Raw genomic sequence first — 55518 nt, 5'->3', positions numbered from 1 at the left:
GCCGGTCAGCGCCTCGTCCACGCCCTCACCCGTCTTGACGACCGTGCCCGCGACGCCGTTGCCGAGGATCGCCGGCAGCTCGGCCCGCCGCGGTCCCCGGTCCGCGCGCACCTGCGTCTCCACGAACGTGATGCCCGCCACCGACACCTTCACGAGCACCTGTCCAGGCCCCGCCACGGGGTCCGGCACCTCCTCCACGACCAGCATCTCCGGCCCGCCGTACTGCCTCAAGACCACCGCACGCATGTCAGTCTTCTCTCTATCGGAGCGATTCGCTCCGAAATTCTAATATCCTCTACGGCATGGGCACACGGGGGAGGCAGGCCGAGGCGGCACGTAACGATCTGCGGCTGTTGCGCGCGGCGCACGAGGTGTTCACGACGCAGGGGTTCGACGCGCCGGTCTCGGCCATCGCCAAGGCGGCGGGCGTGGGCATGGGCAGCCTCTACCGCCGCTATCGCACCAAGGAGGAGCTGCTCCAGCGCCTGTGCGTGATCGCCATGGAACGCGGGGTGGAGGCGGCCGAGGCCGGGCTGGCCGAGCCCGATCCGTGGGAGGGTTTGTGCCGGTACATACGCGCGTGCGTCGGTTACCGGGCGGGCGCCCTCGCACCGGTCGCGGGCACCATCGAGGTCACGGACGAGATGTGGCGCACGGCGAGGAAGTCCACGGAGCTGGCCGACCGGCTGATCTGCCGCGCCCGTGAGGCCGGCATGCTGAGGAACGACGTGACCACGCTCGACATCTCGCTGCTCATGGAGCAGTTCAGCCGCCCGGCGCCCGGCGGCGAGCATCCGCACGTCAAGGAGCGCCTGCTGACCATCGCGCTCGACGGGCTGCGCGCGCCTGGGGTGAGCGAGCTGCCCGGCGAACCTCCGAGCACGGAGTGGTACGAAGGCCGTTGGGGGAGTGCCCCTTAGGTCTACGGTTGGAAACGTGGGCTTCAACGAGCTGCTGAAGGACCTCGACCCCAGTGCCAGCGTCCAGGCCGCGGGCATCAGGCGCGGCTATGGCGGGCCACCCGCCCGCACGGTGAGCGTCACCTCGGGCCTGGCGCGACTGCGCTGCGCGTCCCTGCTCAAGCCGTTGTACGCGTGGGTGAGCGCGGCCCGCATCCCCGACGCCGACCGGTGGCGGCGGCACGCCGAGCCCGCCGTGGTCGTGTCCTCCAACGCCGACACGCTCAACCTGTGGCTCGCCGTCGGCCCGCGTGTCATCCTCGACGACCTCCGGCAGCGCACCGGCGTCGCCTGGTCGCCGCCCAACGGCGACCCTTCCCGGTTCGGCTCGGTCGAGGTGGCCGCCGACGAGGTGGCGACCGCGTACGCGGTGCTCGCCCAGGCCGCCGTCGCGGGTGACCCGGTCGCGGAGACCATCATGGGGTGGATGCGGCAGGTCAGCGCGTCGCAGGCGTTCGGCGTCCGTGAGGCCATCCGATCGCCGGGGGCGGGGGTCAAGAGCGGCTGGTACGGCGCGCCGGACGAGACGTGCCTGCGCACCCACACCGTGGCCGTCCTGCCCCGCGGCGGCACCCGGATCGCGGTGGCCGTCGGGATGACCTCGCTGCCGTACACCGACGTGCGCGATCGCGAGGTGTACCAGGAGAAGGTGGGCAAGGGGCTGCCTGTGGAGCCCGAGCATGAGAAGGTGGCGGGCGGGCTGCTCCGCGAGCTCCTGGTGACGACGCTGGACGAGCTCGGCCACTTCCGCGACGGGCCGGGCCATCCCCGCAGGGCGCCGAGCTGAGTCAGCCCAGGAGGCGCTCTAATTTTTCCTACTTCGTATGGGAGTTATGTTGATATTTACCGTTTTGGGGGGATGCGGCGCTTGGCCCGCGGCCGGGCAGGCGTGCAGCGGGTACGTGGTGGAGTCGGAGGGTTTCCGCGTCTTCGTCGACCCCGGCTACGCCACCCTGCCGCGGCTGCTCGAGCGCATGCGGGCGGACGAGGTCGACGCGGTGCTGGTCACCCACGGCCATCCCGACCACTGCGCCGACCTGAACCCGCTGCTGCGCGCCCGTGCGCTCGCGGACGTCCCGGCTCCCGCGTTGCCGGTGTACGCCCCGCCGGGCGCGCTGGATGCGGTGCTGGCGCTGGACAACCGGCGCATGCTGGCGGGCAGCTTCGTGGCGCACGACCTGAGCCCCGGCGTGCCGTACGAGATCGGCCCTTTCCGGCTGGACGCGTTCGACCTGCCGCACCATGTGCCGAACGCCGGTCTGCGGCTGAGCGCGGGAGGTCGCGTGATCGCCTACACCGGTGACACCGGGCCGTCCGCCGAGCTGGTGGCGCTGGCGGCGGGTGCGGATCTGCTGGTGGCCGAGGCGACATATCCGGAACGGGTGCCGGAAGAGGACGCGCCGTACCTGTCCAGCGCGCTGGACGCGGGCCGTACCGCGTCATCGGCGGGCGTGGCCCGCCTGCTGCTCACCCACCTGTGGCCGGACACGCCGGCGGAGCCCGCGCTGGCGGCGGCGGCGAAGTCGTACGGCGGTGACCTGTCCGTCGCCTCGGCGGGCACCACGGTGCGCCTGGCCTAACGCGCGAGCTTCTCGATCACCTCGGCCAGCTCGGGCGGCTCGACGCCGTCAGGCAACTCCTCGGCCCACGCGTAACCGCGGTAGGTCTCGCGCTCCTCCTCGGTGAGCTCTCCCGGATCCAGTGTGGGCCGGGTCTCGTCGAATGTGGCCAGGAAGAACGGCTCGGTCCGCACGTACCGCACCCCGAGCCACGTGAAGTCGCGCGCCACCTCGACGAACCGCTCCTGCACCGCCGATCCCGGCAGCCCGGTCTCCTCGGTCAGCTCCCGCCTGGCCGCCTCGAGCGCCGTCTCGCCGGGGTCGATGCCGCCGCCGGGTGGCTCCCAGACGTCCGTGCGGCTGACCGAGTCGTGCCAGTGCAGCAGCAGCACCCTGCCGTCGCGATCCAGGCAGACGACACGGGCGGCGGGGCGGTCGCTGCTGCCCGTTCTGGTCTCTTCTCCCGCTGTGGAGTTCACCGGACAGACGTTACACAGCGGTCAGGGCTCGGGTTGCCCCTCGTCCAGGACGAGCGCGAGCAGCCCTGGGAAGCGGCCGTCGAACTCGTCGCGGCGCAGGCGGTTGAGCCGCCGGGCGCCCTCGTCGCGCTGCTCGAGCAGCCCCACGTTGCGTAACACCGAAAAGTGGTGGCTGAGCGTGGACTTGGCCACGGGCAGGTGGGAGAACGTGCCGCAGGCGCGCGCCCAGTCGGGGGCGCCCGCCAGCTCCCGCACGATGCGGCGGCGGATCGGATCGCCCAGCGCGTCGAGGGCGGCCTGCAGCGAGACCTCGAGCGGGGACGTGTGCGTCAGGCCGCGTGTCCTGTTCGACTGTGGTCGAACACCAGTGTAGTGTTCCATCTCGATCGAACATCCTACGCGAGGGGAGCGGCCGTGGACATCGGGCGCGTCGGAGTGTGGCATCCCATGATCAACAAGGCCCCCGCCGAGGAGTCGCGGCGCGCGGCGGCCCGGATCGAGGAGCTGGGCTACGGCTCGCTCTGGGTCAACGAGGGCGTAGGCAGCAAGGAGCCGCTCGCCATGTCCGCCGTCCTTCTGGCAGCCACCGAGCGCATCGCGGTCGGCACCGGCATCGCCAACCTCTGGGCCCGCGACGCCATGGCCATGGAGGCAGGGCGGGTCGCGCTGGCCGACGCCTTCCCCGACCGCTTCCTGCTGGGCATAGGGGTCAGCCACGGCTCCCTGGTCAAGGGCCGCGGCCACGACTACACCAAGCCCCTGGCCGCGATGCGCTCCTACCTGGAGGGCATGGACCAGGCCGGTCAGATCCTCCCCAGACCGCCGTCCCCTGCCCCCACGATCCTGGCCGCCCTGGGGCCGAAGATGCTGGAGCTCTCCAGAGACAGAGCCGACGGCGCCCACACCTACTTCGTCCCTCCGGAGCACACCTCCCAGGCCCGCCAGATCCTGGGCCGCGACCGCCTTCTGATTCCCGAGCAGGCGGTCGCCCTGGAGCCAGACCCCACCCGCGCCCGCGAGATCGCCCGCGCCCACCTGGCCTACTACCTGACGCTGCCCAACTACCTCAACAACCTGCGCACGCTGGGCTTCACGGACGACGACTTCGCCGACGGAGGCAGCAACCGCCTGGCGGACGCCATCGTGGCCTGGGGCGATGCCGGCGCCGTCACCAAGCGCATCCAGGCCCACCTCGACGCGGGCGCCGACCACGTGGCCATCCAGCCCCTCTCCCCGGATGCACCCGACCTCGCCCACGCCCTGACCCAGCTGACCGACCTCGCGGGTCCCCTCGGCCTCACGCGGTGAGCGCCGCTGACGTCACGCCGCCCGCGCGGCGTGACGTCAGTGACCGTTGTCCTGGGCGATTCGTCACCGTTTCATCGCGCCGTCGGCAATGGCGTCCGCCGCGTTGCCGATGGCCACCCCGACGATCTCAAGGCGGCGCACCAGCTCCCGCTCCTTCATCGCATCCGCCGTCAGCTCTCCCGAGAAGATGCGCGAGATCTCATACTGGTACATCCGCCGGATGGCCCCGCCGGTCTTCTTAGCCTCCAGGGCGTCCTGGGCCACGGCGGACGGGCGGGAGGCGAGGTCGCGGACGGCGCTCTCCAGGGCTTCGATGCCGACGATGACCTGGTCGAGCATGGGAGTGAAGCGGATCTGGTCGGGGACCCGGTAGAGATGGGATTCGCGGACGAAGTCCCGCAAGGAGTCCAGCACGTCGTCGATCGCACGTGACAACCGGAACAGGTCCTCCCGGTCGATGGGCGTGACCACGGCCGTCTTGAGCTCCTCGATGAGGCTGGCGCGTTCCTCGTCGCCGAGGTGTTCGATGACGCGCATCTGCTCGTGCGCCCCCGTCCTGCCGACCTCGCCACCGATCATGGCCATCGCCAGCCAGGCGCCCTCCTTGGTGGCCGCGAGCTGGCCGAGCAGGGCCCCCGTGAGCGCGCTGTCCATGCGACCGGTCATCAGGTCACGGATCCGCCGCAGCCGCTTCACTGCCCCGCCCCAGCCGAAGAGCAAAGGCGCTTCACGTTCGCCGTCCCTTCATGAGAGTCCCATGCTCGCGAACCCCTTCACGAGCACCGCCAGCGCCCAGCCCAGCAGCGCGCTCGCCGGCAGCGTCAGGCACCAGGCCGCGACGATCTTGACGGCGGCGTACCAGCGGACCCGGCCGCCGCCCTGTGCCACACCGGCGCCGATGAGCCCACCGGCGATGGCCTGGCTCATGCTCACTGGCATACCCACGGCCGCGCACGCGATTACCGCCACGCCCGCGGCCAGCTCGGCCGCCACTCCGTGCGCGGGCCTGGAGACGATGAGCTCGCGGCCGAGCGTACGGCCCGCCTTGGGGAGCCCGTACAGGGTGCCGAGCCCGAAGAGGGCGGCCACCAGCGACGTGTACGGCAGCGGCGCGTCCGAGAAGCCGAACGCGATCATGAAAACCGCCAGCATCTTCTGCCCGTCGTTGGCCGCGTAGGCGACGCTCTGCACCAGGAACCCCGCCTGATGCCAGCGCCACAGCCCATGAGCCGTGGTGCTCATCAGGAGCACCCGGATGAGCACCCAGGCCAGCGACCCGCCCACCAGGGGCGCCGCCACGCCGAACGCCAGCACCAGCAGCACCGACCCCGGCGACACCGGCAGTCCCCAGCCCAGCCCCGCCCCGGTGAGCCCGCCCACGATGGCCAGCGTGAGGCTGGTCGGCCGGCCCTTCGCGCTCAACCAGGCCACCACCGCCAGTGACGAGATCACCGCGATGGTCATCGCCGTCGCCCCGCCGGGCGCGTGGAACGAGGCCAGCCTGGTCACGAACGTCACCGCCACCTGGTGCGTGACCACCGGGACGGTCACCATGAGCAGCACGAGCACGAGGACGCCGGTGGCCGGACGGATCGTGGGCAGCTTGAGCCCCGTGGCGAGGAGAGCGCCCCCATCGTTGACCCCGGACACGACGGCGAAGAGCCCAGCGACCACGATCAGTACGATGGCATCCAAACAGACGCGCTCCATCCCAGCCCACGGGACAACCCTCATAACGGAAGGATCGGGTTGCCCCTCCCAAACCCGTGATGTCCTGATAACTACCCGGGATCGACTGGATGATGGACGATCGGCCGCGGAGCCTCAGTCCGGTACTCTCTGTGATGGCCGCCGGCCCGATCCGTTGCCAAGATCGGCTCAGCGGCGACCGACGACCCGACGCCTGCGAGAGTGAAGGCAATGAGCGGCTCCGCCGAATACATTCTGACCCTGTCCTGCCCCGACCGGCCCGGTGTGGTGGCCGCCGTCTCTGGCCTGCTGGCCGGAAAAGGGTGCAACATCATCGAGAGCCAGCAGTTCGGGGACCGGGTCGGACAGCGCTTCTTCATGCGCGTGCAGTTCGCCGGGGCACTGGGCGAGGACGAGCTCAACGGGGCCTTCGCGGCGCTCGCGCCGGACTTCGCCATGGAGTTCAAGCTTCGCGACGTGGCCAGGAAGCCGCGGGTGCTGATCATGGTCAGCAAGTTCGACCACTGCCTGAACGACCTGCTCTACCGCGTCAGGTCGAAGTCCCTGGACGTCGAGATCGTCGCGGTCGTCTCCAACCATCCCGACCTGCGCCCGCTCACGCAGTCGTACGGGATCGACTACCACCACCTGCCGGTCACGCCGGAGACCAAGCCCAAGCAGGAGGTCGAGGTGCTGGCCCTGGTGGAGCACTACCAGGTGGACCTGGTGGTGCTGGCCCGCTACATGCAGGTGCTGTCGCAGGACCTGTGCGAGAAGCTGAGCGGGCGGGCGATCAACATCCACCACTCGTTCCTGCCGTCGTTCAAGGGCGCCAAGCCGTACCACCAGGCCCACAACCGCGGCGTCAAGCTGATCGGCGCCACGGCCCACTACGTGACCTCCGACCTGGACGAGGGGCCGATCATCGAGCAGGAGGTGGCCAGGGTCAACCACAGCCACTCTCCCGAGGACCTGGTGGCCATCGGGCGCGACGTGGAGTGCGTGACCCTGGCCAGGGCGGTCAAGTGGCACGCCGAGCAGCGGGTGCTGCTCGACGGGCACAAGACGATCATCTTCCCGCGCTAGGGAGTCCGTCGCCGCCCCCGCGTTCACTGGCTCCCGGCTGACGCCACGACGGCGTCGAGGCAGTGAGCACGACCTCCCCGCCCTCGCAGGGCCTCACCGTGCGCGTGACCGTGACGCGGTCGCCGAGCCCGCCGGAGAAGGCCGTGACCCGCCGCCCGGCTCGCCTCCATCGGCGCGCCGAGCGCGAGGATGGGCACGGCCCCCGGCATCGCCGTCTCCGAATGGGGCACGGGGGACGTGCACAGCCGCGTCACGTGGGGCCGCAGCGCAGCGCTGGGGTGGCCTCGACCATGGCCGGCCCCAGCTCGCTCATGCCGCCGAAACTACAGCCCCGTGTGCCGCGCGAGGAAGGTCAGCGTGTCGGCCGACAGGTCGACCGTCCTGCTCACCGACCGCGCGCCGTGCCCCACCTCGGTCTCGTTGCGCAGCAGCACCGGGCGGTCGCCCGCCGAGGCGTGCTGCAGCGCCGCGCACATCTTCCACGCGTGCAGCGGGTGCACGCGCGTGTCGGACTGGAAGACGGTGAAGAGCGTCGCGGGGTACGGCACCGCCTCCTTGACGTGGTGGTAGGGCGAGTAGCCCAGCAGCCAGCCGAACTGCTCGGGGTCCTCGGCCGTGCCGTACTCGACGTTCCAGGTGGCGCCGAGCCCGAACTTCTCGTACCTGACCATGTCGAGCAGCGGCGCCGAGCAGACGACGGCCGCGTACAGCTCGGGGCGCTGCGTCAGCGCGGCGCCCACCAGCAGGCCGCCGTTGGAGCCGCCGGAGATGCCGAGCTGCTCGGGCGTGGTCACGCCGGTGGCGATGAGGTGCTCGGCGGCGGCGTGGAAGTCGTCGAACACGTTCTGCTTGTTGCCGAGCATGCCCGCGCGGTGCCAGTCCTCGCCCTCCTCGCCGCCGCCGCGCAGGTTGGCGATGGCGTAGACGCCGCCGGCCTCGACCCAGGCCAGGACGGACGCGGAGTAGCCGGGGGTCATCGACAGGCCGAAGCCGCCGTAGCCGTACAGGATGGTGGGGCGCGGGCCCGCGGTGTCGTCGTCGGGGGAGATGACCAGCATGCGGACGTCGGTGCCGTCCTTGGATCGGTAGACGACCTGCGAGGTGCGCACGGGGGGCACCTCGACCGCGCCGGGGGAGGACGCCCAGAGCGTGGTCTCGCCCGTCCTGGCGTCGTAGCGCTGGATGGTGGGCGGCGTGGTGTTGTCGGTGTAGCCGAACCACGCCTCGTAGCCGCCCTCGGGCCGCTCGGTGATGCTGCCGATGGAGCCGAGCCCCGGCGTGGGCACCTCGCCGACGCGCTCGCCGGTCTCCAGGTCGTGGACGGTGATCTCGCTGATGGCGTGGCGGGTCCAGCCCACCAGCATGACCGGGCGCTCCAGGTCGTCGAGGATCGCGAAGTCGCTCAGCACCGCCTCGGGGTCCTCGGGGATCAGGTCGCGCCAGTTCTCGAAGGCGGGAGCGGCCGGGTCGGCGACGCACACGCGACCCCTGCGCGCGTCGCGGTCGGTGTGGATGTAGAGCTTGCCGTCGCGGCCGAACGACAGCCCCACCTGCGCGTCCACGCCCTCCTGCACGACCTGCAGGTCGGGCCGGTCGATCGGGGACGCGGTCAGGTCGGCCACCCAGATGTCGTTGCGCGGCGCGGTGCCCTCGTGCGCCGACACCTGCAGCCAGCGCCCGTCACGCGAGACCGAGACGCCGTAGTAGTTGGTCATCTTCAGGCCCTCGCCGAAGATCATCACGTCGTCCTCGGTGGAGGTGCCGACGCGGTGCAGGTAGACGCGGCGGTGGAACTGCTTCTCGTTCTCCGGCACCTCGGTGCTGGGCAGCCTGCGTACGTAGTAGAAGGCCTCCCCGCCGGGCAGCCAGGCGACGGGGGAGTAGCGGCAGCGGTCGATCGGGCCCTCGACCCGCTCGCCCGTCGTGACGTCCAGCACGTAGAGGATCGACTCCTCGTCGCCGCCCACGGAGATCTGGTAGGCCAGCAGCCGCCCCTCCTTGTCGGGCTGCACGGCGTCCAGCGTGGTCAGCCCCGACGAATCGATCGCCATCGGGTCGATCAGAGCCCGCTCGGTCCCGTCCGGCTCGACGACGTAGTAGACGGCGTGCTCCTGGTCGGGCGTGCGGCGGGAGAAGAAGTGGCGCCCGCCGCGCCAGGCCGGCGCGCCCACCGAGCCGGACCTGAGCAGCTCGGCGATGCGGCTCTTGAACCGCTGCTCCCCGCGCTGCCGGCTGAACAGCTCGGCCTGCCCGAGCAGCCATCCCTTCGTCTCGGGACTGTCTGGATCCTCGAGCCACCGATAAGGGTCGGGCACGGGCGTGTCGTGCAGGATGTCGACGGTGTCTTCGCGGCGTGCGGTCGGGTACGGCTCCAGCTTCATGCTGGGAACCCTACTGCCAAAGGACATGCGTAAAGCGCTGGTGAAGCGGGCATAAACCGTATCGCGTGTCCCTCTGGTCCATTCCGGCTGGAGGTTTTTGGGGTGGCGGGGACCACGCTGCAGACGCCAGACTTGGTGACAGGACGGTGCCGTGGTGACCATCCGCTGGACCGTCCGGCGGAGGTCCACGTGACGGAAGCACGAGTGCCCCAGGAGGGGCCGACAGTCGGGACATGCCGCGGCATGTCCCCTTTGATACGCGCGCAGCAGGGAGAGGCCCGATGATGCGCCAGGTCCTGCTGCTCAACGCCACCTACGAGCCACTCACCACCCTCTCGCTGCACCGCGCCGTCGTGCTGGTGCTGCGGGAGAAGGCCGACGTCGTCCACCGTGACGGCAGGGGCGCGGTGCTGCGCTCCGCGAGCCGTACGCTCGACGTCCCCTCGGTGATCAGGCTCCGGAGATATGTCCGGATCCCCTACCGGTCCCGCATCCCCCTGACCAGGGCCGCCCTCATGCGGCGCGACGACTACCGCTGCGCCTACTGCGGGCAGCGGGCCGAGACCATCGACCACGTCATCCCGCGGTCCAGGGGCGGCACCCACACCTGGGAAAACTGCGTCGCATCCTGCACCACGTGCAACCACAGAAAGGCCGACAAATACCTGGAGGAGCTGGGGTGGACGCTGCGCGTCGACCCGTCGGTGCCACGGGGCGCCCACTGGAGGCTCATCGGCGCCTCGCTCGCCGGAGACCCGCAATGGGCGCCTTACCTCGAGGCCGCGGCCTGAAACCGCTTTGTCCCCGCATGCCGATGCCTGACACCATGAGTAGGCATGTGGACCTTAACCTCGGACGTTGAGGAGTACGCCGCGGTCGCCGAGCCGTTCCTGCTCGGCGACCCGGTGCGCAACACGGTCGCGCTCACCGTCCTGGCCAACCTGCGGGCCGGCATGCCCGCCAAGGATCCCCGGTTCGGCTGGTGGAGGGCCGGTGGCGAGCTGCGGGGCGCGTTCTTCCAGACGCCGCCGCATCCCGTCGGGCTCGCCGACATGCCCGTCGAGGCCGTCGCGCCGCTCATCGAGGCGCTCGGCGGCGCGCTCCCGGGGGTGTTCGGCCGGGTCGAGCTGACCGCGGAGGCCGAGCGGGTGCTGGGCGCGCCCAAGCGGGTGGTGCCGGAGCGGCTCTACCGTCTGGGCGCGCTCGCCGTGCCCGACGTGCCGGGCCACGGCAGGCTCGCCGTGCCGGCGGACTTCCCGCTGCTGGTGAGCTGGTATCACGCGTTCGGCGAGGAGGTGGGCATGAGCGATGGCGACGTGGCCGACCGGGTGTCGCGGCGGCTCGCGGCCCGCGAGCTGTTCGTCTGGGAGGCGGGCGGGGCGCCGGTCTCGCTGGCCGGGCTCTCCCCGGCGGCCGGCGGAGTCTGCCGCATCGGCCCGGTCTACACGCCGCCTTCGTGCCGCAGGAACGGCTACGGCGCCGCGGTCACGGCGCACGCCAGCGCGGCCGGCCTGGCGGAGCGCTGCGACGAGGTGGTGCTGTTCACCGACCTCAACAACCCCACGAGCAATTCCATCTACCAGTCGATCGGCTACGAGCCCGTGTCCGACTACGCCCACGTGAATTATTCTTAGGCGCATGCCGCGTTATGACTTCCGCTGCCGCGCCTGCGGCTCCACGTTCGAGGTCTCCCGTCCCATGTCGGCCTCCAACGACCCGGCGACCTGCCCCGAGGGGCACGACGACACGGTGAAGCTGCTGTCCACGGTGTCGATGACGGGCGGCGCGGCCGCGCCCAAGGCGAGTGGCGGCGGCTGCTGCGGCGGAGGGTGCTGCGCCTCCTAGAACACCTTGGCGGCGCTGACGATCTCCTCGGGTCCCGCCAGCGCGTCCACGGCCAGCCGGGAGAGCCGCTCGACCGTGGCGATTCCCGTCTCCATGGTCGGGCTGCGCTCCGAAAGGACCGCGATCAGCAGTTCGTGCCCGCGCACGTGGAGGTGTCCCACGCTGTTGACCGTCCACAGCCCGCCGTGCGCGTCGGCGGGCAGCCACCCGTTCTTGAGCGCCACCTCGCCGCCGGCCGCGCTGACCCCCCACGCCTGCGACGGCTGCACGGTGGACATGAGCTTCAGCGCGTAGCGCCGGTCGCGGGCCGGCAGCGGCCCCGCGGGGTCGGTGAGTTGTTCCAGCACCTTCACCTGGTCGGACGGGCGGCTGAGGGTGGTCCCCCAGTAGAGCCCCGGTCCCGGCTCCGTGTGCTCGAGGCCGAGCCGGCGCAGGGCCTTGGCGAACCCGTCCCGGCCGCCGATCGTCATGTAGAGCTCTCCCGCGCAGTCGTTGTCGCTGTCACGGATCATCCGGGAGGCGAGGTCGCGCTCGTAGTCGCTCAGCCCGCCGCGCTTGGTGAGGAGGAACGCCAGCAGGATGTCCACCTTGGCCACGCTGGCCAGCATGAACGGGGTGCGCTCGCGGAAGGCGTACCTGGTGTCGGTCGTCCGGTCGTAGACGGCCAGCGCCGCGCGACCGGGACGGTCGCGCAGGTAGTGATCCAGGGTCAGGTCGAGAGCGCGCCGTGCGGCAACGGACAGCACGCTCTCGACGACGATCCCGCCCGTCTGCCGGACGGGGGCGACCGGGGGCGGGACGGCTATCGAAGGGCCGGCACAGCCGGCCACGGCCAGGAGGGCAGGGACGAGCGAGAACCTCCGAACACGCATGTGCCGGAGCCTGTCACTCGCCACCCCAAAGGCCGGGGGCGCGGCTGGTCAAGCGCAGGCCAGTTTCTTACGCGGCCCTGGTGCGCTTTCTCCGCTGAAACGGCAGGAACCGGTCAGCCAGGTGCGGGCGGGACGGCGTGAGCGTGGGCTCGACCGCGATGATCCGGTCGAACCTGAACGCCCTGATCGCCCGGCGCATCCTGCACACGCCGACCAGATACCAGTATTCGCGGTGGACCAGGCACGTCACCGGCTCGACGTCGCGCGTGGTGACTGTGCCCGAGGCATCGCGGTAGTGCAGGCGGATCATCAGGCGGCTGGTGATGGCGTCGGCCATGAGCCTGGCCCTGGAGGCGACCTCCACGGGCAGGGGCTCGGTCAGGGTGGTGAGCGTGGTGGCGATGACGTCGTCGTCGAGCTCCAGGTGCTCGAACGCGTGCTGCAGGCCACGCCGTGCGGTGACGGCCTGGGGGCCCGCTCCGAGGTGGGCGAGGGAGAGGGCGAGGGCGGCGATCTCGGCGGTCGTCAGCGGGCGAGTATCGTGCTTCACGACTGTCGTCATACCCCAAGAATAGGGATGAGGACCGACATTTTTCGAAAACCTGTGCGGCAGGTAAGAACCCTGTCGCCTGCCGCACAGGCCGAAGTTACCGCGACAACTGGGTAAGATCGCGCGAGGCGCCGGTGGACGCGGACGTCGTCATCGCCGCGTACGCCTGCAGCGCCGCGCTCACCGGCCGGTTGCGGTCGCGCGGCCGGTATCCGCCCAGGTCCGCGAGGAGCCGCTCGCGCCGCGCGGCCAGCTCGGCCTCGGGCACCCGCAGCTCCATCGACCGGTTGGGGATGTCGATGTCGATGATGTCGCCGTCCTCGACCAGCGCGATCGCGCCGCCCTCGGCCGCCTCGGGCGAGGCGTGGCCGATCGACAGGCCGGAGGTGCCGCCGGAGAAGCGGCCGTCGGTGACCAGCGCGCAGGCCTTGCCGAGCCCCTTGCCCTTCAGGAAGGACGTCGGGTAGAGCATCTCCTGCATGCCGGGGCCGCCCTTGGGGCCCTCGTAGCGGATGACCACCACGTCGCCCTCCTTGACGCGCCCGCCGAGGATGCCCTCGACCGCGTCGTCCTGCGACTCGAACACCACCGCGGGGCCGCTGAACTTCCAGATCGACTCGTCCACGCCGGCCGTCTTCACCACCGCGCCGTCACGCGAGATGTTGCCGTAGAGGATGGCCAGGCCGCCGTCCGCGGTGTAGGCGTGCTCCAGGTCACGGATGCACCCGGCCGCGCGGTCGAGGTCGAGGTCGTCCCAGCGGTTGTCCTGCGAGTACGCCTTGACCGTGCGGACGTTGCCGGGGGCCGCGTGCCACAGCTCGACGGCCTCGGGCAGCACCGTCGGCGACTTCGCGTCCCAGGAGGCCAGCAGGTCGGCCAGCGTGCCGCCGTTCACGGTGGGCACGTCGCGGTGCAGCAGCCCGGCCCGGTCGAGCTCGCCCAGGATGGCGGGGATGCCGCCGGCGCGGTGGACGTCCTCGATGTGGTACTTGGCCGTGGCCGGGGCGACCTTGCAGATGCACGGGACCCGCAGCGAGAGCTCGTTGATCTCCTTGAGCCCGAAGTCCACCCCGGCCTCGCGGGCGGCGGCCAGGATGTGCAGGATCGTGTTGGTCGAGCCGCCCATCGCGACGTCGAGCGTCATGGCGTTCTCGAACGCGTCACGGGTGGCGATCGAGCGCGGCAGCACCGACTCGTCGTCGTCCTCGTAGTAGCGGCGGGTGATCTCGACGAGCTGCCGGCCCGCGTCCTCGAACAGCTTCTTGCGCGCCTTGTGCGTGGCCAGGATCGTGCCGTTGCCCGGCAGCGCCAGCCCGATGGCCTCGGCCAGGCAGTTCATGGAGTTGGCGGTGAACATGCCGGAGCACGAGCCGCAGGTCGGGCAGGCGCTCTCCTCCAGCTCCAGCAGCTCGGCGTCCGAGACGGAGTCGTCGGCGGAGGCGATCATGGGGTCGATCAGGTCGAGCTTCTTGCCCAGGGCCTTGCCTGCCTCCATGGGGCCACCGGAGACGAAGATCGTCGGGATGTTCAGCCTGAACGCGGCGAGCAGCATGCCCGGCGTGATCTTGTCGCAGTTGGACACGCAGATCAGCGCGTCGGCGCAGTGCGCGTTGACCATGTACTCCACGGCGTCGGCGATCAGCTCGCGCGACGGCAGCGAGTAGAGCATGCCGCCGTGGCCCATCGCGATGCCGTCGTCCACGGCGATCGTGTTGAACTCCCGCGGGATCGCCCCGGCCTCCCTGATCGCCGCGGACACCACGTCGCCGACATCCCTGAGATGCACATGACCCGGCACGAACTGGGTGAAGCTGTTGGCCACCGCGATGATCGGCTTGCCGAAGTCGCTCCCGGCTACGCCGGTCGCCCGGAGCAGGGCCCGGGCACCGGCCATATTCCTGCCGTGGGTGACTGTACGTGACCTGAGGGCGGGCATTGCGCATCTCCCATCGCTAGCGAGTCTTCACATGTTACGGCCACCTGCCCGGCACCTGAGACGCGTGTCCACACATCGGACAGTTGGTTACCGGATCGAGCCCGAAAAAGACGCCGTCCGCGGCCGGACTCGTGTTACAGAGATCAAATGAGCAACGGGGCAGTCATGCTCGACGATCCCGCCAGGATCGGCAACTTCATCCATACCTTAGACCGCCTGTGCCGCAGGCCGGCCAGGGGCGAGGGGGTCCAGGACTCGCCGCACGCCGCCAGGCAGCCGCTGCTGGCCAGGTGGCGGGAGGGGAAGGACAAGAGGCAGCACATCGACCGCATGGGGATCCCGCTGGTCGAGCTGAGCGAGGCAGGCGACTGGCCGGAGATCCTGACGCCGCAGGGGCGGCAGTCCGTCCACGTCATCTCGCCGGGGATTCCACGTGCGCGCCCCGACATCCAGCCGGGGGAGCCGGTGCCGGAGACCCTCTCCCGGATCGTCACCGCGCTGCGCGGCACCAGGCTGCGCTTCCCCCGCTACGAGCTGACCGCCCAGCTCGTGGCGCGGCTGGCCGAGTCCCACGGAAACGTGGACCAGGCACGGCGTGTCCTGCGCGAGTCCGACCGCAACTGGGGATGGGGCGTCGACACGGCCGACCGGGGCGCCGAGCACGTCCCTTTCCCGGTCAACCTGTTGCTCAAGCTGTTACCCGGCTTCCTGCACGACCTGCGGCTCAGCGGGCGCGTGCCCGGCCTCGGCGGGCGCTTCCGCTGGCTGCGGCGCGCGTTGTCGCAGGACGACCCCAAGCCGCCCGGCGTCGTGGCCCTGCTGGCCGACCTGGACCCGGGCGACGAGCGGCGCGTGTCGCGACTGCTGTTGCGCGCGTTCATGGACGACCTGATCAGGCAGTACCGGCGCTCACCGCTGCACGTGCGCGGGGCGGGCCACGTCTTCTACCCGCTCCTGCTGCTCAACGAGAACGGCGGGGGGCTGGTGGAGCTCATCGAGGAGCGGCGCGCGGACCTCGGCAGGTTCGACCCGGTCGTGGTGGTCTCGTACAAGTCCGACGCGGTTCTCCTCGAGGACGACGAGGAGCCGCTGTGGCGGCTCATCCGCTGGCGGCGCGAGCTCGTCACGGCCGAGGACCCCGCCTCCTGGCGGCGCGTGCTCGACACGCCGCTGACCATCTCGGCGCCGCCCGCCCCCTCTGACCTGTCCAGGTACGACGTCACGGACGCCACCTGGGTGCCGCCCGCCCGCATGGCGCCCTGGTGGTCGTCGTGGACGGCCATCGCGCTGTTCTGGATGGCGCTGGCCGGCGCGGTCGGCGCGTACGCGGGCCAGACCGCCGCCTGGCACCGGACCGCCTGTGCCACCGGCCTGTGGACGCCGTGGACGGAGAGCGGCAGGCAGCTGGCCGGCACCGAGTGCGTGGGCGTGGCCGAGCCCAGTTACCTGTTCTCGCCGGGCAACGCCGAGATCCGGCAGGTCCAGACCGTGCTCCAGCGGGAGAACGAGCGGGCCGCCCAACTCCACGCGGCCAGCGAGCGGCCGTACGTGACGATCGTCTACCTGGCGGCGCTGACCTCGACGGACCGGGACACGCTGGCCGCCGCCCGCGAGGGCCTGGCGGGCGTGGCCATCGCGCAGAAGCGGCAGAACGGCTCCGCGGGGCCCAGCGAGCCGCTCGTCCGCATCCTGCTCGCGAACGCGGGCGGCAGGATGCAGCACGGCTCGAGCATCGCCAGGCTGCTGCTGCGCTACCGCGACGAGGAGGCGCCCATCGTGGGCGTGGTCGGGCTGGACCAGAGCCGCCAGGAGACCGTCGCCGCCATCCAGGAGTTGGGCAAGGCCGGGCTGCCGATGGTGGCCTCCACGCTGTCTGCCGACCGCCTCGTGAACGAGTCGCCGTTCTACTTCCAGGTGGCCCCGCAGAACTCCAGGCAGGCGTGGATGGCGGCGGCCTTCGCCGACTCGCTGGTCAAGAAGGGTGAGGTGGCGCGCAAGGCCCGGGTGTACTACTCGCATGACGTGACCGACTACTACGCCTCCAACCTCAAGAGCCGGGTCCTGGCCCGGCTCGAGGAGCGCGGCTTCGCGGTCGAGGGGTTCAGGTTCACGCCCGTCGGGGGCGCCAAGCCGGGTCCCGAGGACAGGAGCGACGACGCCTACGCGGGGGAGCCCAGGGACGCCGGGGTGTCGGCGTGCGGGTTCGACGGTCTGGTGTACTTCGCCGGGCGTGGCATTCCCGACTTCGCCGAGTTCGTGAAGGGCGTGGCCGACAAGTGCGGGGGCGCGCCGCCGGTCATCCTCGGCGGCGACGACGTCACCAGGTACGTCGCCGACGTGCGGGTCAGGTCGGAGGTCAGCGGTGTGGGGTACTACTACGAGTCGTTCGCCGCGGCGCCGAACAAGTGCGGCGAGCCGCAGCGCCATGACTTCTACGCGGACCTGTTCGCCACGTTCCCGTTCGAATGCAAGGAGCCGGGGCCGGGGCGGACGCTGGACGGGCACGCCGCCCTGACCTACGACGCCACGGAGACGATGATCACCGCGATCCGGCGGCTCGGCAAGGAGCGGCACCGCGTGCCGGTGAACTCCTACACCGTCTGGCGGCAGCTCGGCACCCTGCACACACCGGACGAGAGCGGGCACGCCATCGAGGGCGCCACGGGCGCGCTCGACTTCGGCGCGGGCTCGCCCCGGCAGTACCCGCTGGACAAGGCCGTGCTGATCCTGTACGCCAAGGGCGCCGAGCGGCCCACCCAGGTCGGAGTGTGCGGCGACATCACCAGGGCCGGTCGGGGCGAGTTCTTCCCGTGGTGCGGCTCGATCCCGGAGATCTACCGCTAGACCCGCGGGAGATCAGGGCTGGGCAGGGAGCCGCACGGCGGCGAGCTGGGTCGACTGGCCCACCAGGCGGCCCTTGTCGTCCCAGATGTGCGCCGCCTCATCCATCCGGTCGCCGCCGACGTCCGTGGCCGACAGCCGTACCCTGATCGGCCCGGGAGCGGGCAGCCTGCGGATGTACGCCGACAGCTGGATCGTCGGCACCCACCCGGACAGCCCCAGGTCGAACGACACGGGCGGCACCGGGTCGAGCGCCACCAGCAGGCTCAGCGGGTCCCAGTCCGAGCCGTCGGCCAGCCGCTGCCAGCTCGCGATGACGCCGCGCCTGGCGGGGGCGCCGAACGCGAAGGACAGGTGCTCGGGAACGATGCGCTCCTCGACCACGGACATCAGCGGCACGGTGAGGTCCGTGCCCGGGGGATCGGTCGGGGCCAGGAAGCACCGGTCCTCGGGAGGCAGCTCGACCGGCTCGTGCGCCGACCACCAGGGGTCCGAGTCGTCCAGCAGACCGAGCGTGATGTGCGACTCGACGCGCGTGCGGCCCTCCTGCACCAGCGTGGCCCTGACCTGGGCCACGCTCCTGCCGACCCGCAGCGTCTCCACCTGCGCCAGGGCCTCGCCGGGCTCGGGCGGCTCGATGAAGGAGCCGCTGACCGCCGTCACGTGCGGATGGCCCGCGCCCGCCGCGCTCTCGGTCGCGGCCCTGGCGAGCACGGCCAGCAGGTAGCCGCCGTGCAGCCGGTTCCCGACGCTCCACTGGGCGTCCAGCACGGCATCGAACTCGCCGTCGCCGCGAGCGGTCAATGCGGTCGCTTCCCGAAAAGTCCCCATAGGAGATCAGCTTGACATCGTTAACCTGACGGCGTCAACCTGAGATCATGACCACCAGACGCGTACGTGCCAGACGCGGAGAAGGCATGCTGCTGCGGGAGGAGATCCTGCGCGCGGCGGAGGACCTGCTGGCCGAGTCGGGCAGCGAGGACGCGCTCACCCTGCGCGCGGTCGCCATGCGGGCAGGGGTGTCCACGCCGTCGGTCTACATGCACTTCGCCGACAAGGAGGCGCTCGTCGAAGCGGTGTGCATGCGGGTCTGGGGCGAGTTCGGCCGGATGTTCAGCGAGAACCTGGGCGGTGACCCGTTCATCGCCCTGGGCAAGTGCGGGCGCGCGTACGCCCGCTTCGCCCTGGAGCACCCGGTGCAGTACAGGGTGCTGATGATGCGGGCCTCAACGGGGCCGGGCGTGCCCCCGGCTGCCGCCGAGTGCTTCCGTCACATGGTGAACGCGGTCTCGGCCTGCGTGGAGACCCGCGTGCTCGAGGGCGATCCCGAGGAGGTCGCGCTGGGCCTGTGGTCGGCCGTGCACGGCTGCGTCTCCCTGCTGATCGCTCAGCCCTCGTTCCCGTGGCCGCGTGACAGGGAGGCGCTCATCGACCACATCGTGCGCATCGCCGGGTTCGGCACCGCGCTGTACTCGCGCCTGCCCCAGAAGCTGCCGCCGAGCGCGCAGCTGGCCGCCGCCCTGGACGACTTCGGCGCCCGACTGGCGTCGGACGCCGGAGAGCCGGCTTAGTCGTCGCCGTACCGGGCGGGGAGGACCTGGGCGGCGATGTCGTAGATCCGGTCGATCTCGCCGTCGGTCAGCGCCCGCTCCCGCTTGGTGATCCACCTGCGGGCGCGGTCGCCCTGGTAGACGTCCACGCCGCGGATGGTCATGATCTTCCACGGCACCGGGGGGCCGTAGATGGCGAGCGATGGCACGACCGAGACCTCGCGGCCGAACGACTGGGTGATCAGCTCGCTGGCCTGCGACGCCTCCCACTTGGCCTCGGTGAGGCGGGCCTTCTTGTCGAAGGGGCCGTGGAAGAGCTTCTTGCCCATCTGCACGCGTACCGGCAGGCGTTTGTCCCACTTCTCGGAGTCGACCGCGTACACGCCGGTCGGGCCCACCACGAGGTGGTCGATCTGGGCCTCGCTGTTGGGGATGGCCCTGGCGTGAAGCGTGCGGTAGCCGCTGCGCTCGAGCTTGCGCAGTTGCGCCTCGGTGCGGCGCTCCGCCACGGACGTCCGCCGCCAGGCCGGCACGGAGGAGTGGGAACGCGCGCGATAGACCGCCTCCAGGATGGCCGCGATCACACCCGCGGTCACGCCCACCCGCCAGTCGCTCACAAGGAAGCCCACCACCACGGCGACGGCGATCGCCAGCAGCACACGGTTGCGCAGGCGGCGAAAGCGTGGTTGTTGCAGCAGGCTACGCACGGACGCGCGTTCGACCGGCGCGTACGTGGAGGTGGGCGCCGAAGGCTTCGCGGCGGCGGTCTGCTCGCTCTCTGGCCGGTCGCTCACCCAGATCGGTGACGCGTTGTGACCGTCTTCTCGCTGGTTGTCGGAGTCCACGTAACTCACCGTAGCTCGGAGATCGGAACGATTCCTAGTGTTGCCCTGTCCATAGTTTTATGGCCCAGCTCATCGTGTTCCACGCGCGTTATGCGGGTATGTTCTACATTCTTCTCTAGAGATGTCGTCTCGCTTTTGATCTTACCTGGTGGACACTCCCGGGGTGGGGCTGGCCCGGTGCGAGCATCGGGATTACGTTTCTTGTGTGCACAGCGCGGGCGAGATTCTGCTCTTCCTCATCGGGGTGTCGTTGGGGCTGTTCGTGGTGATCAGCCTGCTGGTCATGCTGCCCGGCCGCGGGGCGCAGCGCCGGATCGAGTCCGGTCCGGTGTGGCTGGGCGGCCCGTCCAGGAGCGAGCGCGGCGTCAGCACCTCGAACCTGGTGCTGACCGACCGGGTGGCGCACTGGGCGGACGTCCCCGAGCACGACTGGGTGGCCGCCGCCGAGAGGGCCGAGCCCGGCAGGCACGTCGGCGGGGCCTCCGCCGGATGGTGAGGTGACGATGCGAGGACTGACCGTCGCCCAGGCCGACGACGTCAGACGGGCCATGCTCGCCGCGGAACGCCGCAGCGGGCTCCGCTTCGGGGTGTTCCTCGGGGAGCCGGTGGGCTCACGCCGCCACTTCGCCGAACGCCTGCACGCCGCACTGGGCGAGGAGGCAGGCGACGCCGTGGTGATCCTCGTGGACCCGCGCGGCCGCGCCCTGGAGATCGTGACGGGGGAGCGCGCCAGGAGGCGGCTGCCGGACGGGGCCTGCCGGTTGACGGCGATGTCGATGGCCACGGCGTTCAGCGTCGGCGACCTGGTGGGCGGCCTCCTCTACGGCATCGCCGCCCTCGCCGAACAAGCCACTGCCCGCCGCTGATCCCCGCAGCCTCCGGCGCTGGCTAGAGGCGTTCGAGGAGTCCCACGATGTGCTCGCTGACCCCGCTCAGCAGCGTCGCCGGCTCGATCGGCGCAGCCGCGATGGCCGAGAACAGCGCCGGCAGCCCAGGCAGCGGGAACCCGTCGTCCTTGAGGGCCGAGGCTCCGACGGCGTTCTTGTCGAGCGCGCCGCGGCTGCGTTCCCAGGCGTCAAGCACCTCCTCCGGCGACGGCACCCCGAATCCGTGCCCCACCGGAGCGGCGTGCCGCAACCGGACGAGCGGGGTCTCGGCGAAGGCGAGCGCCGTGCGGGCGCGGAGCTGAAGGTCGGCACGGGGCTCCGGCGAGATCCAGTCCATGGCCGTGCACGGGTTGCGGCAGGTGGCGACGCAGACGGCGAGCGCGCCGGCCACCTGGCTGTGCTGCCGGTCGAAGTACGCGCGCCAGCCCTCGGCGGGCTCCGTGGAGACCCGCAACGTCCGGTTGGTCGCGGACTGTTCGGACTTGGTGTGGTCGCACTCCCGGTCGCCGATCACGCCGAAGCGGCTCCCCGGCGCGCTCAGCCCGTCGGGCCAGCGGACGGGGTCGCCGGCGTGGCCGAGATGGGGCTCGAAGGCCAGCAGCGGCAGGTATTCGCTGGCGATGTGGACCGCGGCGATCATCGGGCTCAGCTCGCGCCGGTGCCACCGTACGGCGATCACCTCGAGCAGCAGGCCGTACGCGGGCCGCAACGAGTCGAGCGCCCCGCGGGGCTGCTCGCGCGGCGTCTGCGGCATGTGGCACGCCCGCGCGCGCCGCCGCAGGTCGGCCGGGACGCCCTTGGCCTCGGCCGCGAAGTCCTCCGCGTCGAGCGAGAGCAGCCGGTGGCCGAACTCGCACACTCCGGCGATCTCCGCGGTGGGCGCGAGTGCACCGAGGTCGGCGAAGGCATAGCGGTGGGCAAGAGCGATGAGCAGGTCACGAGTCGAGTCCACCCGACGACTCTCTCATGGCCGGCGAGCGGTTGAGAATGATCAAGGACACGGGGAGCGGATGCACTGGATCTCCCCCGTCGGGGCGCTGACCGTGGGGTCGGAGGACGGGGGCGGCTCCTCGGGGCCGGGCGTGGTCGGCTGCTCGGTCGGGGGCTTGGGCTCTGAGGTGGTCGGCGTGGGGGTGGGCGTCCTGGTCGGGGTGGTGCTGACCGTGGCGCTGGGGCTCGGCACGGGCGTGGTGGTGTGGCCCGGCTTGGAGGTGGGGACGCGCCTGGCCGGAGACGTGGAAGGCCTGGCGGCGCTCGAGGACGGCGGCGAGGTGAGCGCGGTGACCACGGTGACGTCCACGGTCGGCGGCACCTCCTCGGTGCTCGCCTGCTGGGCGGGCCGCAGCCAGATCGAGCCCGCCACGGCCGCCGAGACCACCACGGCGGCGGCCATCGTGAGCACCGCCCGCAGCGCGCGGTGGGGGCGCGGCGTGGGCTGCGGCGTGTCCGGGGCGGCCAGCGCCCTGCGGGCGGCCTCCGCCATCAGCGTGGCCGTCTGCCAGCGCCGGTCGGGCGTCTTCTCCAGCGCCCGCGACACCACCTGACGCGGCGCGGGCGGCACGTCGTCGGGCAGTCGCGGGACGGGGGAGTTGAGGTGCTTGAAGATGATCTGTACGGGCGTGTCGCCCTGGAAGGGCAGCCGGCCCGTCAGGCACTCGTACGCGACGACCCCGAGGGCGTAGACGTCGACCGCGGGCGTCACCTCGCTGGCCGTGGCCATCTCCGGAGCGCAGTAGCCGGCCGAGCAGAGCATCGTGCCCGTGGCCGTCAGGTGGCCTGCCGAGGCCGAGTGGGCGATGCCGAAGTCGGTGAGCACCACGCCGCCGTCGGGCCTGACCATGAGGTTGGCCGGCTTGACGTCGCGGTGGACGATGCCCTGCGCGTGCGCGGCGGCCAGCGCGTCGCCGACCTCGGCGACCAGCCGCATGGTGGCCGCGGGACCGAGCGGGCCGCGCCGCAGGACACGGTCGAGCGACTCGCCCTGGATGTACTCCATGACCAGGAAGCTCACCTGGCGGCCCTCGACGTCGCAGACGCCGTAGTCGTAGACGTCGACCACGCCTGGATGCCGGAGGGTGGCCATGGCCCGGGCTTCGTTCTGGAACCGCTGGGTGAACGCCGGGCTCTCGCTCAGCGCGGGCATGAGCACCTTGACCGCCACCGCCCGCCCGAGGACCGTGTCGTCGGCATGCCACACCTCGCCCATGCCGCCGCCGCCCAGGCGGCCGGCGAGCACGTAGCGATCATCGAGGGTGGTCCCGGCGCCCAGCACGTAACCGAGGCTAACACCGCACCTCAGCTGCCAACGTCAACTCGGTGAACCCCGCCCGGGCGCGAAAAGGCCCCCGCCGGCGGCGGGGGCCCTCGAAAGCGGCGCGTCAGGCGGACGCGGCGTCCTTCTCCCTGTTACGCAGCGCCCGGCTGACGCCGTCGGCGCCCTCCAGGATGAGCCGCCGCAGGGCCTGCGGCGGCTGCTCGGCCGCCAGGTAGTCCTCGGCCGCCTTCACGGTCTCCGGCTCGATGAGCAGCGCGGGGAAGCACCCCACCGCGAACGTCGACGCCTGGTCGAACGTCCACTCCCGGTAGATGCGCCCCACCTCGGCGAAGTACTTCTCCCGGTACGGCTCCACCAGCTCGGCGTGGTGCGGGTCCTGGAACCCCGTGATCGTCGTGCGCGCGATGTGGTTGGCCAGCTTGCCGCCCACCACCCGCTCCCAGGCGGCGGCCTTGGCCTCGGCCGTCGGGATCGCGGCCCGGCACAGCGCCGCCGAACGCTCACCCGTCGCCGTGGGGTCACGCTCCAGCTCGGCGTCGATGTCGGCCTCGCCCAGCCGCCCGCCGGAGACGAGCGCGTGCGTGAGCGTCCAGCGCAGGTCGGCGTCCACGCTCAGCCCGTCGGGGACCTCGGAGCCGTCCAGGATGCGCTGCAGCACGTCGAGGTCCGCGTCGGAGACGGCCACAGGCGCGAACGCTTGCAGGAACGCGAGCTGCTGGTCGGAGCCCGGAGCGGCCGAGCCGAGCAGCGAGCGCAGCTCCGCGGCCAGCACCGCCAGGCCCTCAGGCCGCCAGGCCGGGTCGGCGTACTGCTGCGTGGCCATGCGCGCCTGCCGCAGCACCGCCTGCAGGACCGTGATGTCCTTGAGCGTGCCGGCGCCCGAGACGACCAGCTTGACGTAGTCGCGGGTGGCCATCTCGCCGTCGCGGGTCATGTCCCAGGCCGCCGACCAGCACAGGGCCCGGGGCAGCGACTCGGTGAACGCCGTGATGCCGCCGTCGACCAGCGTGCGCATCGACCGCTCGTCGAGGCGGATCTTCGCGTAGGTCAGGTCGTCGTCGTTGAGCAGCACCAGGTCCGGCTGCTCCTCGCCGACGAGCTGGGCCACGCTCGTATGGGCGCCGACCACGTCCAGCTCGACCCGCTTCGTCCGCTTGAGCTCGCCGTCCACCAGCGAGTACAGGCCGATCGCGACGCGGTGCGAGCGCAGCGTCGGGTGCTCGGCGGGCGCCTCCTGCAGCACCTCGAAGCTGGTGAACCGGCCGCCGGACACCTCGAACGAGGGCCGCAGCGTGTTGACCCACGAGGTCTCCAGCCACTCCTTCGACCAGGACGACAGGTCGCGGCCTGAGGTCCGCTCCAGGGCGTTGAGCAGGTCCTTCAGCTCGGTGTTGCCCCAGGCGTGCTCGGCGAAGTAGTCGCGCACGCCGGCCAGGAAGTTGTCCAGGCCGACGTAGGCCACGAGCTGCTTGAGCACCGAGGCGCCCTTGGCGTACGTGATGCCGTCGAAGTTGACCTCGACCGCCTGCATGTCCGGGATGTCCGCGGAGATGGGGTGGGTCGAGGGCAGCTGGTCCTGGCGGTAGGCCCAGGACTTCTCCACGTTCGCGAACGTGGTCCACGCACCCTTGCCCCACCTCGTGGCCTCGGCCTGGGCGAGGACGGACATGTAGGTGGCGAACGACTCGTTCAGCCACAGGTCGTCCCACCAGCGCATGGTGACGAGGTCGCCGAACCACATGTGCGCCATCTCGTGCAGGATCGTCTCCGCGCGCCGCTCGACCACCGCGTCGGTGACCCGGGAGCGGAAGACGTAGTCCTCCAGGAACGTGACACAGCCCGCGTTCTCCATGGCACCGGCGTTGAACTCGGGCACGAAGCACTGGTCGTACTTCCCGAACGGGTAACGCACCCCGAACACCCGGTGGAAGAAGTCGAAGCCCTGCCTGGTGACCTCGAGGATGTTGTCGGGGTCGAGGTGCTCGGCCAGCGAGGCGCGGCAGTAGATCCCCAGCGGGATGCCGTCGTGCTCGGAGGTCACCTTGTGGTAAGGCCCGGCTACCAGCGCGGTGATGTAAGTCGACATGACCTGAGTGGGCGGGAACTCCCACCGCCTGGCCGCCGGCACCGTGCCGTGCTTGCCGCTCTGCTCGGGCAGCTCCTCGACCTTGGAGACGGCGGCGTTGGAGACGACCTCCCAGTCGGCCGGGGCCAGCACGGTGAGCTGGAACGTGGCCTTGAGGTCGGGCTGGTCGAAGCAGGCGTACATGCGGTGCGCGTCGGCCGTCTCGAACTGGCTGTGCAGGTAGACCTTCTTGTCCACCGGGTCGACGAAGCGGTGCAGGCCCTCGCCCGTGCGCATGTAGCTGCAGTCGGCGTCCACGCGCAGCTCGTTGGCCTCGGCCAGCGAGGGGAGCGGGAAGCGCCCCTTGTCGGCGTCGTACGCCGACACGTCGAGGTCCTTGCCGTTGAGCGTCACCTTGCGCACGTTTGCGCCGTGCAGGTCGATGAAGGTGGACTCGCCCGGGCGGCTGTTGGTGAAGTGGACCGTCGTGACGCTCTCGAAGCGCTCGTCTCCCTCCGTCAGGTCGAGTGCGACCTCGTACGACTCGACCTTCAACAGGCGGGCGCGCTCACGAGCCTCGTCCCGGGTCAGGTTGCCTGCCAAGTTGCGCTCCTTTTCACCACTTCATCGAAGTTTGCCGGTATGTACCCGTGATGGGAATATGCCTTGGTCCACCTCAGGTTATGGCCACACGTGACTGAAAAGATTCCCGTGGACCTGTGGTTCGATCCTGCCTGTCCCTTCGCATGGGTGACGTCACGGTGGCTTCTCGAAGTCGAGAAAGTACGCCCGGTCCAGCCGCGCTGGCGCATCATGTCCCTCTCCGTCCTGAACGAGGACAAGGACGTCCCGGACGAGTACCGCGAGTCGACCAAGCGTGCCATGGGCACCGTCCGCGTGGTGGCCGCGGCCGCGGCCAAGCACGGTGAGCAGGTCGTCGGCCCGCTCTACACCGAGCTCGGCACCCTCCTGCACAACCAGGGCCTGGGCAAGGAGCCGGAGCGCCTGCGCGAGATCAGGGAGCGCGCGCTCGAGGCCGCGGGGCTCGAGAAGGAGCTCGCCGACGCCGCCGACTCCGAGGAGTGGGACGAGGCCATCCGGGCCTCGCACAACGAGGGCATCGACCTCGTCGGCCAGGAGGTCGGGACGCCGGTCATCCGCGTCGGCGCCAACGCCTTCTTCGGACCCGTGATCACCAAGATCATCCGAGGTGAGGACGCGGGCCGGCTCTGGGACGGTGTGCTGGCTGTCACTGCGTTCGATGACTTCTTCGAGCTGAAGCGCAGCCGGACGAAGCGGCCGCAATTCGACTAAGGGCCTCATCCCCCAGGGCAATCATCGTACGCTGACGGAAGAACGCTGCTTGCGGTGTAAGAGACTTATCCCTGGATCAGGCTGGGCCTTACGTGCCGTCCTGACATGCTGACAGGATGGTGGCTATGCGTCAGCTGTACATCGGCGGCTCCTGGACCGCTTCAGCGTCGGACGAGTCCATCGAGGTCGTCAATCCGGCCACGGAAGAGATCATCGACCGGGTGCCCGCAGGGTCCCCCGATGATGTCGAGGCCGCCGCGGCAGCTGCCAGAAGAGCCTTCCCCGGCTGGGCCGACATGGCCGCCGCGGAGCGCGGCAAGCTCCTCGGCGACGCCGCCGAGCTGCTGAAGCAGCGCTCCGAGGAGATCGCCAAGACCATCGCGACCGACATGGGCTCGCCGCTGGGCTTCGCGCTCAAGGTGCAGACGCTCATGCCGGCCACCGTTCTGTCGTCCTACGCGCAGATGGCCGAGAGCTATCCCCGCGAGTCGCGCATCGGCAACTCGATGGTGGTCAAGGAGCCGATCGGGGTGGTGGCGGCGATCACCCCGTGGAACTACCCGTTGCACCAGATCGTGTGCAAGGTGGGCCCGGCGCTGGCCGCCGGCTGCACCGTGGTGCTCAAGCCGAGCGAGGTGGCGCCGCTGGCGGCGTACGCGCTGGCGGAGATCTTCGCCGAGGTGGGCCTGCCCCCAGGCGTGTTCAACCTGGTCAGCGGGCGTGGCCCGGTCATCGGCGAGGCCATGGCCGCCCACCCCGAGGTGGACATGGTCTCCTTCACCGGCTCGACGACGGCCGGGCGCAGGGTGGCCTCGCTGGCCGCGGAGTCCGTCAAGCGGGTCGCGCTCGAGCTCGGGGGCAAGTCGGCGAACATCATCCTGCCCGACGCCGATCTGGCGCTGGCTGTCAAGGTCGGCGTGGCCAACTGCTTCGTCAACGCCGGCCAGACCTGCTCGGCCTGGACCCGCATGATCGTCCACCGCGACCAGTACGACGACGCCGTCCGGCTGGCCGTCGAGGCGGCGCGCGGCTACACCGTGGGCGACCCGTTCGACGAGTCGACCAGGATCGGCCCGCTGGTGTCCGCGATCCAGCGCGACCGCGTGGTCCGCTACATCAACCGGGGCCAGGAGGAGGGCGCCAGGCTCGTGGCGGGCGGCACCGAGCGGCCGCACGACCGGGGCTACTACGTCGAGCCCACGGTGTTCGCGGCGGTGGAGCCCGGGATGACGATCGAGCAGGAGGAGATCTTCGGGCCCGTGCTGTCGCTCATCCCGTACACGGCCGAGGACTCCGCCGTCCAGATCGCCAACGGCACGAAGTACGGCCTGGCGGGGGCGGTCTGGTCGGGCGCCGAGGAGCGGGCGGTCGCGGTCGCCCGGCGGCTGCGCACGGGCCAGGTGGCCATCAACGGCGGCCGGTTCAACCCGCTGGCGCCGTTCGGCGGCTACAAGCAGTCGGGCGTGGGGCGCGAGCTGGGCGAGCAGGGGCTGGAGGAGTACCTCGAGACCAAGGCCATGCAGTTGTGACACCCGGAGCGGGAGGGGCGCGCCGGGGTTGGGGCGCGCCCCGGAGTGAGTGCCGGTCAGACGAGCAGACCGCCGCTGGCGATCAGGTTCTGGCCGGTGATCCAGCGTGAGTCGGGGCCGGCCAGGAAGGCGACCACGGAGGCGATGTCGTCAGGCTGCCCGAGCCGTTGCAGTGCCGTGAACGCCGCGGTCTGCGCCAGCGCCTCCGGCGGATTGGCGCCTCGCAGCATGTCGGTGTCGGTGGCGCCGGACGAGACCGCGTTGACGGTGATCCCGCGCCCGCCCAGCTCCCGCGCCGCCACCTTGGCGAACTGCTCGATGGCCGCCTTGCTGCCGCAGTAGAGCGACAGGGCGGGAGCGGGCACCTGGGTGTTGAGCGTGGAGATGTTGACGATGCGCCCGCCGTCGCGCATCACCCGCGCGGCCCACTGCATGGCCAGGAAGACCGAGCGGGCGTTGACCGCGAACACCCGCTCGTACTCCTCGTCCGTGATCTCCGCCATGGGCTTCTGCCCGAGCACGGCGGCCGCGTTGTTGACCAGGATGTCGAGCCCGGGCAGCCGCGACTCGGCCGCGCTGAACAGCCGCGCCAGGTCCTCCTTGCTGCCCAGATCCGCCTGTACGGCGTGCGCGCCCGTCTCCTTGGCGACCTGCTCGGCGGCCTCCGCTGAGCGCTCGTAGCAGAAGACCACCTCCGCTCCGTCGGAGGTCAGCCGCTCCACGATGGCCTTCCCGATGCCCCTGGATCCCCCTGTGACCAATGCGCCTTTCCCGGAAAGTATGCTCATTCGATCAATCTATGCTCTGAGCATGATCTTGCGCGCCTCGTTTCGCGGCAGGCGATCCACGTAGAGCTTGCCGTCCAGGTGCTCGGTCTCGTGCTGGAAGCAGCGTGCCAGCGACCCGCGGGCCTTGATCCGCACCGGGCGCTGCAGCCTGTCGAGGCCCTCGACGCTCACGCCCGCGGCGCGCCCGACCGGGGCGTAGATCGGCTGGCGCGTCTGGCGATCCGGCACGGACAGGCAGCCCTCCTCGTCCATCACCTCTTCGTCGTCGTCGACGGTCAGCGCCGGATTGATCACGTGGCCCTTGCGCCCGGCGATGTCGTACACGAACAGCCGCCTCGACACGCCGATCTGCGGCCCGGCCAGGCCCACGCCGTTGACCGCGTACATCGCCTGGAACATCTCCTCGATCAGCCGGCGCAGCTCGCGGTCGAAGTCCGTCACGGGGTCGGCGGGCGTGCGCAGGACCGGATCGCCGATGACGCGGATCTCACGCATGAGTCTCTACTTTCGTAAGGGGTGGACAACCGTTGGGGTCCTTACTCTAGCCAGCGACTCTCATCGGCGGGGCCTGTGGAAGACTGGGCGGGTGCGTGTCTACATCGGTGCCGACCATGCCGGCTATGAGCTCAAGAACCACCTCGTGTCCTGGCTCAAGGACCACGGTCACGAGGTGACCGACTGCGGTCCCTTCGTCTACGACCCCGAGGACGACTACCCGGCGTTCGTGCTGCGCGCGGCCGAGGGCGTCGCGGGTGACCCCGCGAGCCTGGGGGTGGTGATCGGAGGTTCGGGCAACGGCGAGCAGATCGCCGCCAACAAGGTGCGCGGCATCCGCGCGGCCCTGGCCTGGAGCGATGAGACGGCCCGGCTGGCCCGCGAGCACAACAACGCCAACGTGATCAGCGTCGGCGCGCGCATGCACTCCACCGAGGAGGCCACCGGTTTCGTCGAGGTCTTCCTGGCCACGGCCTTCTCCGGCAGCGAGCGGCACAGCAGGCGCATCGCCCAGCTGACCACGTACGAGACGATCGGCCAGCTGCCCTCGCTGCCCTAACCCTTGCGCTTGGCCTCGCGCTTGGGCATCTCGTCGCGCAGAGGCCGCCGGTCGGCGGCCTCCTGCTGCTCCTTCGACGGTCTGGACACCTCGCGGGCACGCATGGCGATGGTCGCGGTGATCTGCAGGCTTTGCAGGGCCATGCGTCCGACTCTACGTCAGAACACCAGACCCGCCCACGGTTTCGGGCTCCACGACATCGCGGTGGCCAGCGCGCGCACCGAGCCGGGGGTGTGCTCGCGCAGCAGGCCCGCCTCCAGCGACTCCGCGAGCAGGCCGGCGCCCAGGTACGCCGAGCCCAGCGCGGACACCGGCAGCGTCACGTCCGGCTCGTCCTCGACCTGCTTGCACTTGGCGCCCGCCGGGTCGGCGGTGAGCCGCCAGCGTCCCGCGTTCCACGGGCACACGTCGTCCTCGACCTCGATCACCACGTCGACCGAGGCCGAGTAGGCGCGTGCGGCCAGCGCCTTGTCCACCTCGACCAGGCGTATCCACAGCTCGTCGTGCATCCTCGCGCACAGCCGGCGCTGGTCGGCGACCAGCGCGATCAGCGGGTCGTCCACCGGTCTGCCGCCAGACTGGATCTCGGAGACCAGGTCGCGGTCCAGGATGCTGCGCCAGAGCAGGGCATAGGCGGCCGGGTCGGTCGCCTCCAGTTCCTGCAGCTTCAGCTCCCCGGCGGGCAGACCGTTCGTGTCCCAGTCCGCCTTGACGCGGAACAGCGCGTAACCGCGCAGACCGCCGTCGTCCTCGGCGAGGACGGAGCGCAGCGGCCCGTTCCCGTGCTGGTCGGCTTCCTCGTCGGCCAGTACGTCGTCCCAGATCGCGGGCTTGCGGTCGTAGCGGCCGGGCCGCCGGGTCGCCACGGAGGCGAACAGGCTCTCCAGGTCCGCGCGTACGTCGGCGGGGCTGGCCACCCTGATCCGGAGCGACGGGTCCGTCGGAGCGTTCTTGACGAATGCCGAGCGGGTCTTGTCGATGCGGAAGAACAGGGACTGCGAGGCACGGCCGTACCCGTAGCGGCCGTAGATGGCCGACTCGGAGGCGTACAGGGCGGCGACGCTCTCGCCGCGCTCGCGGACGTCGGCGAGCTGCCTGCGCATCAGCGCGGACAGGATGCCGCGGCGGCGGTGCGAGGGCAGCACGCTGACGCTCGTCACGCCCGCGACGGGGAGCCGGCCTCCGGGCACCGTCATCGTGAAGCTCAGGATGGAGGTGACCCCTGCGATCAGGTCGCCGTCGAAGGCCGCCAGAGTGCGGTCAAGCTCGGTCTGGGCCTTCCACCGCTCCGCCTGCCGCGGCTGTGGTCTCCAGTTGAACCCTTCATCGAGCACCCGCGTGTAGGCGGGCCACTCGGATTCGTCAATCGGACGGATCGGGTACGTCATTCGTCCACGGTAGGAGCGGGCAAAGGGGGAGAGCCACCCATTATCCGTGCTTAATGATCAAGGGCTTGGTCAAGTGGGCTGCCCAAACACGGGTCAGACCGATACAGTCAGGGCCATCATGAGTTCCCGACCGGCGCCGTTGATCCCGCCACGGGTCCGTGCGGTCCTGGTGCGGGTGCCCTTTCTGGTGGCTGCTGTGCGGTTCGCCCGCCGCGGACCGCTGGCCCGCGACCGCAACCTGCTCATCACGCTGACCACGCTGGCCCTGGTCATCGGGGTCCTGGCGGCGAAGGTCTCCACCGAGTGGTTCTCGCCGTCGCTGCTCATCCTGGTCACGCTGATCGGCGGCCTCCAGCTCCGGCTGCGCAGCCTGATCAAGCTGCTGGTGGCGGTCGGGGTCGCGCTCGGCTACATCGCGATCACGCTGGGCGTGGCCCGCATCGGGCTGGGACTCACGGTGACAGTCGCGTTCACCACCGTGCTCGCCGTGCTGATGGCCCGGACCAGGGGCAAGCTGGGCGTTCAGGGGCTGCGTGGCGACGCGATGCTGCTGGAGCTGCGCGACCGGCTCAAGAGACAGGGCGAGCTGCCCCCGATGCCGAAGGACTGGGGCGCCAAGGTGGTGCTCAAGCAGGCCGGCGGGTCCTCGTTCGGCGGCGACTTCCTGGTCTCCATGCGCGACGGCAACTCCGTCGAGATCGCGCTGGTCGACGTGTCCGGCAAGGGGGTCGACGCGGGCACCAGGGCGCTGCTGCTGTCCGGCACGTTCGGCGGGCTGCTGGGCTCGGTCGACGACTTCCTGCCCGCGTGCAACACCTACCTGCACCGGCAGCGGGGCGACGAGGGGTTCGTGACCGCGGTCCATCTACGCCTCGACCTGGACACCGGCGACTACACGATCACCTCGGCCGGGCATCCGCCGGTGGTGAAGTTCGACGCGGGCACCGGGAGCTGGCAGGTCGCCTCGGCCAAGGGCGTCGTGCTCGGCGTGGTGCCCGACCTGCACTGCGAGCCCGACAGTGGCACCCTGCGCAAGGGCGACGCGCTGCTGCTGTTCACCGACGGGCTGATCGAGCAGCCGGGCCGCGACATCGACGCCGGGCTCGACCGGCTGCTCGGGGAGGCGGAGCGGCTGCTGCCCTCCGGGTTCCGCGACGGCGCGAGGGCGCTGGTCAACGCCATGGCCTCGGGGCACAACGACGACTGCGCGCTGGTGCTGATCTGGCGGCCCTAGCCGCCGTCACAACCATCCGCAGTCGCTGGCGATGCGTACGGCGTCGAGGCGGTTACGCGCACCTGTCTTGCCCATGATCCGCGACAGATGGTTACGCACGGTGCCGACCGACAGGAAAAGCTGATCGGCGATCTCCGCAGAGCGCGCGCCGCCCGCCGCGATGCGCAGCACGTCGAGCTCCCGCCTGGTCAGCGGGCTCGTGGCGCACTGGAGCGCCGCCACCGCCAGCTCGGCCTCGATGGCCTGGCGGCCCTCGGCGACCTGGCGCACGCCCTCGGCGAGCTTCTCGGGGCACACACACAGGCTCATGAACCCCAGCGCGGGCCCGGCCAGCACATCGCGCACCTGACCGGGGTTGGGCTGGGCGGACAGCATCAGCACCCCGCACCGCGGGGCCTGCTCGGCGAGCTGGGCGGCCACCGGCAGCCCCGGCAGGTCGAAGTCGACGACGGCCACGTCGGGCCCGCCGGCGAGCGCCGCCCGCACCACCTCCCCGGCGCTCCCGACCGCGGCGACGACACGCAGATCGGGCTCGGCGCCGAGGGTGGCGAGCAGGCCGCGGCGGACCAAGGGCAGGTGCTCGGCTATCAGTATCCGAATCAAGACGTCCCCCTCCGTCGTCACCCAGAGTGATTGTTTGGATGTGTACTGTCAATGCCTTCAAAAGGCGCAAAGCCGTGAAGGGCGGCTCGTTCGACTACTCTGGGGCTGTCGGACCCTGCGTCCGCCCCCTGTCGTCGGTTACGGAGCGCGCATAGATGAACTGGCTCTATCTCGTGGGGATCGTCGTCTTCCTGCTCGGGCTGATGTTCTCCATCGCCCTGCACGAGATCGGCCACCTGGTGCCGGCCAAGCTCTTCGGCGTCAAGGTGACCCAGTACATGGTCGGCTTCGGCGCCACGGCCTGGTCGCGGCGGAAGGGCGAGACCGAGTACGGCATCAAGTGGATCCCGTTCGGCGGCTACATCCGCATGATCGGCATGCTCCCGCCGCGCCCCGGCGACGATCCGGGCAAGCTCAGGAGCGCCTCGACGGGGCCGTTCCAGGGCCTCATCGACTCGGCGCGCGATGCCGCGCAGGAGGAGGTCCGCCCCGGCGACGAGGACCGGGTCTTCTACCGGAAGAAGTGGTGGCAGAAGGTCATCATCATGTCCGGCGGCCCGGCGATGAACTTCGTGCTCTCGTTCATCTTCTTCACCATCCTGCTGGTCGGCATCGGCCTGCCCACGTGGGCCCCGATCGTGTCGCCCGAGACCAACACGTGCGTGATCCCGATGTCCGAGCAGCGCAACACGTGCAAGGCCACCGACAAGCCCACCCCGGCCGCCCAGGCGGGCATGAAGCCCGGCGACCGCATGGTCTCCTTCGACAACCAGAAGATCAACTCCTGGGAGGACGCCACCCGCCTGATCCGCTCCCACGGCCCCGGCCCCGTCGCGCTCGGCATCGTCCGCGACGGCAAGCCGATGACGCTCAACGTCACCCTCATCGCCCAGGACCGCCCCAACCTCCAGGATCCGAAGAAGATCGACAAGAACGTCGGCTTCCTCGGCGTCCTGCCCACCGAGGTCATGGAGCGGCAGAGCGTCGGCCAGGTGCTCGGCTACATGGGCGAGCTGACGGGCCGGGTGGCGAGCTCGATCCTCAACCTGCCGGAGAAGATGGTCGGCGTCTGGCACGCGGCCTTCTCGGGCGAGAAGCGCGACCCCGAGGGCCCCGTCGGCGTCGTCGGCGCGGGCCGCATGGGCGGCGAGATCCTCGCCTCCGACCTGTCCAACGAGAAGAAGATCGCCATCTTCGTCAACCTGCTGGCCGGGTTCAATCTGGCGATCGGCATGTTCAACCTCATCCCGCTGCTGCCGCTCGACGGCGGCCACATCGCCGGCGGGCTGTGGGAGGGCATCAAGCGGGCGTACGCCAGGATCATGCGACGGCCTGAGCCGGCTTACGTGGACATCGCCAAGGTGCTGCCGCTGACATACGCGATCGCGTTGGTCATGGTGATCATGGCCGGCCTGCTGGTCTACGCCGACCTGGTCAACCCGCTCACGCTGACGGGCTGACGTCCCGCCTCAGCCACTCATGACGCCTCGCTGCCGCAGATGACCTCGCCGCCGTACCAGCCCCAGATGTAGTACACCGTGGCGAAGCCGACACCGGCCGCCGCGAGCCCGATGGCGGGGCCGTACAGCCCGAAGGCGCCGCAGCCCGTCGCCATCACGATCAGCCCGACGGACCCCCAGCCGGGCCGCGACCGCCGCCGGGCGGTCGCGGGCCGGGACTCCACCACCCACTTGCGCGGGGCCCGCCGCCGCAGTCTCCCGGCCGGCCACAGGCGGGTGCCGTCGTCCAGGAGCACCACCGCCCGGCGGAACGGCCAGCCGCCCACGTGGACCTGAACCGGTACGCCGTCCCGGCTCCGCTTGCGCCGGGGCATCCGGTCCAGCGCCGGGTCCCAGTAGACCCGCTGAAGGTAGCGCCGCACGGGCCCGCCGCCGACGGGCTCCGCGGTGAGGCGGAGGTAGCCCGCGAACCACCGGGCCCCTCTGGCCTCGGCGGTCAGCAGCCGGGGCGCGGCCCGCCAGACCGCCGCCGGCGCCCTGGCGGCGCGGAGGTTGAGCAGCAGCCGCGCGCCCAGAAGCAGCAGCAGGCCGGAGACGGCCGCGAGCAGGGCCAGCAGGATGCGCGCCTGCCAGTCGCCCGGCGGCGGGAACTCGCCGTCACGGCCGGGGAAGACCAGGTCGTCCGGCCGCCCCGGGTCGTAGCGGACGGCCAGGCCCACCCCCGGGCCCAGCTCGCGGTCGCCGCCGACCTGGACGAGCGTGACGTGCGCCACCCCGTCCGCGTCGAACCATTCGAGGTGGGCCGCCGTCTGGTTGTCGGCTCCGTCGAAGAACAACTCGACCACCGACGCCGTGGTACGCGCGGTCGCGCGCGCCTCCTGTGCCGACACGTCCAGCACCCGCGCGCCGAGAACGGCGACGGCGACGGACATGCCGAGCAGGAAACCCCCGAGTGACACCGCGTTCGTCCGTACCACCGAACGCCCCGCTAACCCCATAACGCACCCCGTTCCGCCCCCCGGCACGGTGACAACGGCCGGCGGCGGGGAAAAGTGCCGCCCAGGCTCGGACGCCGGCGGGCGAGGCGGCGGGAGCGTCTCCGGACAAGCAGAAGGCCCCTCCCGCTCGGGAGGGGCCTTCTGACCTGGTCGGGGCGACAGGATTTGAACCTGCGACTTCTTGCTCCCAAAGCAAGCGCGCTGCCAAGCTGCGCCACGCCCCGCCTCGTCGAGTGCGCATGCGCTCCGGGACTCCGGTACGCTTACGCCCTAACGACCGGATGAAGTCTAGACCAGAGTTCGACCGGTTCGCGCGGACGTAGCTCAATGGTAGAGCCCTAGTCTTCCAAACTAGCTACGCGGGTTCGATTCCCGTCGTCCGCTCCAAAGGCGAAAGGCCAGGTCAGCCCCATGAGGCGACCTGGCCTTCGTGATCTCTGCTACTTCTTCTCGATCTTTTGTGCCCGATGCCTGCTTCCGCGTTCCTTCCGTGCCCCTTCGGCGCCTGCTGCGGTGCGGGTCGATAACCAGTTGGAACGTGTAGGGCCAGCCCTCTAGTGTGGCGCGGTGGCCACTCAGATGATCGTGCTCAATGGCGGCTCCAGCTCGGGCAAGTCCGGGATCGTCCGGTGCCTGCAGGCGATCCTGCCGGATCCGTGGCTTGCCGTCGGAGTCGACACCATGGTCGAAGCGCTGCCCGCCTCCATGCGGGGATCGGATGCGGGGATCGAGTTCGCCCCCGACGGCCAGGTGATTGTCGGGCCGGAGTTCCTGGTCTTGGACGCGGCGTGGACGGCGGGGGTCGCCGCGATGGCCCGCGCGGGCGCTCGAGTCATTGTGGATGACGTGTTCCTCGGCGGGGCGGCATCCCAGGAACGGTGGCAGAAGGCTCTTGTCGGGCTGGACGTGCTCTGGGTCGGCGTCAAGTGCGACAGCGCGGTCGCCGCGGGCCGTGAGATCGCCCGGGGCGATCGTGTCGGGGGAATGGCCGCATTGCAGGCAGAGGTGGTCCACGAGGGCGTGGTCTACGACCTGGTGGTGGACACCACGCATACCGAGTCGCTGGTGTGTGCGCAGACCATCGCCGCCCGGGTGCGGCGTTAGGGCCGGCATGACGGGGGCGGCGGCTTCATGATCTCGGCAGGTGGTTCGGCTTATACTCCGGGAATGGTGCCAGCGAAGGTCTGCGGAGTCCCCACCCGGCACGAAGGCGATCCGGATCGGGTGGCCGTCCTGCTTCCTGGCGCGGCCTACGTGCCGGCCCGCCCGCTCCTCCACTTCGCCCGCGCGGTGCTCGCGCACCACGGGTGGACCGTGCAGGAGGTCTGGTGGGAGCCGCCCGCGGGTGGCGCCCTCGCCGAACGTGAGGCGTGGGTCGTCGAGCGGGCGCGCGAGGCCGTGGAGGCGGAGAGCGCCGGTCAGGTGCTGCTGGTGGGCAAGTCGCTCGGCTCGCTCGCCGCACCGTTCGCCGCCGAACGGGGCCTGCCCGCCATCTGGCTCACCCCGTTGCTCACCATGGAGTCCGTCATCGGGGCACTGCGGCGGAGCGAGGCTCCCACGCTGCTGGTCGGCGGGGCGGCCGACAAGGCGTGGGACGGTGAGGTCGCGCGGGGCCTGGGGCACCCGTACCTCGAGGTCCCGGACGCCGACCACGGTATGGAGATCTTCGGGGACCCGGTCGCCTCGGCCCAGGTGCTCACGGATGTGACGGAGGCCATGCACCGGTTCGTGGCGGGGCTGCGCGCGTAGGCATGCGTTGGCGAGCGATCTCCCGCGACGCCCTCGTCGAGGAACTGGCGGAAAGGATCGCCGCGCGGCGGGGATGGGTTCGGGTGGCCGTGGACGGCGCGCCGGCCGCGCGTCCCGAGACGTTGGCCGACGAGCTCGTCGCGCCGCTGCGGCTGCGCGGGAGGCCCGTGCTGCGCGTGTCGGCGGGTGACTTCCTGCGGCCCGCGTCGCTGCGGCTGGAGCACGGCAGGACCGACCCGGACGCCTTCTACGAGGACTGGCTCGACGCCAAGGCGCTCACCAGGGAGGTCCTCGAGCCCCTGGACCCGGGCGGCTCGGGGCAGGTGCTGCCGCGGCTCTGGGACAGCCGCATCGATCGGGCGTACCGGGCGCCGTACCAGGAGTTGCCTCCGGGAGGGGTGCTGATCGTCGACGGGACGCTGCTGCTCGGGCGGGGGCTGGCGTTCGAGGTGAGCGTGCACGTGTGGCTGTCGGTGGGGGCGCTGGAGCGCGCAACGCCCGAGGACGAGCTGTGGCGGCTGCCCGCCTATGAGCGGTACGAGCGGGAGGCACGGCCCCAGCAGGCCGCCGACGTCGTGGTCAGGGCCGATCACCCGGACCGGCTCGCCGTGCGGCTGACGCCGGACGGCGGCGCGTAAGCGGCGCAGACAAAGGAGGGTGGCCGCCGGGAAAGGCGGCCACCCGATCAACGCGCCGTGGGGCGCTTGCCGTGGTTAGCCTTTTTCTTCTTGCGTGCCCTGCCCTTGCGTGCGCGCCTGGCCATAGCTCGCCTCCGATGATCGGCCGGAACCAGAGCGTCTCCCGCCTGCCCTGACCAGCGCAAGCGCACCACGCGAACTAACATTCCCCAACAATTCCGTGTCATAATTTGGTGGAATCTGTTGGAAGGAGCGGGTGTGCTCGCACAGCAGCGTCAGCAGACGATCCTCGAACGCGTGCGCAGCAACGGCGGAGTCCGGGTCGCGGACCTCGTTCGCGAGCTCGGCGTCTCCGACATGACGATTCGCCGCGACCTCGAGGTGCTGGCCGAGCGCGGGCTGCTGGAGAAGGTCCACGGCGGCGCCACCGCCCTCGGTCCGGGCTCGACCGAGGAGCCGGGCTTCACCGCCAAGTCGGCCCGCCAGCAGCAGGAGAAGGAGGCCATCGCGCGGCGCGCGGCCGGCCTCGTCAGGCCGGGCACGGCCGTGGCGCTCTCGGCGGGGACCACCACGTGGGCGCTGGCCCGCCACCTGATCGGCGTACCCGAGCTGACGGTGATCACCAACTCGATCCCCGTCGCCGAGGTCTTCCACCGGAACCCGCGTTCTGACCGCACGGTCGTGCTGACCGGCGGTGTACGCACGCCGTCCGACGCCCTGGTGGGCCCGGTGGCCGTGGCCGCGATCCGCCGCCTGCACGTGGACACGCTCTTCCTCGGCGTGCACGGGATGAGCGTGCGGGCCGGGTTCACCACGCCCAACCTGCTGGAGTCGGAGACCGACAGGGAGCTGGTGGCGGCCGCCACCAAGCTGGTCATCCCCGCCGACCACACCAAGTGGAACACGGTCGGCATCAGCACGATCGCCGAGCTGAGCGAGGCCGACGTGGTCATCAGCGACGCGGGACTGCCCGAGGACGCACGCACGGAGCTGGCCGAACGGGCCGGAGAACTGATCATCGCGGAGGGCTCGCCTTGAAGCGCACCATCACCCACCTGGCCGACGGCCGAGAGCTGATCTACTTCGACCGGCGGGACGACGCCGACAGGAGCGCGATCGACCGGCGCATGCTCGACCCGCGGCCGGTGGCCTCCGAGCTGCGTTACGACCCGCTGACCGAGGAGTGGATCGCGATCGCGGGGCACCGGCAGACGCGCACGTTCCAGCCGACGGGCACGGCGAGCGAGTGCCCGCTGTGCCCGTCGTCGGACACCCGGTCGTCGGAGATCCCGGCGCACGACTACGACGTGGTGGTGTTCGAGAACCGGTTTCCCTCCTTCTCCGGAAATTTCGGGACTTATTCGGAAGTGGGTGGCTTGAGCGAGGTGCGGCCGGGAGCGGGGCGGTGTGAGGTGGTCTGCTTCACCTCTGAGCACTCGTCCTCCTTCTCCCGGCTCTCCACCGACCAGGTGGAGCTGGTCATGGAGGCGTGGGCCGACCGCACGGCCGAGCTGTCCGGGATCGAGGGCGTGGAGCAGGTCTTCTGCTTCGAGAACCGGGGTGAGGAGATCGGCATCACGCTCGCCCACCCGCACGGCCAGATCTACGGCTACCCGTACGTCACGCCCAGGACCAAGCTCCAGCTCGCCGCCGCCAAGCGGTACTCGAAGGGCAACCTGTTCGCCGACGTGCTGGCCGCCGAGCGGGCCGAGGGGACGCGCGTGGTGGCCGCCAACGAGCTGTGGACGGCGTTCGTGCCCGCCGCCGCACGGTGGCCGTACGAGGTGCACATCTACCCGCACCGGCAGGTGCCCGACCTGGCCGCGCTGTCGGAGGCGGAGCGCTCGGCGTTCGCGCCGCTCTACACCTCGGTGCTGCGGGCCTTCGACGACCTGTTCGGCGTCGTGATGCCGTACATCTCGGCCTGGCACCAGGCGCCCGTACGGCAGGACCGTGAGCTCGCGTACCTGCACCTGGAGCTGTTCAGCATCAGGCGGGCGCCGGGCAAGCTCAAGTACCTGGCCGGCTCGGAGTCGGCGATGGGCGCTTTCGTGAACGACGTGCTGCCGGAGGAGGCCGCGCGTATGATTCGATCACAAGTAGATCACTATCAGATTTCTTATTAGGGTCGCATTACTCGTGATCTACCACTAACATCCCTTTTGCACCGGCTGTAACGGCCGTTGCGCGCCTAATCCCGGGCGTGTCGCCCGGGAGCCGGGGACCCACCTAGTTCTGGGGTGAATCCGACCACGTGTCGGTAGGGCACCTCCGCGCCCGAACCCGTCAGCTAACCCGGTCGGCAGAGGGAGAGGAACATCCACGTGGCGGCTGCGTCCCCCGTGCGCCTTGTCATCGGTCTCATCACCGCCGCGGCCGTCGCAGTCCTGCCGGTGACCGCGGCGTCAGCCGCGCCCAAACCGTCGGAGGCCGAGCTCCGCGCCCAGCTCAAGCAGCTCAACAGCAAGGTCGACAAGCTCATCGAGAAGTACAACCTCAAGCGTGTCGAGCTGGCCAAGGCGCGGGAGGCCGCCAAGGTCGCCAAGGACCGCCTGGCCGCCGCGGAGCAGGCGGTGGTGGCGGCCGAGCAGCGGGTCGCCGACATCGCCAGGATGCGCTACCAGAGCCACGACCCCTCGCTGCCCGCCTTCCTGCTGCCCACCAACGGCGGCGCCGTGGCCCTGCTGGAGCAGCTCACGGCCGAGCAGCAGGCCGTCGTGGACGGTGTGGCCAAGGCCCGCGACGAGAAGAAGAAGGCCTCCGACGAGGCCGCCGCGCTCGCCACCCAGATCAGCGCGGACGCCAAGGACGTGGCCGAGCAGCGCGAAGACGCCCAGGACGTCATCAAGGACATCCAGAAGAAGCTCCAGGACCTGGTGCCGTTCGGCCCCGGCCGCAACACGAACGGCAGCTGGGCCCCGGAGCTGCCCACGGGCTCGGACAACATCACGGCCCGCACGCGGCTGATGAAGGCGCAGGTGGAGAAGAACTTCAAGCTGCCGTACGAGGTGGGCTGCTTCCGCTCCGGCTCCAGCGGCGAGCACCCGCTGGGGCGGGCCTGCGACTTCATGATGAGCACCGGCGGGACGACGCCGTCGGCCGTCAACAACGCCCTGGGCGACCGCATCGCGGAGTGGGCACTCAAGAACAAGGACAAGCTCGGGGTCAAGTACGTGATCTGGAAGCAGCGCATCAACATGGGCTCAGGCTGGCGGGCCATGTCGGACCGGGGCAGCATCACCGAGAACCACTACGACCACGTGCACATCTCGATGAACTAGAAATGGGACGAATCGCATCTAATGAGCTATTCGCTCACTTGCAGATGGCGTTTACCCACGGGACCGTCGACCACACCGGTCCAGCTGGCAACGACCTGGCGGAGTTGATCCGTCGACAGCAGGACCTCTTCGCCGCGCGCCATGAGCCAATCGAAGGGTGAGAAGGGTGGCTGTGGAGGGGGCCGCTCATCTGGTTCTGTCGGATGGTGTGGTGCCCTTGCGCCCGGCAGAAGCCGTGTTCGAGGCGATGCTGGCTGGATGGGAGCGGCAACAGCGGGCCCGTCTGCTGGCGACCTCGACGATTCGAACACGGGTGGATCGTGTCCGCCGGTTTGCTCTGTTCACCGGGACGTCGCCCTGGTCAGGGGCTGTGAGGGGACGTCGATCGCCCTCGGGCGCCCTCGGGCGTGGTCAGCGCAGCGCAGCGAACGCGCCGCTGGGCGTCTTGCGCAGCCAGCCCCGCTCGGCCAGCCGTTTCAGCTTGGCCCGCACGCCTCCCACCTGACCCGACTCGAAAGGCAACCCAGCTGCGCGCAGATCGCCTTGCAGATCACCCGACCGTCGGCGGTGCGCACCGCCTCCAGCAGCGCCTGGTAGTCGACGGCAGCTCGTGTGCGCTCGTGGCGCGCTCCCGGTGGGGGATCAGCAGCCCTCGGGGGCGGCTCGGCCACGCGCCGGGCCGGCAGCGCCACCCGGTACATCGGCACCACCTCGATCTCGCCGCCGCCGTCGCCTATGTTCTCGGTGTCGTCATGGGCGGCCTGAGCTGCCCGAACAGGCTCTCCCTGCAGCTCGTCTTCGGCCAGCAGTTGGGCGATCACCTGCTCGGCCTGTTTGGCCAGTTCCGTGCGACGCGCGGTGAGGCGTTCCAGAAGCGACACCGTACCTCTACCGCGGTCATTCACAGACGGCGCAATTCCCGCGCAAAGGATCATCGTGAACGCGATCATCCGGACCGTGACGGATCATGAAACGTGCGTGATCCCTCAGGCAAACGATCATCCGCACTGAACCCCTGGCACCACCAGGAAGAGCACGTCCAGCGGAGCTCACACCAGGCCCTTGACCTGCCACTTCAATAGGGACCAACCCAATCGTGGCGTCTCCGGAAGGGATAGGCAAACTAGCGGACGAACCTGCCGACCCTGTCCAAGGTGTCGGTTGTGAGGTCGGCGGGCCCGAGAGCAAGGACCTCGCCCCGGAACGACCGAACCTCCACGAAGCTCTTCGGCGTCGAGACCGCCAGCCGGCGCAGCAGATTCCCCGCCCCCTCCAGCGTGCCGGTCTTGAACTTGGCCCGTCTCAACGTCTCCCGATCACCCATCCCCTCGAACGGCCCGCTCGCGCTCCGCAGGTCGTAGCGCAGGTCGGTCACCGGTAGGGGAGCGCGATCCCAGGTCGAATTCGGTAGCGAGCCATGTCCTTGGGTCCGCGCCTCGACCCACGTCCCGGTGTCCGCGTCGCCGATCTCGCAGTCGTGGATCGGATACGCGTAGGCGACGCGCCCTTCGTAGACGTTGCTGATCAGCTGCGGCGAGCACAGCAGCGCGTGGCTGAACGGCCCGATCAGCGCGTCCAACGGCAACTTGTGATGCGAACTGCCGTCGAAGGCCAGCTCCCGGCGCGGCACGAGGAAATCCAGGAACGCGCGGACCAGCTCCGGGTCATGGCAGGCCTCCTTTACGGGGAACATCAGGCCCCTGCGCCCGTCGTCCGTCAGTACGGCATAGCGCCAGAAGCGCCCGATCCCCAGTCGCACGGGCATGACGTACACGCTGTCGTAGGCATCGAGCGGCTCGTAGCCGGAATCCAGGATGTCGAGAAGCGAGCCTACGTGCCCCGGAGCCGGTGCGGGGGCAGGCTCGGGCTCGGGTGTCACGACCTCGACGTAGCCCTCGCGCCGCTTCTCGTCGATCTTCTTGTTGAAGTGACGTACGGCATGCGCCTCGTCGTCGAGGGTCATGCTCGTCCCCCGCAGGGTGCCACCCGCCATCCCCCACGCCATGTGACAGCGGATGCCTTCGCGCTCGATCTGCCAGAGCCGTACAACACCGTCGGAGCGCTTCTCGAAACTGCGTAGTCCTGACATATCGGGATCTTCTCAGGGTGCAGGTGACTGCGGAACACGCGATGACATGGCACAGGGGCCTGCGATACCTGCGATATACCGCCGCAGCCCATGATGTGATAAAGGCCTACGAGACGGACGCCATGAGGATTCTGCGTAACCTGGCTGTCGACAGCCGCTATGGCCTGGTCACTTCGATCACGGCGGCGCTGGCCACGGCATCCATCGATCAGCACGTTCTACTAGTCCTGACCAACAGCGAGATCACGAGGTGACAGGTGACCACTCGTCATGATCTCCCGCCCTGACCCGCACGAGCACCCTCACCACGCTCACGTCAGGCCTCGACCTGCGTATTCAGGATGAAACGAGCCCGGCTCGGCGATCTCGACGAACATGGCCTCCTGTTCGCTGTCAGCGGCGACAACGCTCGCCCGGGCCGGCAGCAGCGACTTCGGGATGGGATGAGATTCCCACTCCCTTCCAACTCATCAGCCTCGGCGCCTCATCAACGTTGACAGCGTGGCTGACCTGGCGCGCGGCCTCCCAGCCAACCTCTGGAGCACCCCCCTGGGATCCGCCCGGTGTGACGCCGGCTACTTGATCTTTGCGAGCTTCGCCGCGTTGTAGTACGTCACCGACCAGGCCTTGCATTTGTTCTGGTGGCCGTAGGCCGTCTGGGAGGCGCAGACGCGCTTCATGTCGCCGTAGAACGCCTTATTCACCCTCGAAGACCTGCTGGTGAGCCTGGCCGACAAGCTTTGGAAGAACAAGCGCGTCCCAGACCTCGAAGTCCTCGTCGTGACCCGCCTGGCCCAGGCAAGCGGTCAGCAGCCATGGGAGGAATACGCCGCACTCGACGAACTCCTCACCCACATCGGCGACACGGCCGATCAGCGGTTGACCTTCCAGGCCGCCTATCCGATCCACGGCTGAGAACGCACACGCAGAGCCGAACCCCAAAGTCAGTCTCACCCATCGGATCGACCTGGAATTCCCACCCTCTGAATAAGACTCTCCGCCACTAAGGGAAGCCCGAGCTGCCGTGACCATCGTCTGCGTGCTCTGCTCCGGCCTCGTTGACAGCAGGTCGTCGAGGTCGACGGCCTGGGAGAGTGCGTCGTAGCCGGCGGCGTCGAGGTGGATGCCGTTGGAGGGCCGCCGGCGCTGACGCGTTCCAGGCGTTCAGGCGTTCTTGACGGCGGACAGGTCGAACTCGAGGGTGATCTTCTCGGAGATCATCACGCCGCCCGTCTCCAGGACGGCGTTGTAGGTCATGCCGAAGTCCTTGCGGTTGATCACCGTGCTGCCCTCGAAACCGACCCGGGTCATGCCCTGGGCGTCCACCGCGGTTCCGGTGTAGTCGAGGGGGATGGTGACCTGCCGGGTCACGCCGCGGATGGTCAGCCGTCCGGTGACCTCGAAGCTGTCGCCGCCGACGTGCTTGATGTCGGTCGATTCGAAGGTGATGGCCGGGTGGCCGGCGGCGTCCAGGAAGTCGCCGGTGCGCAGGTGGTCGTCCCGCATGTCGTTGCCGGACTGGATGCCGGCCACGTCCAGGACCACGTGGACGTGCGAGGCGGCTGGGTCGGCGGCGTCGAGGTGGGCGGTGGCTTCCTTGACGGGAATGCTGCCGCGCACCTTGGTCACCATCGCGTGGCGCGCCACGAAGCCAAACCGGCTGTGCATGGGGTCGATGGTGTAGCTGCCGGTGAGCTCGCTGGGGTACATGCTGTGCTCCGTCTCAAGTAGTTCAGTACTGGAAGATTGAGCATGACCGTACATCGATTTATTTCAGCGCGCAACTTTCCAGTGCGATGACTTGGTGACGCGATGGCTCAACCGCCGGAGCTCCGCGTAGATAAGGTCAGGCCTCATGACTGACACCCGGATCCCCCCGCCCCTCACCGGCGACGAGCGGACAGTGCTGAACAACTGGCTCGAGTGGCACCGTGGCACCCTGGCCGTCAAATGCGCGGGCCTGTCGGACGAGCAGTTGCGCCTGCGCCCAGCCTCGCCCTCGACGCTGTCCCTGCTTGGACTGGTCAGGCACCTGGCGCACGTCGAGCGCGTCTGGTTCCGCCGCGTGCTGAACGGTGAGGACATCCCCAAGCTCTGGGACAAGGACCGCGACAACGACGCGGACTTCAACGAAGTGGACACCGCCTCCGTCAAGGAGGCCTTCGCGACCTGGGAGGAGGAGGTCGAGCGCGCCCGCGCCATCTCGGCGGCCAAGCCGCTGGACGCCGTCGGCGACCGCAACGGACAGGACTGCTCGCACCGCTGGATCCTCGTCCACGTGATCGAGGAGTACGCCAGGCACAACGGCCATGCCGACCTGCTGCGCGAGCGTATCGACGGGGCGACCGGCGAATGAGGGCCCGTTAGCCCTCAGGCATCAATGCTCGGTGCGGAAGAGCGCCCACACGGCCTTGCCGCCGCGGGCGAGGGGGTCCCAGCCCCAGCACTGGCTGTAGGTTTCCACGATGTAGAGGCCGCGCCCGTTCTCGGAGACGAAGTCCGGCTCCTTGGGGCGCGGCACCTCATCGCTGGGGTCCGCCACGGCCAGCAGCACGTGCGGCTGTACGCGCATCAGCAAGAGCTCGATCTCGCGCCGCCCTGCTGCGTACATCGCATAGCGGACCGCGTTCGTCACCAGCTCCGACACCACCAGCGCGGCGTCGTCGCCGAGTTCGGGCAGCCCCCACCTCTGCAGGGTCGAGCGGGTCACGTCCCTGGCCGTCTTCACGGAGTCGGCCTGAAAGGGCAACGGGCACGCGGTCGTGTACGGCTTGCCGCCCATGAGCAGACGGTCGAAGCCCACCTCGCGGGTGATTTGCAAAGCATCGGCAGTGGCCAGAGGGTCCTCCACCATGCCGCCGATACCTCCCCGTTCAGCCCGAGTTAGTGCATGTTTGGCCCAATATGCACTAGGCCATCATGGGTCACGATCGCGGCAGCTGCAAGACCCAAATGCACGTGCAGTTGCATTGTGCAGCAGCATGCGGCGTTTTGGGGCATTAGTCTGCTAATCGGACACGAGGTTGAGACCTTGTCATACCCGGCAATGTGGTGTCACTGTGTGTGCGGACCTTGATAGGAGGCAAAGTGACGCAGAACCAGCCGGGTTCCGGACCGACGGCGCTGCGCATCCTCCTGGGCTCCCAGCTGCGCAAGCTCAGGGAAGCAAAGAACGTCACTCGTGAGGAGGCCGGCCACCTCATCCGGGGCTCGGAATCCAAGATCAGCCGCATGGAGCTGGGCCGAGTGGGGTTCAAAGAACGCGACGTGGCGGACCTGCTGACCCTGTACGGGGTCGAGGACAAGCAGGCCCGCGCCGCCGTACTCGACCTGGTCGCCACCGCCAACGAGCCTGGTTGGTGGCACCGGTTCAACGATGTCCTGCCCACGTGGTTCCAGGCTTACGTCGGCCTCGAAGAGGCCGCCGCCAGGATCAGGACCTATGAAGTCCAGTTCGTGCCAGGACTCCTGCAGACCAAGGAGTATGCAAGGGCCGTCGTGACCGCCGGAACGGCGGGAATCGGGGCCGAGGAGATCGCCAGGAGGGTGGATCTCCGGCTGGAGCGCCAGCGGATGTTCGAGCGGCCGGACGGGCCCGTCTTCTGGGCGGTCATCGACGAGGCCGCGCTACGGAGGCCCATAGGCGGCGTCGAGGTGATGCGGGCCCAGATCGAACACCTCATCGAGCTGATGCGCCAACCCAAGATCACGATCCAGATCATGCCGTTCAGCTTCGGCGGGCACAGCGCGGAGGGCGGGGCGTTCAGCATCCTGCGTTTTCCCGACTCCGACCTGCCCGACGTCGTGTATGTGGAGCAGCTCGCCAGCGCGCTCTACCTCGACAAGCGTGAGGACGTGGACCGATACACCGAGGTGATGGAGCGGCTCTGCGCCGTGAGCACCACCCCGGACGAGACGGTCGGGCTGTTGCGGACCATCGCGGACGAGTTCTGACGACGGGCTACGGATGATCGTGGACGACTTGTGGCGGTGACGGAGTCGTTGTTGGGTATGCATCTGCCCTAGACTGGCCATCGGCGTTGGATCCCGCCGTGGCGGAGCATGCCCAACACCGCTCATGTGGGCGCGGCGCGTGAGCCGTTTCCGAATGGACGCGCCCGCGATCACTCGTAGCTTGATCAAGGAGACCATTCCGTGAAGACCGCTGTCGAGGAGCTAAGCCCGACCCGGGTCAAGCTCACTGTCGAGGTGCCGTTCGACGAGCTGCGCCCCAGCATGGATGCGGCGTACAAGAAGGTCGCGCAGCAGGTGCGCGTCCCCGGGTTCCGGCCTGGCAAGGTTCCGGCCCGCATCATCGAGCAGCGCTTCGGCCGGGCGGTGGTGCTGGAGGAGACCCTCAACGACGCGGTGCCCAAGCTGTACGGCCAGGCCGTCGACGAGGTCGACGTGTTCCCGGTCGACCGGCCCGACATCGAGGTCACGAAGATCGACGACGGTGACAAGATCGAGTTCACCGCCGAGGTCGACATCCGGCCCAACTTCGAGGTGCCCGACTACCAGGGCCTCGAGGTCACGGTCGACTCCGCCGAGGTCTCCGACGAGGACGTCGACAAGCAGCTCGACGCGCTGCGCCAGCGCTTCGCGACGCTGACCGGCGTCGAGCGCGCAGCCGCCAACGGCGACTTCGTCGTCATGGACCTCCGCGCCGAGATCGACGGCAAGAACATCGAGGAGCAGCAGGCCAGCGAGGTCTCCTACGAGGTCGGCGCCGGCTCCGTGCTCCAGGGCCTCGACGCCGCGCTCGAGGGCATGTCCGCGGGCGAGGAGAAGAGCTTCAAGACCGAGCTGGTCGGCGGCGAGAACGCCGGCGAGGAAGCCGACGTGATCATCAACGTCAAGTCGGTCAAGGAGAAGGTCCTGCCCGAGCTGGACGACGAGTTCGCCCAGCTCGCCAGCGAGTTCGACACGCTCGACGAGCTCAAGGCCAGCATCCGCGAGCAGTCCCGCCGCAACAAGCTGATCGACCAGGTCGTGCAGGCCCGCGAGAAGGCCCTCGACGCCGTCCTGGAGCAGATCGACATCCCGCTGCCGGCGAGCGCGCTCAAGGTCGAGGTCGACGCCCGCAAGCACAACCTCGACCACCAGATTGCCGAGAGCGGCCTGAGCCGCGACGCCTTCTTCCGCCTCTACCAGACGACGGAGGAGGAGCGCTTCGCCGAGTTCGAGCAGAACTCCGCGCGTGCGCTCAAGGTGGGCTTCGTGCTCGACAAGATCGTCAAGGCTGAGGAGCTGGGCGTCTCTGAGCAGGAGCTGACCAACTTCGTGGTGCGCCGCGCCATGGAGATGGGCGTGCAGCCCAACGAGCTGGCCAAGCACCTGGCCGACAACGACCAGCTCACGCTGGCCATGGTCGAGATCGTCCGCGACAAGGCCAAGGCCGTCCTGGGCGACGCCGCCAAGGTCGTGGACACCGAGGGCAACGAGGTGGACCTCAAGGCCATCTACACCGAGATCAACGGTGAGGAGGTCGTGGAGGAGGAGTCCGCGGCCGACGAGGACAAGCCGGAGGCCTAGCCTCCTCCCGCTCACGGTGCGGGCCCCTGGGGTCTGTGCCGTGGCGGTCACGGTCCTGAGCCCCCGAACCAACCGGTTCGGGGGCTTCGCCCTTTTTCCGGGGACGTCTGGTCGCGGGCCGCGATGCTGCGCAGCGCCACCTCCCCGGACGCCGCGCATCGGGACGCATCCGCTCCAAGGGCGCGGCACAGGGCTCCGGCTGCTGCCGTGGTCGCGCCGAGCGTGCATGACCTGGCGCCGGCGCGGGGCGCCCACGGCTGCGGCCGGCCCCCACGTACTCGCCTGCCTCCGCGAGGCCCCGCGAGGCACTGGGCCGGGCGGGCAGGCCGTACGGCGCCCTCAGAGGGCTCGTAGGGATCCTGGAGCTCCGGCAGCGGCCCGAGCGGCGCCGGAAACCGGTAACTCCGGTCAGCTGGACTCCCAGGGCGTCGCAGGGAGCATCGCCCCATGGCGGCGGTCCGGACTTCGTGGACGGAACGGGCGAGGTCGGGCGGAGGATAACAGGCAGAGGCTTGTCCGAACCTGCGCCGTCAGCGAACAGTACGGGGGACCGGGCATGAGCTGTGCGCAGCGCGCGTTAAGGTCACAAGCAAAGCCAATCGATTACGACGCATCGGAAGGTGACGCTGTGACCAGCCCGCCGACCTTCTATCAGCCTGAGTCGCGAGGCCGTGAGAACGGCTCGACCTTCCGGCTTGAAGATCAGCTTTATCAGCGCCTGCTCCGGGAGCGCATCATCGTGCTCGGCCAGGAAGTCAACGACGAGATCGCCAACCGCATCTGCGCCGAGCTGCTGCTGCTCGCGGCCGACGACCCCGACCGCGACATCTCGCTTTACATCAACTCGCCGGGCGGCTCGGTGAGTGCCGGCATGGCCATCTACGACATGATGGAATATGTGCCGAACGACGTGTCCACGGTTGTGATGGGCATGGCCGCCTCGATGGGGCAGTTCCTCCTCACCGCGGGCGCCAAGGGCAAGCGTTACGCCCTGCCTCACGCCCGGGTCATGATGCACCAGCCGTCGGGCGGCATCGGCGGTACCGCCGCCGACATCGCCATCCAGGCCGAACAGATGCTCTACGTGAAGAAGACGCTCGCCGAGCGGATCGCCTTCCACACCGGCCAGCCGCTGGAGCAGATCGAGGCCGATTCCGACCGCGACCGCTGGTTCACGGCCGAGGAAGCCAAGGACTACGGCTTCATCGACCACGTCGTGCGCAGCGCGCGGCAGGTGCCCTCGCAGGGCCCCGTCTCTTAGGGGGAGCTGAAGTGGATATCAACAGCCGCTACATCATTCCGGAGTTCACGGAGCGCACCTCCACCGGAGTGAAGCAACACAACCCGTACACCAAGCTCTTCGAGGACCGCATCATCTTCCTCGGAGTGCAGATCGACGACGCGTCGGCCAACGACGTGATGGCCCAGCTGCTGACGCTGGAGTCGCTCGACCCCGACCGTGACATCAGCATCTACATCAACTCGCCGGGTGGCTCTTTCACCGCCATGACGGCGATTTACGACACGATGCAGTTCGTCCGGCCGGAGATCCAGACGGTCTGCCTCGGCCAGGCGGCCTCCGCCGCGGCCGTGCTGCTGGCCGGCGGCACCCCGGGTAAGCGGTTCGCGCTGCCCAACGCCCGGGTGCTGATCCACCAGCCGTCCACCGAGGGCGGCGGCCAGGGCAGCGACATCGAGATCCAGGCCCGCGAGATCCTTCGCATGCGTACCCTCCTCGAGGACATCGTGGCGAGGCACTCGGGCAAGACCTCCGCTCAAGTCCGCAAGGACATCGAACGCGACAAAATTCTCAACGCGGACGAGGCAAAGGCGTATGGTCTGATCGATGACATCATCCCGTCCAGGAAGAAGCGAGCTGCGGCCGTAGCTTCCTGACGAGACGTGACGCACCGGGGCGCTGCCCAATAGGGCACGTTCCGGTGCGACTCGCCGCTAGGGGGCTCACTGAGGGCCCAGAAGACGGTAACGTCGAAACCTGAGCGGTTCGGCCTAGTCCGGAGGATGTCCGGAGACACTGCTCGCGGCAGCAGGGCGGTCCCACGCAAAGGAGTATCTGGGGTGGCACGCATCGGCGACGGGGGAGACCTGCTGAAGTGCTCTTTCTGCGGAAAGAGTCAGAAGCAAGTCAAGAAGCTCATTGCCGGGCCAGGCGTCTACATCTGCGATGAGTGCATTGATCTCTGCAACGAGATCATTGAGGAGGAGCTCTCCGAGTCCTCCGAGCTCAAGTGGGACAACCTGCCCAAGCCGAGGGAGATCTACGAGTTCCTCGACGCCTACGTCATCGGTCAGGACAAGGCTAAGAAGGCCCTCTCGGTGGCGGTCTACAACCACTACAAGCGGGTGCAGTCCGGCGACCGGGGCAGAGACGACGGACTGGAGCTGGCCAAGAGCAACATCCTGTTGCTCGGCCCCACGGGCTCCGGCAAGACACTGCTGGCGCAGACCCTGGCGAGGATGCTCAACGTGCCCTTCGCCATCGCCGACGCCACCGCGCTGACCGAGGCGGGATACGTCGGCGAGGACGTGGAGAACATCCTCCTCAAGCTCATCCAGGCCGCCGACTACGACGTCAAGAAGGCCGAGACCGGCATCATTTACATCGACGAGGTCGACAAGATCGCCCGCAAGAGCGAAAACCCGTCGATCACGCGCGACGTCTCGGGCGAGGGCGTGCAGCAGGCGCTGCTGAAGATACTGGAGGGCACCACGGCCAGCGTGCCCCCGCAGGGCGGCCGCAAGCACCCGCACCAGGAGTTCATCCAGATCGACACGACCAACGTGCTGTTCATCTGCGGCGGCGCCTTCGCCGGTCTGGAAAAGATCATCGAGTCGCGCATCGGGCGCAAGGGCATCGGCTTCAACGCCATCATCCGGTCGAAGGAAGAGGTCGACACGGCCGACATCTTCGGCGACGTGATGCCGGAAGACCTGCTGAAGTTCGGCATGATCCCCGAGTTCGTCGGGCGCCTGCCGGTCATCACCTCGGTGCACAACCTCGACCGCGAGGCGCTCATCCAGATCCTCACGGAGCCGCGCAACGCGCTGGTCAAGCAATACCGCAAGCTGCTCGAACTCGACGGGGTCGAGCTGGAGTTCACCGACGGGGCCCTGGAGGCCATCGCCGACCAGGCGATCCTGCGTGGCACCGGCGCCCGCGGACTGCGCGCCATCCTGGAGGAGGTGCTGCAGTCCGTCATGTACGAGGTGCCGTCGAGGCAGGACGTCGCCCGGGTGGTCATCACCCGCGAGTCGGTGCTCGAGCACGCGATCCCGACGCTCGTCCCGCGCGACCAGCTCGCCGCCAAGCAGCAGCGCACACCGCGCGAGAAGTCGGCCTGAGCCGCAGCCAGTCATACCGAGCGCCCCGTGGCACCACGCCACGCGGGCGCTTTCGGTGTTCTGCGGCTCCCGCGCCCGCCTGTCCCCGAGCCCTCTCCTGTTTCGCTCGCCCCTGAGCTGCCCCCTTCAGGTTGGGCGTCGCCGCGTACGACGGCGCTTCCGGCGGATCAGGGTGCTCGGCCACGAGGGGGAACTTCGGCCGCGCTGAGTGGGCCGGCGCTCGACGCCATGGGCCGGCTTCGGGGTACGGGGCTTTCCGCTTGTCGGCCTCCCTAGAATTGGTCATTGTGACAACGCCAGAGCTGCCCACCCAATACACGCCGGCCGACGTCGAGACCCGTAGCTACGAGCGCTGGGTATCCGAAGGCTATTTCACCGCCGATCCGGGCAGCTCGCGCGTGCCGTACAGCATCGTCCTGCCTCCGCCCAACGTGACGGGCGTCCTGCACATCGGGCACGCGCTCGACCACTCCATCCAGGACGCGCTGACGCGGCGCGCCCGTATGCAGGGACGCGAGACCCTCTGGCTGCCCGGCATGGACCACGCGGGCATCGCCACCCAGAACGTCGTCGAGCGCGAGCTGGCCAAGCAGGCCAAGTCGCGGCACGACCTCGGGCGCGAGGCGTTCGTCGAGCGCGTCTGGGAGTGGAAGGAGGAGTCCGGCGGCCGGATCCTCGGCCAGATGCGCAAGCTCGGCGACGGCGTCGACTGGTCGCGCGAGCGCTTCACGATGGACCCGGGGCTCTCGCGGGCCGTGCAGACGATCTTCAAGAAGCTGTTCGACGACGGGCTGATCTATCGCGCCGAGCGGATCATCAACTGGTGCCCGCGCTGCCTGACCGCGCTCTCCGACATCGAGGTGGAGCACAGTGAGGACGAGGGCGAGCTAATCTCGATCCGCTACTCCGACGAGATCGTGGTGGCCACCACGCGCGCCGAGACCATGCTCGGCGACACGGCTGTGGCCGTTCACCCTTCGGATGAGCGGTACGCGCACCTGATCGGCACGACGGTGGAGCTGCCGCTGACCGGCCGCATGATCCCCGTGGTCGCCGACGAGCACGTCGACCCGGCCTTCGGCACCGGCGCGGTCAAGGTGACACCCGCCCACGACCCCAACGACTTCGAGATCGGACGGCGCCACAACCTGCCGTCGCTGACCGTCATGGACGAGCGCGGCGTCATCACCGCGCACGGCCCGTTCCAGGGGCTCGACCGCTTCGAGGCCAGGCCCGCTGTCGTGGCCGCGCTGCGTGCCGAGGGGCGGATCGTCGCGGAGAAGCGCCCCTACCTCCACTCGGTCGGCCACTGCTCGCGCTGCAAGACAGTGGTCGAGCCGAGGCTGTCGCTGCAGTGGTTCGTGAACGTCGGGCCGCTGGCGAAGGAGGCGGGCGACGCCGTTCGCGACGGGCGCACCCGCATCCACCCGCCCGAGCTGGCCAAGCGCTACTTCGACTGGGTCGACGACATGCACGACTGGTGCATTTCCCGCCAGCTCTGGTGGGGGCACCGCATTCCGGTCTGGTACGGGCCGGGGGGCGAGGTCGTGTGCGTGGGTCCCGATGAGGAGCCGCCCGCCGGCTACACGCAGGACCAGGACGTGCTCGACACCTGGTTCTCCTCGGCGCTGTGGCCGTTCTCGACACTCGGCTGGCCGGACGCCACGCCCGAGCTGGAGCGCTTCTACCCGACCTCCGTGCTGGTCACCGGCTACGACATCCTGTTCTTCTGGGTGGCCAGGATGATGATGTTCGGGCTGTACGCGATGGACGGCGAGCCGCCGTTCCGCACTGTCGCGCTGCACGGCATGGTCCGCGACCAGTACGGCAAGAAGATGTCCAAGTCGTTCGGCAACGTGGTCGACCCGCTCGACTGGGTCGAACGCTTCGGCGCCGACGCCACCCGCTTCACCCTGCTCCGCGGTGCGAACCCCGGGGCCGACGTCGCGGTGAGCGAGGAGTGGGCGGCCGGCTCCCGCAACTTCTGCAACAAGATCTGGAACGCCACTCGGTTCGCCCTGATGAACGGCGCGGCCGTGGGGTCTCTGGAGGACGCCGAGCTGACGGCGGCCGACCGATGGATTTTGTCGCGCCTGCAGGATGTGGTGAGGGCCGCGGACGCGGCGTTCGAGGAGTTCGAGTTCGCCAAGGCGTCCGACCTGCTCTACCACTTCGCGTGGGACGAGGTCTGCGACTGGTATCTGGAGCTGGCCAAGATCCAGCTTGCCGAGGGGCTGGAGCACACCCGGCTGGTGCTCGGCCACGTCCTCGACGCGCTGCTGCGGCTGCTGCATCCGCTGGTGCCGTTCGTGACCGAGGAGCTGTGGCGGGCCGTGACGGGCGGCGAGTCGATCGTCGTGGCGCCGTGGCCGGTGGTGGACGCCCGTTACACGGACGCCTCGGCCGAGGCCGAGATCGAGGCGCTGCAGGAGCTCGTGACGGAGGTCCGCAGGTTCCGTTCGGACCAGGGGCTCAAGCCCGGCCAGAAGGTGGCCGCCCGGCTCGGGCTGGCGGGCACTGTCCTGGCCGGCCAGGAGAGTGCGATCCGCGCGCTGCTCCGCCTTACGGAGCCGGCCGAGTCGTTCAGCGCCACGGCGAGCTTCTCGGTGGGCGGGGTGACCGTTGAGATCGACACCGCGGGCGCCATCGACGTCGAGGCCGAGCGCAAGCGGCTGGAGAAGGACCTCGCGGCCGCGCGCAAGGAGGCCGCGCAGGTGGCCGCCAAGCTGGGCAACGAGCAGTTCATGGCCAAGGCGCCGGAAGCGGTGGTCGCCAAGGTCAGGGACCGGGCCGAGCAGGCCGCTGCGGACATCGTGCGGCTCGAGGCGCAGCTCGCCGGGCTCGGTGTTTGAACCATCCGGACGCGGGGAAGGTCCATTCGTTACCTAAGATGGACCTTCGACGCCGTCAGGGCTGCTATCGTTTTCCACGTGGGGCGGCAAGCCCTGACACCCCCTTCTGACGAACCCGATCTTCGGGACGGTCCGGCCGCGCGGTTGGACAAGTCGCGAAAGTTGGAGTAAGTTAGCAGGGTTGCCTCGAAGAGAGGCGAGTCCGGAAGCTCCCGGATCGGGCGGTTTGACAAGGATCGTCCGGATCGGGTAGACTGAAGGAAATGAAATGTGAGCCTCGGACACTGGGGTCCTCGAAGGATTCCGGTGGATGATGTGCGTCCGTTTCTTGAGAACTCAACAGTGTGTTAAAAGCCAGTGCATGAGATACATGCATGACCCCGTCTTTTTGACGGATAGCTCGGATTGATTTCCGGACAAGACATTGTTTGGAGAGTTTGATCCTGGCTCAGGACGAACGCTGGCGGCGTGCTTAACACATGCAAGTCGAGCGGAAAGGCCCTTCGGGGTACTCGA

General features: G+C 69.6%; 57 protein-coding genes, 2 tRNA genes, 1 rRNA gene and 1 riboswitch (1 of these 61 only partly in view). Of the genes, 33 read left to right on the top strand and 27 right to left on the bottom strand.

Features of this window, described 5'->3' with window-relative positions; all coding sequences use genetic code 11:
* A protein-coding gene (locus ACIBVN_RS13925; protein ID WP_397136088.1) for a zinc-binding dehydrogenase crosses the window boundary here: on the bottom strand, positions 1–246 show its 5' portion. The gene continues 681 nt to the left of window position 1, outside the view; 246 of the gene's 927 nt are visible here — the first part of the coding sequence; the start codon lies at positions 244–246; its stop codon lies beyond the left edge, outside the window.
* Between the two features lie 56 nt (positions 247–302).
* Here ACIBVN_RS13925 and ACIBVN_RS13920 point away from each other — a divergent pair, with 56 nt between their 5' ends.
* Genes ACIBVN_RS13920 through ACIBVN_RS13910 form a run of 3 tightly spaced genes read left to right on the top strand, consistent with a single transcriptional unit; the run spans position 303 to position 2539 of the window.
* Entirely contained in the window at positions 303–920 is a 618-nt protein-coding gene (locus ACIBVN_RS13920) for a TetR/AcrR family transcriptional regulator (protein ID WP_397136086.1), read from the top strand.
* 16 nt (positions 921–936) lie between these two features.
* Entirely contained in the window at positions 937–1746 is an 810-nt protein-coding gene (locus ACIBVN_RS13915; RefSeq protein ID WP_397136085.1) for a hypothetical protein, read from the top strand.
* A 37-nt stretch (positions 1747–1783) separates the two neighbouring features.
* Positions 1784–2539: an MBL fold metallo-hydrolase gene (locus ACIBVN_RS13910; protein WP_397136083.1), complete on the top strand. Its 756-nt coding sequence runs from the start codon at positions 1784–1786 to the stop codon at positions 2537–2539.
* On the opposite strand, the gene ACIBVN_RS13905 is transcribed toward ACIBVN_RS13910, so the two are convergent.
* A complete protein-coding gene (locus ACIBVN_RS13905; protein WP_397136081.1) occupies positions 2536–2997 on the bottom strand; it encodes an NUDIX hydrolase in 462 nt (153 codons plus the stop codon). The two genes, ACIBVN_RS13910 and ACIBVN_RS13905, sit on opposite strands and share 4 nt — an antisense overlap.
* A 21-nt stretch (positions 2998–3018) precedes the next feature.
* Complete coding sequence (locus tag ACIBVN_RS13900; RefSeq protein ID WP_397136080.1) at positions 3019–3378, bottom strand: ArsR/SmtB family transcription factor; 360 nt, start codon at positions 3376–3378, stop codon at positions 3019–3021.
* 33 nt (positions 3379–3411) lie between these two features.
* Here ACIBVN_RS13900 and ACIBVN_RS13895 point away from each other — a divergent pair, with 33 nt between their 5' ends.
* Positions 3412–4305: an LLM class F420-dependent oxidoreductase gene (locus tag ACIBVN_RS13895; protein ID WP_397136078.1), complete on the top strand. Its 894-nt coding sequence runs from the start codon at positions 3412–3414 to the stop codon at positions 4303–4305.
* 63 nt (positions 4306–4368) lie between these two features.
* Here ACIBVN_RS13895 and ACIBVN_RS13890 read toward each other — a convergent pair whose 3' ends face one another.
* Positions 4369–5001 (bottom strand): DUF47 domain-containing protein, encoded by a 633-nt coding sequence (locus ACIBVN_RS13890; protein WP_397136076.1) that lies wholly within the window; start codon positions 4999–5001, stop codon positions 4369–4371.
* Positions 5002–5049: 48 nt separating this feature from the next.
* Positions 5050–6000 (bottom strand): anion permease, encoded by a 951-nt coding sequence (locus ACIBVN_RS13885; RefSeq protein WP_397136074.1) that lies wholly within the window; start codon positions 5998–6000, stop codon positions 5050–5052.
* Positions 6001–6225: 225 nt separating this feature from the next.
* On the opposite strand from ACIBVN_RS13885, the gene purU reads away from it, so the two are divergent.
* On the top strand, positions 6226–7080 hold the full coding sequence (gene purU / locus ACIBVN_RS13880) for a formyltetrahydrofolate deformylase (protein ID WP_397136073.1): 855 nt from the start codon (positions 6226–6228) through the stop codon (positions 7078–7080).
* A gap of 323 nt (positions 7081–7403) precedes the next feature.
* On the opposite strand, the gene ACIBVN_RS13875 is transcribed toward purU, so the two are convergent.
* Complete coding sequence (locus tag ACIBVN_RS13875) at positions 7404–9461, bottom strand: prolyl oligopeptidase family protein (protein ID WP_397136071.1); 2058 nt, start codon at positions 9459–9461, stop codon at positions 7404–7406.
* Between the two features lie 284 nt (positions 9462–9745).
* Here ACIBVN_RS13875 and ACIBVN_RS13870 point away from each other — a divergent pair, with 284 nt between their 5' ends.
* From ACIBVN_RS13870 to ACIBVN_RS13860, 3 genes are read left to right on the top strand one after another with little or no spacing between them, the layout of a single operon-like run.
* Positions 9746–10252 carry an HNH endonuclease gene (locus ACIBVN_RS13870; protein WP_397136612.1) on the top strand — a complete coding sequence of 169 codons (507 nt, stop codon included), beginning with the start codon at positions 9746–9748 and terminating at the stop codon, positions 10250–10252.
* A 45-nt stretch (positions 10253–10297) separates the two neighbouring features.
* Positions 10298–11095 carry a GNAT family N-acetyltransferase gene (locus ACIBVN_RS13865; protein ID WP_397136069.1) on the top strand — a complete coding sequence of 266 codons (798 nt, stop codon included), beginning with the start codon at positions 10298–10300 and terminating at the stop codon, positions 11093–11095.
* Between the two features lie 4 nt (positions 11096–11099).
* A complete protein-coding gene (locus tag ACIBVN_RS13860) occupies positions 11100–11306 on the top strand; it encodes a zinc ribbon domain-containing protein (RefSeq protein ID WP_397136067.1) in 207 nt (68 codons plus the stop codon).
* Here ACIBVN_RS13860 and ACIBVN_RS13855 read toward each other — a convergent pair.
* From ACIBVN_RS13855 to ilvD, 3 genes are all read right to left on the bottom strand, one after another.
* Entirely contained in the window at positions 11303–12178 is an 876-nt protein-coding gene (locus ACIBVN_RS13855; protein ID WP_397136065.1) for a serine hydrolase, read from the bottom strand. The genes ACIBVN_RS13860 and ACIBVN_RS13855 overlap by 4 nt on opposite strands.
* 67 nt (positions 12179–12245) lie before the next feature.
* Positions 12246–12740, bottom strand: coding sequence for a WYL domain-containing protein (locus tag ACIBVN_RS13850; RefSeq protein WP_349452193.1), 495 nt, complete (start codon positions 12738–12740; stop codon positions 12246–12248).
* A gap of 85 nt (positions 12741–12825) precedes the next feature.
* Entirely contained in the window at positions 12826–14664 is a 1839-nt protein-coding gene (gene ilvD / locus ACIBVN_RS13845; protein ID WP_397136063.1) for a dihydroxy-acid dehydratase, read from the bottom strand.
* A 147-nt stretch (positions 14665–14811) separates the two neighbouring features.
* On the opposite strand from ilvD, the gene ACIBVN_RS13840 reads away from it, so the two are divergent.
* Positions 14812–17508, top strand: coding sequence for an ABC transporter substrate-binding protein (locus ACIBVN_RS13840; protein ID WP_397136061.1), 2697 nt, complete (start codon positions 14812–14814; stop codon positions 17506–17508).
* A 12-nt stretch (positions 17509–17520) separates the two neighbouring features.
* Here ACIBVN_RS13840 and ACIBVN_RS13835 read toward each other — a convergent pair whose 3' ends face one another.
* Complete coding sequence (locus tag ACIBVN_RS13835) at positions 17521–18336, bottom strand: thioesterase family protein (protein WP_397136060.1); 816 nt, start codon at positions 18334–18336, stop codon at positions 17521–17523.
* A gap of 47 nt (positions 18337–18383) precedes the next feature.
* On the opposite strand from ACIBVN_RS13835, the gene ACIBVN_RS13830 reads away from it, so the two are divergent.
* Positions 18384–19076: a TetR/AcrR family transcriptional regulator gene (locus ACIBVN_RS13830; protein ID WP_397136058.1), complete on the top strand. Its 693-nt coding sequence runs from the start codon at positions 18384–18386 to the stop codon at positions 19074–19076.
* Here ACIBVN_RS13830 and ACIBVN_RS13825 read toward each other — a convergent pair.
* Positions 19073–19900, bottom strand: a complete 828-nt coding sequence (locus tag ACIBVN_RS13825) for a nuclease-related domain-containing protein (RefSeq protein WP_397136056.1) — start codon at positions 19898–19900, stop codon at positions 19073–19075. The two genes, ACIBVN_RS13830 and ACIBVN_RS13825, sit on opposite strands and share 4 nt — an antisense overlap.
* Positions 19901–20105: 205 nt before the next feature.
* Between ACIBVN_RS13825 and ACIBVN_RS13820 the strand changes: the two genes are divergently transcribed.
* Complete coding sequence (locus tag ACIBVN_RS13820; RefSeq protein ID WP_397136054.1) at positions 20106–20396, top strand: hypothetical protein; 291 nt, start codon at positions 20106–20108, stop codon at positions 20394–20396.
* Between the two features lie 7 nt (positions 20397–20403).
* On the top strand, positions 20404–20766 hold the full coding sequence (locus ACIBVN_RS13815) for a DUF5130 family protein (protein WP_397136053.1): 363 nt from the start codon (positions 20404–20406) through the stop codon (positions 20764–20766).
* Between the two features lie 22 nt (positions 20767–20788).
* On the opposite strand, the gene ACIBVN_RS13810 is transcribed toward ACIBVN_RS13815, so the two are convergent.
* The 3 genes from ACIBVN_RS13810 to pepN all read right to left on the bottom strand — a co-directional run bounded on the left by ACIBVN_RS13810 (position 20789) and on the right by pepN (position 25730).
* A complete protein-coding gene (locus ACIBVN_RS13810) occupies positions 20789–21739 on the bottom strand; it encodes a hypothetical protein (protein ID WP_397136051.1) in 951 nt (316 codons plus the stop codon).
* A gap of 39 nt (positions 21740–21778) precedes the next feature.
* On the bottom strand, positions 21779–23059 hold the full coding sequence (locus tag ACIBVN_RS13805; protein WP_397136049.1) for a serine/threonine-protein kinase: 1281 nt from the start codon (positions 23057–23059) through the stop codon (positions 21779–21781).
* 106 nt (positions 23060–23165) lie between these two features.
* Complete coding sequence (gene pepN, locus ACIBVN_RS13800; RefSeq protein ID WP_397136048.1) at positions 23166–25730, bottom strand: aminopeptidase N; 2565 nt, start codon at positions 25728–25730, stop codon at positions 23166–23168.
* Positions 25731–25820: 90 nt separating this feature from the next.
* Between pepN and ACIBVN_RS13795 the strand changes: the two genes are divergently transcribed.
* Positions 25821–26441: a disulfide bond formation protein DsbA gene (locus tag ACIBVN_RS13795; protein WP_397136046.1), complete on the top strand. Its 621-nt coding sequence runs from the start codon at positions 25821–25823 to the stop codon at positions 26439–26441.
* 125 nt (positions 26442–26566) lie between these two features.
* The gene (locus tag ACIBVN_RS13790) at positions 26567–27970 is read left to right on the top strand and encodes an aldehyde dehydrogenase family protein (protein ID WP_397136044.1); all 1404 of its coding nucleotides are present in this window, start codon (positions 26567–26569) and stop codon (positions 27968–27970) included.
* A gap of 56 nt (positions 27971–28026) precedes the next feature.
* On the opposite strand, the gene ACIBVN_RS13785 is transcribed toward ACIBVN_RS13790, so the two are convergent.
* Positions 28027–28758: an SDR family oxidoreductase gene (locus tag ACIBVN_RS13785; protein WP_397136042.1), complete on the bottom strand. Its 732-nt coding sequence runs from the start codon at positions 28756–28758 to the stop codon at positions 28027–28029.
* A 9-nt stretch (positions 28759–28767) separates the two neighbouring features.
* Positions 28768–29253: a peptide deformylase gene (gene def, locus ACIBVN_RS13780; RefSeq protein ID WP_397136040.1), complete on the bottom strand. Its 486-nt coding sequence runs from the start codon at positions 29251–29253 to the stop codon at positions 28768–28770.
* A gap of 91 nt (positions 29254–29344) precedes the next feature.
* Between def and ACIBVN_RS13775 the strand changes: the two genes are divergently transcribed.
* Positions 29345–29812, top strand: a complete 468-nt coding sequence (locus ACIBVN_RS13775; protein WP_349452178.1) for a ribose-5-phosphate isomerase — start codon at positions 29345–29347, stop codon at positions 29810–29812.
* Here the strand turns inward: ACIBVN_RS13775 and ACIBVN_RS13770 are convergent.
* Positions 29809–29955, bottom strand: a complete 147-nt coding sequence (locus ACIBVN_RS13770) for a hypothetical protein (protein ID WP_397136037.1) — start codon at positions 29953–29955, stop codon at positions 29809–29811. The two genes, ACIBVN_RS13775 and ACIBVN_RS13770, sit on opposite strands and share 4 nt — an antisense overlap.
* Before the next feature lie 15 nt (positions 29956–29970).
* Positions 29971–31200 (bottom strand): GNAT family N-acetyltransferase, encoded by a 1230-nt coding sequence (locus tag ACIBVN_RS13765; RefSeq protein WP_397136035.1) that lies wholly within the window; start codon positions 31198–31200, stop codon positions 29971–29973.
* A 118-nt stretch (positions 31201–31318) separates the two neighbouring features.
* Between ACIBVN_RS13765 and ACIBVN_RS13760 the strand changes: the two genes are divergently transcribed.
* Positions 31319–32434: a PP2C family protein-serine/threonine phosphatase gene (locus ACIBVN_RS13760; protein ID WP_397136033.1), complete on the top strand. Its 1116-nt coding sequence runs from the start codon at positions 31319–31321 to the stop codon at positions 32432–32434.
* 6 nt (positions 32435–32440) lie between these two features.
* On the opposite strand, the gene ACIBVN_RS13755 is transcribed toward ACIBVN_RS13760, so the two are convergent.
* Positions 32441–33037, bottom strand: coding sequence for a response regulator transcription factor (locus ACIBVN_RS13755; protein WP_397136031.1), 597 nt, complete (start codon positions 33035–33037; stop codon positions 32441–32443).
* A gap of 155 nt (positions 33038–33192) precedes the next feature.
* Between ACIBVN_RS13755 and ACIBVN_RS13750 the strand changes: the two genes are divergently transcribed.
* The gene (locus ACIBVN_RS13750; protein WP_397136029.1) at positions 33193–34497 is read left to right on the top strand and encodes a M50 family metallopeptidase; all 1305 of its coding nucleotides are present in this window, start codon (positions 33193–33195) and stop codon (positions 34495–34497) included.
* 17 nt (positions 34498–34514) lie between these two features.
* On the opposite strand, the gene ACIBVN_RS13745 is transcribed toward ACIBVN_RS13750, so the two are convergent.
* The gene (locus ACIBVN_RS13745; protein ID WP_397136027.1) at positions 34515–35456 is read right to left on the bottom strand and encodes a hypothetical protein; all 942 of its coding nucleotides are present in this window, start codon (positions 35454–35456) and stop codon (positions 34515–34517) included.
* A 186-nt stretch (positions 35457–35642) separates the two neighbouring features.
* Positions 35643–35719: transfer RNA gene (locus ACIBVN_RS13740), tRNA-Pro, on the bottom strand.
* Between the two features lie 89 nt (positions 35720–35808).
* Between ACIBVN_RS13740 and ACIBVN_RS13735 the strand changes: the two genes are divergently transcribed.
* The 4 genes from ACIBVN_RS13735 (at position 35809) to ACIBVN_RS13720 (ending at position 37882) form a co-directional block, all read left to right on the top strand.
* Positions 35809–35882: transfer RNA gene (locus ACIBVN_RS13735), tRNA-Gly, on the top strand.
* A 180-nt stretch (positions 35883–36062) separates the two neighbouring features.
* Positions 36063–36599 (top strand): chloramphenicol phosphotransferase CPT, encoded by a 537-nt coding sequence (gene cpt / locus ACIBVN_RS13730; protein ID WP_397136025.1) that lies wholly within the window; start codon positions 36063–36065, stop codon positions 36597–36599.
* 63 nt (positions 36600–36662) lie between these two features.
* On the top strand, positions 36663–37244 hold the full coding sequence (locus ACIBVN_RS13725) for a hypothetical protein (protein ID WP_397136023.1): 582 nt from the start codon (positions 36663–36665) through the stop codon (positions 37242–37244).
* 2 nt (positions 37245–37246) lie between these two features.
* Positions 37247–37882 (top strand): uridine kinase, encoded by a 636-nt coding sequence (locus tag ACIBVN_RS13720; RefSeq protein WP_397136021.1) that lies wholly within the window; start codon positions 37247–37249, stop codon positions 37880–37882.
* Positions 37883–37929: 47 nt separating this feature from the next.
* Here the strand turns inward: ACIBVN_RS13720 and ACIBVN_RS13715 are convergent, their stop codons facing one another.
* Positions 37930–38007: a 50S ribosomal protein bL37 gene (locus ACIBVN_RS13715; protein ID WP_372513659.1), complete on the bottom strand. Its 78-nt coding sequence runs from the start codon at positions 38005–38007 to the stop codon at positions 37930–37932.
* A 133-nt stretch (positions 38008–38140) separates the two neighbouring features.
* Here ACIBVN_RS13715 and ACIBVN_RS13710 point away from each other — a divergent pair, with 133 nt between their 5' ends.
* The 3 genes from ACIBVN_RS13710 (at position 38141) to ACIBVN_RS13700 (ending at position 41163) form a co-directional block, all read left to right on the top strand.
* On the top strand, positions 38141–38920 hold the full coding sequence (locus tag ACIBVN_RS13710; RefSeq protein ID WP_397136019.1) for a DeoR/GlpR family DNA-binding transcription regulator: 780 nt from the start codon (positions 38141–38143) through the stop codon (positions 38918–38920).
* Complete coding sequence (galT, locus tag ACIBVN_RS13705; RefSeq protein ID WP_397136017.1) at positions 38917–40008, top strand: galactose-1-phosphate uridylyltransferase; 1092 nt, start codon at positions 38917–38919, stop codon at positions 40006–40008. The genes ACIBVN_RS13710 and galT overlap by 4 nt, the downstream gene beginning before the upstream one ends.
* 52 nt (positions 40009–40060) lie before the next feature.
* A riboswitch (cyclic di-AMP (ydaO/yuaA leader) is annotated at positions 40061–40201 on the top strand.
* A gap of 5 nt (positions 40202–40206) precedes the next feature.
* Positions 40207–41163 (top strand): coiled-coil domain-containing protein, encoded by a 957-nt coding sequence (locus tag ACIBVN_RS13700; protein WP_397136015.1) that lies wholly within the window; start codon positions 40207–40209, stop codon positions 41161–41163.
* A 476-nt stretch (positions 41164–41639) separates the two neighbouring features.
* Here the strand turns inward: ACIBVN_RS13700 and ACIBVN_RS13695 are convergent, their stop codons facing one another.
* The 3 genes from ACIBVN_RS13695 to ACIBVN_RS13685 all read right to left on the bottom strand — a co-directional run bounded on the left by ACIBVN_RS13695 (position 41640) and on the right by ACIBVN_RS13685 (position 43956).
* On the bottom strand, positions 41640–42113 hold the full coding sequence (locus ACIBVN_RS13695) for a hypothetical protein (RefSeq protein ID WP_397136014.1): 474 nt from the start codon (positions 42111–42113) through the stop codon (positions 41640–41642).
* A gap of 173 nt (positions 42114–42286) precedes the next feature.
* Positions 42287–43252, bottom strand: coding sequence for a WGR domain-containing protein (locus ACIBVN_RS13690; protein ID WP_397136012.1), 966 nt, complete (start codon positions 43250–43252; stop codon positions 42287–42289).
* Between the two features lie 575 nt (positions 43253–43827).
* Complete coding sequence (locus ACIBVN_RS13685) at positions 43828–43956, bottom strand: hypothetical protein (protein WP_397136010.1); 129 nt, start codon at positions 43954–43956, stop codon at positions 43828–43830.
* A gap of 16 nt (positions 43957–43972) precedes the next feature.
* Here ACIBVN_RS13685 and ACIBVN_RS13680 point away from each other — a divergent pair, with 16 nt between their 5' ends.
* On the top strand, positions 43973–44167 hold the full coding sequence (locus ACIBVN_RS13680) for a hypothetical protein (protein WP_397136008.1): 195 nt from the start codon (positions 43973–43975) through the stop codon (positions 44165–44167).
* 249 nt (positions 44168–44416) lie between these two features.
* On the opposite strand, the gene ACIBVN_RS13675 is transcribed toward ACIBVN_RS13680, so the two are convergent.
* Positions 44417–44962, bottom strand: coding sequence for a YceI family protein (locus ACIBVN_RS13675; RefSeq protein ID WP_397136006.1), 546 nt, complete (start codon positions 44960–44962; stop codon positions 44417–44419).
* Positions 44963–45107: 145 nt separating this feature from the next.
* Here ACIBVN_RS13675 and ACIBVN_RS13670 point away from each other — a divergent pair, with 145 nt between their 5' ends.
* Positions 45108–45608, top strand: coding sequence for a DinB family protein (locus ACIBVN_RS13670; RefSeq protein WP_397136004.1), 501 nt, complete (start codon positions 45108–45110; stop codon positions 45606–45608).
* A 21-nt stretch (positions 45609–45629) separates the two neighbouring features.
* Here ACIBVN_RS13670 and ACIBVN_RS13665 read toward each other — a convergent pair whose 3' ends face one another.
* Positions 45630–46106: an ATP-binding protein gene (locus ACIBVN_RS13665; protein WP_397136002.1), complete on the bottom strand. Its 477-nt coding sequence runs from the start codon at positions 46104–46106 to the stop codon at positions 45630–45632.
* 233 nt (positions 46107–46339) lie between these two features.
* Here ACIBVN_RS13665 and ACIBVN_RS13660 point away from each other — a divergent pair, with 233 nt between their 5' ends.
* The 7 genes from ACIBVN_RS13660 to ACIBVN_RS13630 form a co-directional block, all read left to right on the top strand.
* The gene (locus ACIBVN_RS13660; RefSeq protein WP_397136000.1) at positions 46340–47206 is read left to right on the top strand and encodes a helix-turn-helix domain-containing protein; all 867 of its coding nucleotides are present in this window, start codon (positions 46340–46342) and stop codon (positions 47204–47206) included.
* 201 nt (positions 47207–47407) lie between these two features.
* Entirely contained in the window at positions 47408–48787 is a 1380-nt protein-coding gene (gene tig, locus ACIBVN_RS13655; RefSeq protein WP_397135998.1) for a trigger factor, read from the top strand.
* Between the two features lie 628 nt (positions 48788–49415).
* Positions 49416–50048, top strand: coding sequence for an ATP-dependent Clp protease proteolytic subunit (locus tag ACIBVN_RS13650; protein ID WP_349458323.1), 633 nt, complete (start codon positions 49416–49418; stop codon positions 50046–50048).
* 11 nt (positions 50049–50059) lie between these two features.
* A complete protein-coding gene (locus ACIBVN_RS13645; RefSeq protein ID WP_349458324.1) occupies positions 50060–50683 on the top strand; it encodes an ATP-dependent Clp protease proteolytic subunit in 624 nt (207 codons plus the stop codon).
* A gap of 183 nt (positions 50684–50866) precedes the next feature.
* Positions 50867–52150, top strand: coding sequence for an ATP-dependent Clp protease ATP-binding subunit ClpX (clpX, locus tag ACIBVN_RS13640; protein WP_397135995.1), 1284 nt, complete (start codon positions 50867–50869; stop codon positions 52148–52150).
* A 287-nt stretch (positions 52151–52437) separates the two neighbouring features.
* Positions 52438–55002 carry a valine--tRNA ligase gene (locus tag ACIBVN_RS13635; protein ID WP_397135993.1) on the top strand — a complete coding sequence of 855 codons (2565 nt, stop codon included), beginning with the start codon at positions 52438–52440 and terminating at the stop codon, positions 55000–55002.
* A gap of 425 nt (positions 55003–55427) precedes the next feature.
* Positions 55428–55518, top strand: a 16S ribosomal RNA gene (locus ACIBVN_RS13630); the annotation flags it as partial.

Origin of the sequence: Nonomuraea sp. NPDC049400 (genome assembly GCF_044466425.1) — a bacterium.
Taxonomy (GTDB): Bacteria; Actinomycetota; Actinomycetes; order Streptosporangiales; family Streptosporangiaceae; genus Nonomuraea.
This window is presented reverse-complemented; position numbering and strand designations above follow the sequence as displayed.

Excerpts from the sequence above, each read along its gene's own strand:
- ACIBVN_RS13920 (WP_397136086.1), top strand. The coding sequence starts at position 303 with ATGGGCACACGGGGGAGGCAGGCCGAGGCGGCACGTAACGATCTGCGG.
- ACIBVN_RS13910 (WP_397136083.1), top strand. The coding sequence starts at position 1,784 with ATGGGAGTTATGTTGATATTTACCGTTTTGGGGGGATGCGGCGCTTGG.
- ACIBVN_RS13900 (WP_397136080.1), bottom strand. The coding sequence starts at position 3,378 with ATGGAACACTACACTGGTGTTCGACCACAGTCGAACAGGACACGCGGC.
- purU (WP_397136073.1), top strand. The coding sequence starts at position 6,226 with ATGAGCGGCTCCGCCGAATACATTCTGACCCTGTCCTGCCCCGACCGG.
- ACIBVN_RS13875 (WP_397136071.1), bottom strand. The coding sequence starts at position 9,461 with ATGAAGCTGGAGCCGTACCCGACCGCACGCCGCGAAGACACCGTCGAC.
- ACIBVN_RS13870 (WP_397136612.1), top strand. The coding sequence starts at position 9,746 with ATGCGCCAGGTCCTGCTGCTCAACGCCACCTACGAGCCACTCACCACC.
- ACIBVN_RS13865 (WP_397136069.1), top strand. The coding sequence starts at position 10,298 with ATGTGGACCTTAACCTCGGACGTTGAGGAGTACGCCGCGGTCGCCGAG.
- ACIBVN_RS13860 (WP_397136067.1), top strand. The coding sequence starts at position 11,100 with ATGCCGCGTTATGACTTCCGCTGCCGCGCCTGCGGCTCCACGTTCGAG.
- ACIBVN_RS13855 (WP_397136065.1), bottom strand. The coding sequence starts at position 12,178 with ATGCGTGTTCGGAGGTTCTCGCTCGTCCCTGCCCTCCTGGCCGTGGCC.
- ACIBVN_RS13850 (WP_349452193.1), bottom strand. The coding sequence starts at position 12,740 with ATGACGACAGTCGTGAAGCACGATACTCGCCCGCTGACGACCGCCGAG.
- ilvD (WP_397136063.1), bottom strand. The coding sequence starts at position 14,664 with ATGCCCGCCCTCAGGTCACGTACAGTCACCCACGGCAGGAATATGGCC.
- ACIBVN_RS13840 (WP_397136061.1), top strand. The coding sequence starts at position 14,812 with ATGAGCAACGGGGCAGTCATGCTCGACGATCCCGCCAGGATCGGCAAC.
- ACIBVN_RS13835 (WP_397136060.1), bottom strand. The coding sequence starts at position 18,336 with ATGGGGACTTTTCGGGAAGCGACCGCATTGACCGCTCGCGGCGACGGC.
- ACIBVN_RS13830 (WP_397136058.1), top strand. The coding sequence starts at position 18,384 with ATGACCACCAGACGCGTACGTGCCAGACGCGGAGAAGGCATGCTGCTG.
- ACIBVN_RS13815 (WP_397136053.1), top strand. The coding sequence starts at position 20,404 with ATGCGAGGACTGACCGTCGCCCAGGCCGACGACGTCAGACGGGCCATG.
- ACIBVN_RS13790 (WP_397136044.1), top strand. The coding sequence starts at position 26,567 with ATGCGTCAGCTGTACATCGGCGGCTCCTGGACCGCTTCAGCGTCGGAC.
- ACIBVN_RS13785 (WP_397136042.1), bottom strand. The coding sequence starts at position 28,758 with ATGAGCATACTTTCCGGGAAAGGCGCATTGGTCACAGGGGGATCCAGG.
- def (WP_397136040.1), bottom strand. The coding sequence starts at position 29,253 with ATGCGTGAGATCCGCGTCATCGGCGATCCGGTCCTGCGCACGCCCGCC.
- ACIBVN_RS13770 (WP_397136037.1), bottom strand. The coding sequence starts at position 29,955 with ATGGCCCTGCAAAGCCTGCAGATCACCGCGACCATCGCCATGCGTGCC.
- ACIBVN_RS13765 (WP_397136035.1), bottom strand. The coding sequence starts at position 31,200 with ATGACGTACCCGATCCGTCCGATTGACGAATCCGAGTGGCCCGCCTAC.
- ACIBVN_RS13760 (WP_397136033.1), top strand. The coding sequence starts at position 31,319 with ATGAGTTCCCGACCGGCGCCGTTGATCCCGCCACGGGTCCGTGCGGTC.
- ACIBVN_RS13750 (WP_397136029.1), top strand. The coding sequence starts at position 33,193 with ATGAACTGGCTCTATCTCGTGGGGATCGTCGTCTTCCTGCTCGGGCTG.
- ACIBVN_RS13725 (WP_397136023.1), top strand. The coding sequence starts at position 36,663 with ATGGTGCCAGCGAAGGTCTGCGGAGTCCCCACCCGGCACGAAGGCGAT.
- ACIBVN_RS13720 (WP_397136021.1), top strand. The coding sequence starts at position 37,247 with ATGCGTTGGCGAGCGATCTCCCGCGACGCCCTCGTCGAGGAACTGGCG.
- ACIBVN_RS13715 (WP_372513659.1), bottom strand. The coding sequence starts at position 38,007 with ATGGCCAGGCGCGCACGCAAGGGCAGGGCACGCAAGAAGAAAAAGGCT.
- ACIBVN_RS13695 (WP_397136014.1), bottom strand. The coding sequence starts at position 42,113 with ATGATCGCGTTCACGATGATCCTTTGCGCGGGAATTGCGCCGTCTGTG.
- ACIBVN_RS13690 (WP_397136012.1), bottom strand. The coding sequence starts at position 43,252 with ATGTCAGGACTACGCAGTTTCGAGAAGCGCTCCGACGGTGTTGTACGG.
- ACIBVN_RS13675 (WP_397136006.1), bottom strand. The coding sequence starts at position 44,962 with ATGTACCCCAGCGAGCTCACCGGCAGCTACACCATCGACCCCATGCAC.
- ACIBVN_RS13670 (WP_397136004.1), top strand. The coding sequence starts at position 45,108 with ATGACTGACACCCGGATCCCCCCGCCCCTCACCGGCGACGAGCGGACA.
- ACIBVN_RS13665 (WP_397136002.1), bottom strand. The coding sequence starts at position 46,106 with ATGGTGGAGGACCCTCTGGCCACTGCCGATGCTTTGCAAATCACCCGC.